Source organism: Brevundimonas sp. KM4 (assembly GCF_000964075.1).
Lineage (GTDB): Bacteria > Pseudomonadota > Alphaproteobacteria > Caulobacterales > Caulobacteraceae > Brevundimonas > Brevundimonas huaxiensis.
The window spans coordinates 55540-110837 of sequence record NZ_JZRG01000022.1 but is presented as its reverse complement, the minus strand read 5'-3'; the positions used below and the strand labels follow the sequence as shown (position 1 = coordinate 110837).

The window sequence follows — 55298 nt, the reverse complement described above, 5'->3', positions numbered from 1 at the left end:
GCGCTGGCGGCGGCGACCCTGGCCTTTTTGACCTACAACTTTCTGTTCCTCCAGCCGCGCTACAGCTTCCTGATCGGTTCGCCGACCGACTTTTTGACGCTGCTCCTGTTCTGGGGCGTAGCTCTGGGCACCGGCGCCCTGGCGGGGCGAGTGCGCGAACAGGCCAGAGCCGCCCAGCGCCGCGCCGCCGCCGTCTCGGCCCTGTTGGCCGCCAGCCAGACCCTGTCGGCCGGCCAGGATCGCGCGACCACGGCCCGCAGCCTGGCCGAACAGGCCTCCGCCGCCGCCGGCGCGGGCGCCGTCGTCCTGCTGCCCGACGGCGAGGACATTGTGCTGACGGCGGCCAGCCCCGAGGGCGTGACCCTGGCCCCCGACGCCATGGCCGCCGCCCGCTGGGCCTGGACCCACGGCGAGGTGACGGGCCACGGCACCGGCACCCTGCCGCAGACCCACTGGCGGTTTCAGCCCTTGCAGGGCGTGTGCGGCCGGGCCGGCGTCGCGGGCATCGACGCCTCGGCCGTGGCGGCGGGCTCGGACGAGGAACGTCTGGCCATGGCGTTGCTGGACTAGGGCGCCGTGGCGCTGGAGCGCGCGGATCTGGCCGGTCAGGCGCTGGAGACCGAGACCCTGCGCCGCGCCGACCGTTTCCGCGCGGCCTTGATGAACTCGGTCAGTCACGACCTGCGCACGCCCCTGTCCACCGTCCTGGGCTCGGCGACGACCCTGATCGACTATGGCGCGACCCTGAAGCCCGAGGTCCGCGATGACCTGTTGCTCAGCATCCGCGAAGAGGCCGAACGCCTGTCGCGCTATGTCGGCGATCTTTTGGATATGACCCGGCTGGAGGGCGGCGGCCTGAACGTACGCACCGACTGGACCGATGTGCGCGATATCCTGAACACCGCCGCCGACCGGGTGTCGCGCCGCCTGGGCCAACGCAAGGTCACGCGCGATTTTTCGGCCCAACTCAGCATCCCGACCGCCGAGTTGGAACGGGTATTCGACAAGTTCCGCCGCATGGAAGAATCCACCGATCGGGCCAAGGGCGCCGGGCTGGGCCTGGCCATCGCCAAGGGCTTCGTCGAGGCCATGCGCGGCCGCATCGCCGCCGCCAGCCCGATCCAGGACGACGCCGACGGCAGACGCGGCACCCGCATCTTGATCAGCCTGCCCAAGTCCATCGCCACCCACCCGGATCTGCTGTGATGTCCGCCGTTCGCCCCCAGGTTCTGGTCATCGACGACGAGCCGCAGATCCACCGCTTCCTCGCGCCCGCTCTGGACGCCGCCGGCTATGAACCCCGCCGCGCCGACGGCGGTCAGGAGGGCCTGCGCGCCATCGCCCTTTGGAGCCCCGACGCCGTGGTTCTGGACCTCGGCCTGCCCGACATGGACGGCAAGGACGTCCTGACGCGGGCGCGCGACTTCTATCAGGGGCCGATCATCGTCCTGTCCGCCCGCGACCGCGAGGCAGAAAAGATCACGGCCCTGGACCTCGGCGCCAACGACTACGTGGAAAAGCCGTTCGGCGTCGGCGAACTGCTGGCCCGCATCCGCGCCGGTCTGCGTCAGGGCGCGCTGACGCCGGTCGCGGGCGGGGTGGTTACGGCCGGCGATGTCGTCATCGACCTGGACCGCCGCATCGTCACCCGCGCCGGCGAGCGGGTGAAGCTGCGCCCCAAGGAATACGACGTCCTGGCCTACCTCGCCCGCAACGCCGGCACGGTCCTGGGCCACGCCGACCTGCTCAAGACCATCTGGGGCGCCGGCCACGCCGACGACGTGCAGTATCTCCGCGTCGTCGTCGGCCAACTCCGGCACAAGCTCGAGGCCGACCCGGCCCAGCCCGTCCTGCTCGTGACCGAACCGGGCGTGGGGTACCGACTGGCGGACTGAGGCCTTCGGCGAGAGGGTTCGACACCTTTCCCAATGCAGCCTCATAAAGGCCGGCGCGTTGTCTGCGGAACGCATGTCTGAATCAGGCCCCCTCCCCCCGATCGTTTACCACCCGGCGTACAACGCCGAACTGCCTTCGGGTCATCGCTTTCCGATGCAGAAGTATGCGCGCCTGGTGGAGGTGCTGAGAGAGGAAGGGCTGATCGGACCGGAGGGGCTATGGGAGCCCGAACCTGCGGATTACTCGCTGCTCGCCGCCGTGCACGATCCCGACTATGTACGCCAGGTGCTGGATGCCTGCGTTCCGCCGAAGGTCGAACGGGTCATCGGCCTGCCCATCACCCAAAGCGTCGTCGAACGGACGCAGGCCGCCGTCGGCGGCACGCTGACCGCAGCCCGTCTCGCCCTTCGCCACGGCCTCGCCTGCAACACGGCCGGCGGCAGCCATCATGCCGGCCCCATGGGCGGCGCCGGCTTCTGCGTCTTCAACGACATCGGCGTCGCCGCGCGCGCCCTGATCGATAATGGCGAAGTCGGACAGGTCCTGGTCGTCGATCTGGACGTCCATCAGGGTGATGGAACCGCCTTCATCTTCGAGCACGAGCCCCGCGTCTTCACCTTTTCCATGCATGGCGAAAAGAACTTTCCGGTGCGCAGGGGGCCCAGTGATCTGGATATCGACCTGCCCGACGGAACCGGCGACGCAGCCTATGTCGCTAGGCTCAAAGCCATTCTGCCCGACCTGCTTCGACGCGTTGCGCCGGATCTCGTCTTCTACATCGCCGGCGTCGATCCGCACGAAAGCGACCGGCTCGGGCGGCTGTCGCTGAGCGACGAGGGATTGGCTGAACGCGATGCCTATGTGCTGGAAACCTGTCTGGCGGTCGCGCCGGTCGTCGGCGTCATCGGCGGTTGATGACCACGATATTGATCGTCTGGCGCGCCGCCATGCGACGCTGCATCGCGCGGCCGCCCAGGCCTGGCGGCGCGGTCTGGGCCGGCGGGAGGCTTGATCGTGGCAGACCCGGCGCCGCTCATCATCACCGCAGCCCTGGACGACGGCGCCTTCGACTGGTTCGACGCCTTGCGCCAGGCGCACTTTCCCCGCCACCGCAACGTCGTCCCGGCCCATCTGACCCTGTTCCACGCGCTCCCCGGGGCGCAGGAGGGCTTTGTATTGGAGACGCTGAAGTCGGCGTGCCGGCGCCAGGCGCCCATCCGCCTCGATGTGCGCGGCCCGTGGTCCCTGGGGCGTGGCGTGGCCTACCGACTGGCGTCCGCCGATCTGGACCGACTACGTAGACAACTCGCGGAGGCCTTTTCGCCCTGGCTGACCCGCCAGGATCAGGCCCCGTTCCGGCCGCACATCACCATCCAGAACAAGGTCGAGCCTGCAGACGCCAAACAGCTGCTTGAGCAGCTTCAGCTGGAGTTCGAGCCGTTCGACATTCTCGCTGAAGGCCTGCTCGTCTGGCGCTACCTGGGCGGCCCGTGGGAGGCGATTGATCGGATTTCTTTCGAGGGCCAGCTGACCCTCGACGATTAGAATGCACCCGACAGTGCAATGGCGACCCCGGCAGGACTCCAACCTGCGACCTCGGCTTTAGGAAAGCCTTGCTCTATGCAGCTGAGCTACGGGGCCACACCCAACGCCGTAGCGGGTCGGGGCGGCGGGGGGAAGTCGGGGCGGCGAAAAAGTCGGGCGGCGGCCGGGCGACCCCGACGTCGGGCGTTTGTGGTTAAGAGGCCTTAACCTACAATATATCGCGGTGAACAAAGGACGAAACGGGCGATGTCAGCGATTCGGTCCTGATTCGTTTCGTCCTTGTTCCGCGAGAACGGAACGGCCGTTAACCGACGGGCGGGACGTGGGCGGTCAGGGCGCGCAGACCCTCCAGAAGGCGGTCGGAATCGGCGCTTGTCTGGCCTTGGGCGGCCAGGGTCAGGCGAAGTGCGCGGACGTGAACCTCGACCGAGGGCCATGACCAGCTGCCGGCGCTCTTCATCCGGTCGGCGATCTCGCACAGGCTGAAGGCGGCCTCGAAAAAGGTCGGGACGTCCATATAGCCGGCCATGTCGACCATGGCGGAGGCGAAGGCATAGATTTGGTCCGGAGCGTCATTCGGGCGGGTCGCGCACAGGGCCTCGATGGCGTCGACATTGGCCGTCAGCAGGGTGAAGACATGGTCGCGCTGTTCATCCAGCGCTTGGTTGGCGCGGGATTCGGCCTCGATGATCAGGCGGCCCCCGGGCCGCGCCATCTGACGCTGGAGCGAGGTGTGGACGCGGCGGACGGTGGAGGGTTTGGGCGCGGCGACAGGCTCGGTCACAGGCTGACCTTCATCGGCTTCATCAGCATGTCGATCTCGTCCTGATCCATGTTTTCCTCGACCGCCTCGCCCAGATCGCCGGTCAGGTCGCTTTCGCGACGACCATCGGTGCCCGGAGGCGGCCCATAGTTGTGCACCCGGCGGTCGGGGCCGATGTAGTGTTCGGACTCCACGAAATCCCGGTCCTCACCGCCCAGCCAGATGATCCGCTTCAGCAGCAGAGACGGCGACAGGGGCTTGGCGACGATGAAGCTGGCGCCGCAGTCGCGGCCCTGGTGGACCTTGGCCTGGGAGGCGTGACCCAGGATCATGATGACGGGCACATAGCGGGTCGGCGTGGGGGCGTCGCGCCGCAACCAGCGCACGAAGTCATAACCGTCCATGTCCGGCATGATGCAGTCGATCAGGATCAGATCGACCGAGCGGCGCGCCAGCAATTCGACGGCGGCCTGGGCCGAGGCGCATTTGATCTGCTCCTTGCAGCCGAAGCCCTGGACGATGGACCCCAGCATATCCAGCGAGGTGGGCTGGTCGTCGATCAGAAGGACCGTCGTGTGCGCCAGATTGACCCGATCGCTCTTGGCCATGGCGTCAGAACAGCATGAGGTCGCCGGCGTCGGCGTTCGATTGCGGGCGATGCTCGCCGGCGGCGGGACGAAGGCGGCCGGCCATGTCGGCCAGCGACAGGCGGCTGACGGCCTCGGACGGGCTGGCGCCGCCGCCCAGCATGCGCAGCACGCCGGACAGAGCCTCGAGACGCTGGGTCAGGGCGTCCAGGGCCTGGGCCTGGGTCAGGGCGTTTGGCCGTTCCTCGGGCGGGGCGCGGCGGACCAGATCGCTGACCAGGGCCTCGATCCCGTCAATGCCTTCGCGCACCAGCATCAGCTCGTCGGCGACGGCGGCCAGCAGATCGGCGTGTTCGGGAGGGGCGCTCATCTTCAGAACAGTTCCAGGGCGCCGGTGTCGACCGGGGCCATGACGGGCACGGGCTTGGGCGCGACGACGTCGGTGACGGCGCGCTGCAGCGCGCGGCCGGTGACGGGCCAGTAGTGCAGTCGCCGTCCGCCATCGCCGCGCAGACTGCCGCCCACGACAGGAATGCCTTCGTCGCGCAGGAATTTCTCGGCGAAGTCGGCGTTGCTGCGCCCGACGTCGCGCAGGCTGTCGAACATGCGGCCGCCGCCGAACAGCTTGGCCTCCAACCGGTCGCGCCGTGCGCCGGCCTTGAGCATGTCGTTGATCAGAAGCTCCATCGCATAGGCGCCGTAGCGACGTCCCGCGTCGGTCCCTGCGCCCGAGCCTTCGGGCAGCAGGAAGTGGTTCATGCCGCCCACGCCCGCCAGCGGATCGCGCACGCACATGGCGACGCAGGACCCCAGTATGGTGCTGAGCACGACATTGGGATCGGACGTGATGAAGTGCTCGCCCTGACCGACGTGAACACGTTTTTCGGCAGTGTCCTTCAGGGCGGCGAAACTCATGTCAGGGGACCGAAGACGGCTTCCAGCTTGCCCTTCAGCTGGGCGACGGTGAAAGGCTTGACCAGATAGTTGTTGACGCCGAACTGCACCGCGCGCTGCACCAGTTCCCGGTCGGCGCGGCCCGTCAGCATGATGAAGGCGGTCTTGGAGGTCGGCGGGTGGGCGCGCACGGCGCGCAGAAGGCCCAGACCGTCCAGGTTCGGCATATTATAGTCGGAGATGATCAGGTGCGCGGGCTTGGACACGATCTCGCGCAAGGCGATTTCGCCGTCGGCGGCCTCGCGGATCTCGCGCACGCCGAGCTGTTGCAGGCTGGTGCGAACCAGCGAGCGCATCGTCATCTGATCATCGACGACCAGGCAGTGAAGTGAGGCGGCGGCGGGCATAGGTTACGCTCCCGATTAGGCGACAGACCGCGCAGCCGGATCGGCGCACAGTTCGAGAATGGCGGTGGACAGGCGGTGCAGCGGCAACTGCCGCTCCACGGCGCCGATTTCATAGGCGGCCTTGGGCATGCCATAGACGACGCAGGTCGCCTCGTCCTGACCCAGGGTGCGGCCGCCGGCCTGGCGCATGGCCAGCAGGCCCTTGGCGCCGTCGCGGCCCATGCCGGTCAGGATGACGCCGGTCATCGGACGCTTCAGCCGGGCGACGGAGTCGAACATCACATCCACCGACGGACGGTGGCCGTTGACGGGATCGCTGGCGACGAGGCGGCAACGGGGCGTCAGGCCGCCCGAGACCTCAAGATGGGTTGCGCCGCCGGGGGCCAGATAGATGTGGCCGGGCTTCAGCGGGGCGCCGTCCACCGCCTCGGTCACGGTCGGGACGCAGACGCGGTCCAGACGGGCGGCGAAGCTGGCGGTGAAGGTCGCCGGCATATGCTGGGTGATGACGGTCGCCGGGCAATCCAGCGGGAAGCCGCTGAGCACGGTCAGCAGGGCCTCGACTCCGCCGGTGGACGAGCCGATGGCGAGGATCTGATTGGGATCGGCGTGATAGGCGCGCGGCGCCTCGGCGGCGGCGGGCGTATCGCCGCGGGCGCGGACGCGCGAACGGGCGGCGGTCTTCACCTTGCCGATCAGGTCGTGGAAGGCGTCGACGCTGGCCACCGCCGGCTTGGCCACCGCATCCACGGCGCCGATCTCCAGCGCGGCCAGGGTGACGTCCGTGCCCGCCGCCGTCAGGGTCGAGACCATGACCACCGGCATCGGCCGCAGGCGCATGATCTTTTCCAGGAACTCCAGCCCGTTCATGTTGGGCATTTCGACGTCGAGCGTAATGACGTCGGGGTTCAGGGCCTTGATCGCGGCGCGGGCCTCGATGGGATCGGCGGCGGTGCCGACGACCTCGATCTCAGGATCCGACTTCAGGGCGGCCGAGATCAGCCCGCGCATGGTCAGGCTGTCATCGACGACGAGGACGCGGACAGGGCTCATGCGCCACCCAGGCGATAGGTGGTCAGGCCGGCGGTCTGAAGCTGGCTGGTCGCCGGGCCGGAGACGCGTTCGGAGTGACCGATGTAGAGGGTCGCGCCGGGGTTCATCAGCGGGGTGAACCGCTTCCACACCCGTTCCTGGGTCGCGTCGTCGAAGTAGATGACGACGTTGCGGCAGAAGATGACGTCGAACTTGCCCTTCATCGGCCAGTCGCCGATCAGGTTCAGCTCCTTGAAGCTGACCAGGCGCTTCAGCTGCGCGCCTGCGACCCACTGGCCGCGATCGGCGCGGTCGAAATATTTGCGCCACAGGGTGACGGGCGCGGGCTCCAGCGCCTCTTCGGAATAGACGCCGTCATGGCCCTGGGCGACCATGTTGGGATCGATGTCGGTGGCCAGGATGCGCACATCCAGCTCGGCCGCCTCGGGCAGGGCCTGCAGCACGGTCAGGGCCATCGAATAGGGCTCCTGCCCGTTCGAACAGGCGGCCGACCACAGGCGGACCCGGCCGCCGGCGCGGGCGCGCGCCGCCAGTTCGGGCATGACCCGGTCGCGCAGGTCGTCGAAATGGTGCGGCTCGCGATAGAAGCGGGTGACGTTGGTGGTCAGGGCCGCGGTCATCTTCTGACGCTCGTCCACGCCGTCCACGCCCTCGACCAGAGCGCAGTAGTCGCGGAAGCTGGTCAGACCCAGGGTGCGCAAGCGCTTGGCCAGGCGCGAATAGACCAGCGCGGCCTTGCCCTCGTTCAGAGCGATGCCCGCATGGGCGTGCAGCATCTGGGCGATGTGGCGGAAATCCTCGGCGGTGAAGACGAACTCGCCCTCGACGATGGATCCCCGGCCGGCGGCGGCGGTCATGCGGCTTCGGCCTCGACTTGCGGCAGGATGTAATCCAGTTCGATCAGGCTGATCATACGGCCGTCGATCGAGAAGATGCCCTTGACGAAGGTCTTCACCTGATCGCTGGCGACGTCGGGCGTCGGCTGGACCGAGGCCTCGCTCATCTGCAGGATGTCGGACACGGCGTCGACCAGCAGGCCCACCATCCGACCGCCGATGTGGGCCACCATGATGACGTGGCGCGCCGTCGGTTCCGAGGTCGTCAGGCCGAAGCGCGCGCCCAGGTCGATGATCGGCAGGACTGTGCCGCGCAGGTTGATGACGCCCTTCATGTATCCCGGCGAACGGGGCAGAGGCGTCGCCGGCGTCCAGCCGCGGATTTCGCGCACCGACATGATGTCGACGCAGAATTCCTGACTGCCGATGCGGAAGGCGATCAGTTCACGCTGGAGATCTTTGGCTTCGGTCATGGTTCAGCTCGCGAGCTTGAAGTCGGGACGGACGGATTTGCGGCGCATGTCGGTGACCAGCACGTCGACATCCAGGATCAGGGCGACGCGCCCGTCGCCCAGGATGGTGGCGGCGGCGACGCCCTCGACCTGCTGGTAGTTGGTTTCCAGGCTCTTGATGACCACCTGGCGCTGGCCCTGGATGGCGTCGAACAGCAGGGCCGCCTGTTGGCCGCCTTCGGTCTCGACGACCACGGCGACGCCTTCGGTCGGGTTCATCGGCTGTTCGCGGAAGCCCATGATCAGGGCCACGTCGATCAGCGGCAGGAAGCGGTCACGGAAGCGGATGACGGGATCCACCCCGCCGACGAAATGCAGGTCGACGGCTTGCGGGGTCAGGCTCTCGACGATGGCCGGCAGCGGCGCGATCAGCGTCTGTTCGGCGGCGGCGACGACCATGCCGTCCAGCACCGCCAACGTCAGCGGCAGGCTGAGGGTGAAGGTCGAGCCCTTGCCGGGCACAGAGCTGATGGAGATGCGGCCGCCCAGCGCCTGGATCGAGCGTTTGACCACGTCCATGCCCACGCCCCGGCCCGAGATGTCGGACACGACGGCGGCGGTGGAGAAGCCCGGCGCAAAGATCAGATTGTCGATCTGCTCGTCGGTCAGGGGCGCGTCGGCGGCGATCAGACCCTTGTCGACGGCGATCTTCTTGACCCGTTCGCGGTTGATGCCGCGGCCGTCGTCGGAGATTTCGATGACGATCCGACCCGAGCGGTGCAGGGCCGCGAGACGCACCGTGCCCTCGGCCGGCTTGCCGGCGGCGACGCGCTCCTCGGGCGTTTCCAGCCCGTGGTCGATGGCGTTGCGCAGCATATGGGTGATGGGCTCGGCCAGGCGTTCGACCACGGTCTTGTCGACCTCGGTGTCCTCGCCGGCCGTGACCAGACGGACCTGTTTGGAGACCATGTCGGCGACTTCGCGGACCAGGCGCGGCATGCGCTGGAACACCGACTTCACCGGCTGGGCGCGGATGGCCATGACGCTGTCCTGGATCTCGCGGGTCAGCAGTTCCAGATCTTCGAGACCGAGCGCGATGCCCGACGAGCGGGCCAGGCCGCTTTCCAGCACACGTTGCGACAGCATCGCCTGCTGGATGACCAGTTCGCCGACGACGTTGATCAGGCGATCAACCCGATCAAGATCGACACGGATCGTCACCGGCGCAGGCGCAACGGGAGCAGAAGCCGGCGCGAGCGTCGCCGCCACGGGTGCGGCGACAGGGGCGGCCACCGGCTCAACAATGGGCGCAGCGGCGATCGGGGCGGGCGCGGGCTCGGGCTCCAGGGGAGCGAAGGGCACGACCTCGGCCGCCGGCTCGGCGGCGGCGCCGGAAGCCTTGGCCAGAAGAGCGGCGATATCCAGGTCGTCGCTGGCGGGCAGGACGGCGGCCGGTTCGTCTTCGAACGCAGCGAGTTCATCACCGCCGGCGCCCAAGGGCGTGATGGTCAGATCGCAGTCGCTTTCGACGAAGTCGAAGACCTCGCGCACGGCCGCCTCATCGACGGCGGCGGCCAGATCGACCGTCCAGGTCAGGCAGCCGTCCTCGATCGACAGCGCGTCCAGCGTCGGCGTCTCGCTGTCGTCCACGACGACCGTGACCGGGCCGAGACGACCCAGCTCGCGCAGCAGCAGGCTGGTCTCGTTGGCGTTCACGTACATCCGGCCCATCGGCTTGAACACGATGCGCCAGCCGACCGACGGCGCGTCGACGCCCAGGTCGACGCCCAGGTCGGCGATGGGCAGGGGCGCGGGATCGTCCAGCGCCATGTCGAAGGCCATGGGGGTAAAGCCGAAGTCGTCTTCGTCTTCCTCGACCTCGACCGGCGCCTCGCCGCCATGGGTCAGGACCTGCATTTCGGCGACCAGGGCGGCGGACCGCGCCTCGTCCACCGGGGGGATCAGCCCTTGGGCGGCCTGGATATGATCGGCCAGCACGTCGGAGGCGCGCAGCAAGGTCTTGATAGTGATCGCATCGCACGGCTTACGGCCCGCGCGCAGTTCGTCCATCAGGGTCTCGAAGACGTGGGCGAACCGGACCAGGGCCTCCAGGCCGAAGGCCCCTGCCCCGCCCTTGACCGAATGGACGGCGCGGAAGACGGCGTTGATCGTCTCCAGGTCGGTCTGACCCTGTTCAAGCAGCATCAGCTTGGCTTCCAGGTCCGCGAGCAGTTCGTCGCACTCCTGGAAGAAGGTGGCTTTGATGGCTTCGAAGGCGTCCATTAGGTCGGGGTCCGGCGGGCTTCAGGCGATCAGGCGGCGACGCGGCGGACGGCGTCCACCAGCTTGGCGGGGTCGAACGGCTTGACGATCCAGCCGGTGGCGCCGGCGGCGCGGGCGCGCGCCTTCTTCTCGACGTCGCTTTCGGTCGTCAGCACCAGCACCGGGGTCGTGCGGTGGTTCGGATCGGCGCGCACGCCCTCGATGACGCCGAAGCCGTCCATGCGCGGCATGTTGATGTCGGTGATGATGACGTCGGCGCCCTTGGACGCCAGGGTCTCCAGACCGTCCACGCCGTCCACCGCCTGGATCACGGTATAGCCCGCGTCTTCCAGCGCCATCAGCAGCATGTCGCGCATGGTGCGTGAATCGTCGATCGTCAGAACGGTCTTGGTCATGCCAACGCCCCCTCGGTGTTGAAGTCCGGCGCGCCATAGGCCGCCCATTGTTCCGTCCAATATTGGGACACAGACCCTAAACTTAGGTTGACGCCGTCGGCCGCCCACGTCTTTCGCGCCGACAGCAGGATCTGCAGGCACAGGCCGCCCAGGCGCTGCACCGCAGAGGCGTCCAGGACCACCGGATGACCGCGCAGGGCCAGCAGTTCGGCCTTCAAGGGCTCGGCCGCATTCAGGTCCAGCACGTCGGACAGGATCAGGGTTTCGGTCATCAGAACTCCTCCCAACCGTCTTCGGCGGCGGCGGCTTGAGGCTTGGGGGCGGCGCCGCCACGGCCGATGGTCTTAAGCGCGGCGACCATGTGGCTGGAGCGGGCAGCGGGCTTGGCGACGGGCGCAGGCGTGCGAACCGGCGCAGGCGCAGCGGCGCGCGGCGACGAGGCGCCGACGCGGAACTGCGCCACCGAGGCTTGCAGGCTCTCGGCTTCCTGGGCCAGCGAATGGCTGGCGGCGGTGGACTGCTCGACCATGGCCGCGTTCTGCTGGGTGACCTGGTCCATCTGGTTCACGGCGGTGTTGACTTGGGCCAGGCCGACGGCCTGTTCCTGGGCCGAGGCCGCGATTTCGGTGACCAGGCTGTCGATCTCGGCGACGCGGTCCACGATCCGTTGCAGGGCCTCGCCGGTCTCGCCGACCAGTTTGACGCCCGAGCCGACCTGACCGGTCGAGGCCGAGATCAGGGTCTTGATCTCCTTGGCGGCCTCGGCCGACCGCTGAGCCAGGGCGCGAACTTCGGAGGCGACCACCGCAAAGCCGCGACCGGCCTCGCCGGCGCGTGCGGCCTCGACGCCCGCGTTCAGGGCCAGCAGATTGGTCTGGAAGGCGATCTCGTCGATCACCCCGATGATCTGATTGATCTGGGTGGACGAGCCTTCGATGGCGGTCATGGCCTGGACAGCGTCGCGGACGATGATGCCGCTCTTTTCGGCGTCACCGCGCGCGGCCTGAACCACGTCGGAGGCTTGGCGGGCGCCCGAGGCGGTCTTGTTCACCGTGGCGGTGATTTCATCCAGGGCCGCAGCCGTTTCCTCCAGCGAGGCGGCCTGCTGTTCGGTGCGGCGCGACAGGTCGTCCGCGGCCTGCGAGATTTCGCCGGCACCCGAGCGGATGCCCGAGACGTTGTTGACCACGACCGAGACGGCCTGCTGCAGCTGGGAGATGGCGGCGTTGAAGTCGGTTTTCAGCTGAGCGGACTTGGCGCTGAATTCGATGTCGATGCGGTGGGTGAGATCGCCGTTCGACATGGCCGAGAGACCTTGGCCCAAGGCTGCGATGGCCCGGGCGTCTTCGGCGGCCTCGCGCGCCTTTTCGGCCTCGCGTTCGGCGCGCTCCTGCTCGGACATCGAGCGCTGCGACAGGGCGTCCTGCTCGACGCGGACCTTTTCGATCGCGGCGTCGCGGAAGGCCACGATGGCCTGACCCATCTTGCCGAACTCATCCTTGCGCTCGGCGCTGGCGACCTTGATGTCGGTGTCGCCGGCCATCAGCCTTTGCATATAGCCGATCATCGTGAAGATCGGGCGCACGATGGAGCGCGTCGCGACGAAACCGGCGATGATGGCGATCACCAAGGCTGCGATCAAACCGACGATCGTGGCGATCAGCGCGGTGCGGCTGGCGGCGGCCTGAGCTTCGGTCGAGGCCTTGCGCGCCACATCGTTGGCCGTCTTGATCTGGTCGATCGTGTCTTCGACCGGCGCGACGTAGTTGTCGGCCGTTCCGTTGCGGCCGACCATCTGAACGGCCTGGGCCGCGCGACCGTCTCGGACCATCGCAGAACCGGCTTCCACGACATTCTTGTACCAGGTCGCATTGCCTTCCACGGCCTTGTCGACCAGGGCGGCGCGGTCGGCGGGCAGTTCGCCGCGCAGCTCGTCCATGGCCGCCAGGAACTTGCCGCGATGCGCATCGACGCGTTCAATGTAGTAGGGATCCTGAGACAGAAGGTAGCCGCGGAAGGCGTTCTCCTGGCGCGCCACGTAGAACTCGGCCGTCGCCGTGGTGCGATTGACCTGGTTTTCCACCGTACGCACTTCGCCGGCCTTCTCCAGCTGGAGCAGGCTGGTGACGACGAGGACGCCCATGACGGCGATCGCCGCCAAAACGAGACCAAAGGCCGCGAACAGCTTGCGGCCGACGGGCATATTTTCAATCAACTTCAACTCAGCATCCCCCGGTGGATCGGTAACTCAGAACGAATAGGTGGCGGCGGCGACGAGACGACCCTCATAGGGTTCGCCTGCGCTGTGGCGGTCGGTGTCGTACCAGCGCAGATCGACGGCCAAGGCGTCGGTCAGCTTCTGTTTGGCGCCGACGTTCCAGGCGTTGTAATCGACACCGCCGTCGGCCATGCGGTTGGCGACTCCGGCCGAAATCTTTGTCTTGGCGGCGACGGCGACCGTGCCTTGCAACTCCAGCCACCAAGCCTCTTTCGTCGCCGCAAAGCCGTCGGGCGAATAGTTGACGCGCAGGCGCGTCGCCACGGGGCCCAGCTTGCGTGAAGCGTCTGCCTGATATTCCCAATAGTTTTTGTCGACGCCGGCGCGCGACCCTGGCAGGTCGCGGTTCATGACCCCCAGATCGAAGGTGAAACCGCCCGCCTTGGGGCGCCAGCCGACCATGCTGACGATTTCCATGTCGTAGCCTTGAGATCCGGCGGCGTCAGAGACGAAGACGCTGGCGTAGCCTTCGCCGAAGCCGGCTTCGGCCTTGGCGAAAGGCGCAACGTCCTGATTGCTCTTGCCCAGCCCTTTGCCGACATATTGGCTGGCGACACCGACATCGAGGCCGAACGATTGGGCCTGGGACGTGATCGGTGTTGCGAGGCCTACTGCCGCGACAACAAAGAAGGCTGACGAACGAAACATGGTGATCCCTGAAGCTTCTGCATTCTGAAGCCCAAGGATGAGGCGATGATTAATATTAAATCTGAACCGGACTGTATGTAGGATTGCGTAACCCGTGAGGAGTGTCGCGCGGCCTCCGGGCTGCGTCATCGGCAGGGGTGCTCGTCACTCCAAACCGATTTTGAGCGAATACGTATGTTCACGTAGTCGAAACGAGCCTATACAAAAGTTGTCAGAAAAGCGGCGACGCCCGTCAGCCCAAGTTTTGGCGAGTTCTCGCATCCCAATTCATACTCCGGTGAAATATATCCAGCGGCCCAGGAACATCACGAAGACATGATCTTCAGGTCCAGGACATGGTGGAGCGGGGTCTTGATCGCGTGCCTGGCTGTCCTTGTGGCGACGCTGGTTCGTAGCGCGCTCGAACCGTTTGGAAACTTCTATTATCTGCCGCTGGTCCCGGCGGTGATTGTTACGGCTCTGCTGGCGCAAAAGGGGGGCGGTCGTGCTGGCGATCCTGTTGGCCATCGGGGCTAATCTGTGGCTGGTGCATCGCGAAAGCGTGCTGGATGCGGCGACCAACGCCGCGCTTTTTGCGGTCATCGCCTGGGTCATCGCAGAGGTCTGTCGTCGGCTAATCGACGCCCTGGAACAGGCCCGCGCCCTGACGCGTGACTTGGCGCTGCGCGAGATGCTGCTCGACACCATTGTGGCCACGACGCCGATCGTGACGCTGGATCGTGAGGGGCGGACGCGCCGCGTGACCCCGGCCGCCGCCGATCTGCTGCGTGTGGATCGAGACGCGGCGATGGCGCAGCCTTTCGGATCGCTACTGCCCGGCTTCGACGATGCGGCCCTGGCGAAGGCTCGCCAAGGGGGCGAGGTTCTGGGCCCGTCCTCCGGACCTTGGACGAGCGGCAGTATAAATACACCCGGGCCGTCGCTGACGCTCCACGCCAATGTCCTGCCTGACGACATCGCTCCCGAACACATCGTGCTGACGCTGGGCGATCAGAGCCAGGCCGAGACGATCCGCAAGGGCGAGCGCGAACTGAACGACAAGCTCAGCAGCGTCTGGCGTCTGAACTCAATGGGGGAAATGGCCGCGACCCTGGCCCACGAACTGAACCAGCCGCTGACCGCCGCCACCGTGTATCTGCATGCCGGCCAGGCCGAACTGACCCGGCTGGGAACGGTCGCGGAAGGGCCGGCCAAGACCATCGACCTGGCCAAGACGCAGTTGCTGCGCGCGGGCGACATCATTCGGCGCATGCGCGAACAGGTCGCGACAGGTTCGCGGTCCTTTACCGAAGAGCGCGCCTCGCTGATCGTCCTCGACCTGGCGCCGGTCTTCGCCCTGACGGGACAGGACACCGACACGACGATCGCTCTGGATGTGGAAGAGGACGACGATCAGGTTCTGGCCGACCGCATCCAGATTCAGCAGGCGCTGGCCAATCTGGTGCGCAACGCCGTGGACGCCGTCATCGGACGCGAGGGCGCACGCGTGACGGTGACCGGCCGGACGCTGGGCGCGGACGGCTATGAGATCGCGGTGTGCGACAATGGCGACGGCATCCCCGAAGACAGAATCGACAGCATCTTTCACCCGATGGCGACGACGAAGGCCGGCGGCATGGGTCTGGGGCTGTCGGTCACGCGTTCAATCGTCGAGAGCCATGGCGCGACCTTGGTCGTCAGCCGGAATTCTCAGGGTGGAGCGACCTTTTCGTTTCGTCTGCCGCGTCCCACGGAGTCCGAAATCTGATGAGCCCGCACTCCGTTTTCATCATCGATGACGACCCCGCCATGCGCGACGCCCTGGTGCTGATGCTGCGCGGGGCTGGGTATCGGGCGCGCAGTTTCGTCAGCGCCGACGACTTCCTGGACAATCTGCCCGAAGACCGCAGCGCCTGCGTCATTACCGATGTGCGGATGCCGGGGCTTCAGGGTTCCGAGCTGGTCGGGCGTCTGAAAAGCCTGCGCGGCGACACCTGGCCGGTGATCGTCATCACGGGTCATGGGGAGGTGACGCTGGCGGTTCAGTTGATGAAGGCGGGCGTCGTAGATTTCGTCGAAAAGCCGTTCGATCCGCAGCGAATGCTGGACGCGGTTTCCAGCTGCCTGGCCTCCTTGACCAGTCTGGAGGCCGAGCGGATCGCGCGCGAGGACGCCAAGGCCCGACTGGACACCCTCACCCCGCGCGAACGGCAGGTCTTCGACGCCCTGATCGACGGCTGTTCCAACAAGGAAATCGCGCAAAGGCTGGAGATCAGCCCGCGCACGGTGGAAATCTTTCGCGCCAAGGTGATGACGAAAATGCAGGCCGCGAACCTGTCCACCCTGGTCCGGATCGGAATGCGCGCCGGCGACGCTTGAGCCGGACGAGATTCGTCGCCACCTTAGTCGCGACATGAGCGACCGGTCCGCAGGCCTCGCCCCGTCCCGCGTGACTGCGGTCCTGGGGCCCACCAACACTGGCAAGACCCATCTGGCGGTCGAGCGGATGCTGGGTCACGCCTCGGGCATGATCGGCCTGCCCCTGCGCCTGCTGGCCCGCGAGATCTATGAGCGGATCGTCAAACAGCGCGGCGCGGCGGCCGTCGCCCTGATCACCGGCGAGGAAAAGATCGTCCCGCCGCGCCCGCACTATTTCGTCTGCACCGTCGAGGCCATGCCGCTGGAGCGGTCGGTCGAGTTTCTGGCCATCGACGAAATCCAGCTGGTCGCCGACCCCGAACGCGGCCACGTCTTCACCCAGCGGCTGCTGCACGCGCGCGGCCGGTTCGAGACGATGTTCCTGGGCGCTGGCGCCATGGAGCCGCTGATCCGCCGCCTGGTGCCGGACGTGGAGATCGTGACGCGCGACCGGCTATCCACCCTGTCCTATGCGGGCTCCAAGAAGCTGACCCGCCTGCCGCGCCGCAGCGCAATCGTCGCCTTCTCGACCGACCGGGTCTACGCCATCGCTGAACTGATCCGGCGTCAGCGCGGCGGGGCGGCCGTGGTGATGGGCAGTCTGTCGCCCCGCACCCGCAACGCCCAGGTGGCGCTGTATCAGTCGGGCGAGGTCGATTTCCTGGTCGCCACCGACGCCATCGGCATGGGGTTGAACATGGATGTAGACCATGTCGCCTTCGCGGGCCTGAGAAAGTTCGACGGGCGGCGCACCCGCTGGCTTTACGCCCATGAGATCGGCCAGATCGCCGGGCGGGCCGGCCGGCATCTGCGCGACGGCACCTTCGGCGTCACGGCCGAGGCCGAGGATCTGGACCCCGACCTGGTCGAACAGGTGGTCGAGCATCGGTTCGATCCGATCGAGGCGGCGGAGTGGCGGAACGCCCGGCTGGATTTCGACACCCTGCCCGATCTGCTGCGCTCGCTGACGGTGACGCCCCAGCGTTCGGGGCTGAGCCTAACGGCGGAGGCGCTGGACGAGACCCTGCTGCGTCGCCTGATCAAGGACGAGGAGGTGGCCCGCATCGGGCGCTCGCGCGGGGCGGTCATGCGTCTGTGGGAGGCGTGCCAGTTGCCCGACTTCCAGAAGACGACGCTGGATGAACACGCCCGGCTGGCCAAGGACGTCTTCCACGCCCTGACCGGCAAGCGCGGCCGGCTGACCGACGACTGGATGGCGCCGCGCTTCGCCTTCGTGGATCGCGACGACGGTCAGATCGACCAGCTGTCGGCGCGGCTGTCGGCAGTGCGCACCCTGTCCTACATCGCCAACCGGCCGGACTGGGTTCACGACGCGCAAGGCTGGCGCGACAAGACCCGCGCGCTCGAGGACCGGCTGTCCGACGTACTACACGAGCGGCTGACCGCCCGGTTCGTGGATCGCCGAACCACCGCCCTGATGCGGGCGCTGAACGTGCGCGAAGACACGTTTGCTGGCGTCGCCGAAGACGGGGAGGTCACCGTCAAGGGTCAGGTCGTCGGCCAGCTGGAGGGCGTGCGGTTCCAGATGGAGAAGGGCTCTTCGGCTCTGGAGGATCGCACCCTGCGCCAGGCCGCCGTGCGTGCGGTGACGCCCGAGATCAATCGACGGCTGGGGCGTCTGGCGGCCGAGACCGACGACGGGTTTTCGGTCACGCCGGACGGGGCGGTGCTGTGGCGCGGCGTGCTGACGGCGCAGATCAATGCGACGCCGCAGGGGGTCGATCCCTTTACGCCCTCCGTGCGCCTGCTCGGCGATCTGGGACCGACGCCCGCCCGCGAGCGCGCCCAGCGCCGGATCGAGGCGTGGCTGGCGGCGGAAGCGGGCCGTGCGTTGCGTGATCTGCGACGGCTGCGTCAGGCGGTCGAGAGTGGCGCGCTCAAGGGCCTTCCGCGCGGCATCGCCTTCCGTCTGATCGAGGCCGGCGGCGTGATCGACCGGCGCGAGGTCGAGCGCGATCTGGCCGCGCTCAGTCAGGTCGAGCGCCGCACGCTGCGCAGTTTCGCCATCCGCATCGGGGGGCATTCGGTTTGGCTGCCTGGCCTTCAGAAGCCGCGCGCCCGCCATTTCGCCCAGGCCTTTGTCGCCGCGCCGCTGATCCCGGCCACGCCCGATCTGATCCCCGCGCCGGTGGAGCCGCCCTCGGCGCGTCTGTTGTCCGCGCATGGATTACGATTGGCGGGACGGTGGCTGGCGCCGGTCGAGACGCTGGAGAAGATGGCCGAGCTGCGGGCCGCCAATCACGGCCGACTGTCCGACGAGGCCCTGACCGATCTGGGCTGGCGCGCCGATCAGGCCAAACAGATCATCGCCGCCTTGAAGATCGAACGCGCCCGCCTGCCCGACAAGCCGGGCGCAGCGCCCAAGATCGTCAAGGACTCGCCCTTCGCCGCCCTCGCCGCCCTGACGGAGGCGCCCCCGGCGCGGCCCAAGCGTCGTCGTCCGCGTCGAAAGGCGAAGGCTTGAACGAGAACGCCTGTCGCATCGACATCTGGCTGTGGCGCGCGCGGTTCGTAAAGACGCGCGGCCTGGCGGCCGGTCTGGTGGAGCGGGGTGCGGTGCGGCTGACGCATCAGGGGCGCGAGACGCGGCTCGACAAGCCCAGCCGGTGCGTTCACGTCGGCGACCTGCTGACCTTCGCCCAGAACGGACGCGTCACCAGCCTGAAGGTCGAGGGGCTGGGCGAAAGGCGCGGACCCGCAGAGGAGGCCCGCGCCCTGTATTCGCTGACGGTCTAAATGGCCTCAAGTCGCGCGCAGCGCGGTAGGCTTAAAAGAGCCGCCTCAAGTCACGCGAAGCGCGGCAGGCCCTACTTCTGAATGACGAACTCGCCTTCAATGTGCAGCTTCACCTCGTCGGAGACGGCCGGCAGGGCGTAGTTGATGCCGAAGTCCGAGCGTTTGATGGTGGCTTCGCCGTCGAAGCCGGCCTTGTAGGCGCCCATGACGGTTCCGGCGCCGTTGAACTCGACCTCGATGGTGACGGGCTTGGTCACGCCCTTCAGGGTCAGATCGCCAACCACGGTCGCCTCGTTGGCGTCATCGGCGTCGACCGTGACCGAGCGCGAGACGAAGGTTGCCGTCGGATATTTAGCGGTGTCGAAGAAGTCGGCGGTCTGAAGGTGGGCCTTCAGACGGTCGTCGTTGGGCGCCACGTCGGTCAGCGGGATCGTCGCGGTCAGCGTCGAGGCCGAGGGGTTGGCCGGGTCCAGCTTCAGCACCGCCTTCACGTTCACGAACTGGCCCGTATAGGTCGAAAGACCGAAGTGATTGACCGACCAGGTGATCTTGCCGTGGCCGGAATCCAGATCGTAGGTCCCGGAGGTGACCTCGGCGGGGTTCTTGGTCAGAGCGGCCTGAGCCACGACCGCGCCGCCTGCGACCAGGCTGAGGGCGGCCGCGCCGGCGACGGCGTATTTCATGAAGGAGGTGCGCATAGGGATTTCCTGTCGATGGGGCGGATATGCAATCAATACAGTTGCGATTAGGCGCCGTTCTGTCAAGGCGCTGCGAATGGCTCTCGCCTTAAGCCGCGCTGTTGACAGTTGGTTGCGTGGCCGCCATGTCGCAGGCCTCCCGCCCACAGACCGACACCCGTTTTTCGCCCAATGACCTACATCGTCACCGACGCCTGCGTGAAATGTAAGTTCATGGACTGCGTCGAGGTGTGTCCTGTGGACTGTTTCTACGAAGGCGAGAACTTTCTGGTGATCGCACCCGACGAATGCATCGACTGCGGCGTGTGCGAACCGGAATGCCCGGTCGACGCCATCGTGCCGGACACCGAGGACGAGCCCGACGGCAAATGGCTTCAGGTCAACGCGGAATACGCCAAGGTCTGGCCCAACATCACCGTCAAGGGCACGCCCCCCGCCGATCGCGAGCAGTACGAGCGCGAAACGGGCAAATACGAGAAATACTTCAGCCCCAAGCCGGGCAAGGGTTCCTGATTTCAGGACTGGCGGCGCTCAAGCCTTGCCGCATTTGCACGTCCGCCCTGTGGACGTTTTGAAATTCCGCAGATTTGTGATAGGTTCTGTTTCATTGGATCGGGCGGTCCGCGAAATCTTCGCGCCGCCCGTGTTTGCGACAGAATCCCGCCCTAGACGGGATCGGCCAGAGGTTTGGTGATCCGTTTCCGCTTTTGACGCCTGACATCATCTCCTCCGACGGAGCGATCCGGCGGATGAGATCCTGTTTGCGTTTCCTGCGCCTTCGTTTCGCCCGGCCCTGACCGGGAAAGGACGATTATGACGAGCAAGACTGGTCTGGAGTTCAAGGTTGGCGACGCGGTCGTCTATCCGGCGCACGGCGTCGGCAAGGTGGCGGCGATCGAGACCCAAGAAGTCGCGGGCATGTCGCTGGAGGTCTATGTCGTGACCTTCGACCACGAAAAGATGACCCTGCGCGTCCCGACCAAGAAGGCCGTGACGGCCGGTCTGCGTTCGTTGGCCGCCGACGACGTCGTGACCAAGGCCCTGACCACACTGAAGGGCCGCGCGCGCATCAAGCGCACCATGTGGTCGCGTCGCGCCCAGGAATACGAAGCCAAGATCAACTCCGGCGACCTGATCTCCATCGCCGAAGTGGTCCGCGACCTGCACCGCGCCGACACCCAGCCGGAACAGTCCTATTCGGAGCGCCAGCTCTATGAATCGGCCCTGGACCGCATGGCGCGCGAAGTCGCGGCCGCCAACAAGATCGACAAGGACGCCGCCGTCGAGCTGCTTGCCAAGTCGCTCAGCGCCAAGAAGCCGGTCCCGACCGCCGAAGCCGCCTAAGCTTCAGTTTCGGACTAAAGAAGAGGCCCCGGAGCGATCCGGGGCCTTTTTTGATGCGTCGCAGAGCCGCTGTCAGAAGTATTCGGCGTTGGCCGGGCACTGGGCGCTGATGCGGCGCGCCGTGATGCTGGCGGGGATATAGGGCGTGCCGCGCACGATCTGGGCGCCGCCGCGGAAGCTGAAGCTGGTTTCCGTGTAGGTCCCATTCAGGCGAACGGCGATGCGACGGCCCTTGCGATCCTGGCAGGTTCCCTCGAAGCGGGCGTTGCCGTTGCCGACCGCGCGGGTCGGATAGGTGCAGCGCCACTTGTTGGTCGACAGGCCGCCGAAGAAGCGGTTGATCTCGCTGGGCCGCACGCACTTCTGCTCGGTGTCGCGCTGGCCCACCGCGCTGGTGGTGTATTCCCAATAGCCGGGCAGGACTTCGGACTGGGCGGCGGTCTGGGCCGGGGCGATGGCGGGCGAGGCCAGCATGAAGCCGCCGGCCATCACCGGGGCCACGACGGCGAGCGCACGCTTGGGCAGGCGATCGATCAAGGACGGACGGGACATGGAAGCCTTCTGTTCTGCTTGGGTCTCTTTTGGGGTCGTCATCATATGGGCCATACAGGGCGGCATTTGAATGACGGCTGAACGAGGCGTGGGGACGATGGGCCCAGACTCGGCTTGACGCCGAACCGCCTCTTCCCTTATACGGCCCCCTCTCGCGCGGGCTGGTTCCCGCGCGCAACTGTTTCATGCGTCCTCTCCCACGCTCGGGCCGGACGCCGCACCTTAAGGATCTGACGATGTCGCGTCGTTGCGAACTCACCGGTATCGGCCCCATGGTCGGCCACAACGTGAGCCACTCGAACATCAAGACCAAGCGCCGCTTCCTGCCGTCGCTGAAGACGGTCAAGGTCACGTCGGAAGCCCTGGGCCAGACGTTCAGCCTGCGCATCTCGAACGCCGCGCTGCGCACCCTGGACTACAAGGGCGGCCTGGACGTCTTCATCGTCAAGGCTCGCGACGAGCAGCTGTCGATCGCCGCTCAGCGCATCAAGCGCCAGATTCGCGCCAAGCTGGCCGAACAAGCCGCCGCCTGATCGGCGACCGCGACATAGAGTTCTGGAAGAGGCCGGTGGAAACACCGGCCTTTTTCTTTGCGCCATTGCCCGCTCGCGCTAGCCTGCAGCCTCAGACGGGGGACGGCTTCATGCGCATCAAGATTTTGCTTTTGGCCGCGACCAGCGCCCTGACTTTGTCGGCCTGCGCCACCGTGGCCCAGCCGGCGCCGACGCCGTGCGAATCGACCGCCTTCACCCTGGCCACCGATCAGCCGCTGACGCCCGAACAGCAGGCGATGCAGTTCGACAAGGCCGATTTGTCGATCAAGGTCCTGCCTGACGACAAGGCCATCGACGCGGTCGCCGTGCTGGACTTCACCGCCAAGGCGCCCCTGACCGCTCTGGTCGTCGAACTGGACACTCTGCTGACCATTTCCTCGGTCCAGATCGACGGGGTCGAGGTCGCTGTCGATCGCTGGTCCAACCCCGAAGGCCGGCTGACGGTGCTGCTGCCCGAGACCCTGGCCACGGGCCGGTCGGTCTCCCTGCGCGTCGCCTATGCCGGCCAGCCGCGCGTGGCGCCCCGGGCGCCGTGGGACGGCGGCTTCGTCTGGTCCACCGCGCCGTCGGGCGAGCCGTGGATCGCCACGGCGGTTCAGGGCGAGGGCTGCGACATCTTCTGGCCATGCATCGACAGCCCGCACGGCGAACCGGGCCGGGTCGACCTGCACATCACCGTCCCATCCGCCCTGTCGGCCCCGTCCAACGGCCGCTTCCTGGGCAAGGTCGATCACGGCGACGGCTGGACCACCTGGAACTGGTCGGCGAAATCGCCCAACACCTATGCCATCGCGCTGAACGTCGGGCCCTATGAAGAGGTGTCGGGCGATTACGCCAGCCGGTTCGGCAACACGATCCCGATGCGCTACTGGCATCTGAAATCGGACACCCCCGAACAAGTCCAGGGCCTGTTCGCCCAGTTCCCGAAGATGCTGGACTTCTTCGAAGCCACCGTCGGACCTTATCCCTTCGGCGATGAGAAGATGGGGGTGGTCGAGACCCCGCACCTGGGCATGGAGCACCAGACGATCAACGCCTACGGCAACGGCTACAAGATCGACGGTCGCGGCTATGACTGGCTGTTGCAGCACGAGTTCGCCCACGAATGGTTCGGCAACCAGCTGACCAACCAGAACGCCGACGACATGTGGCTGCACGAAGGATTGGGCAGCTATATGCAGCCGCTCTATGCGCGATGGTTGCTGGGCGACCGCTACATGCACCGCGAACTGGCCAATCAGCGCGAGGGTCTGATCAACACATATCCCGTCGTCTCAGGCACGCCCAAGACGGAAGACGAGGTCTACAAGGGCGATGCCGGGCCGGGTCTCGACATCTACAACAAGGGCTCGTTGATCAGCCATTCGCTGCGGATGCTGATCGGCGACGCCGCCTTCCATCAGGCGGTCACCCGCCTGGTCTATGGCCGACCCGATCCCCGGCCGGGCAATTTCGCGCCGTTGTACCGATCCACCGGCGACTTCGTCGCGATCATCAATGACATCACGGGCCAGGACTATGGCTGGTTTTTCCGCGGCTATCTCTACAACGCCGCCCTGCCGGTGCTGAGCCAGACCCGCGACGGCGATGTGCTGAAGCTAGAATGGGCGACGGGCGACGGCGGCGTCTTCCCTATGCCGCTGGAGGTCGAGATCGACGGGCGCGTTCAGACCGTGGCCATGACGGGCGGGCGCGGCCAGATCGCGGTTCCGGCCGGCGCCCATGTCCTGATCGATCCGCAGAACAAGGTGCTGCGCCAGATGGACGTGATCGACGCGCTTCAGGCCTACAAGGCGACGCAGAAGGCGAAGTAGCGGCCGGTCAGGCCTCGGCCACCGTCACCGACTGGCGCACCATCTGACAGCGCTCCTGGGTCGTCAGGAAGGCGATGTCCGCCGCATCGCGCCCGCAGGCGATCCGCACCAGACCCTCGACCGGCGCCAGGCCCGTCGGATCGACCAGCCACCAGCCGTTGTCCAGCCAGACCTCGAAGATAGCGTGGAAGTCGGGCGGGCTGAGTTGGTGAGCGAAGGCGCTGACCGCGCGCGCAGGAATGCCCGAAGCCCGGCATAGCGTCATGCCCAAATGAGTGAAGTCGCGGCACACGCCGGCCCGGTCGATGAAGGTGCGCGCCGCCGTGGTTTCGGTGTCCGACACGCCGTGCTCGTAATCGACGTTCTCGGTGATCCAGTTCAGGATCGCCAGCACGCGCGCGCCGCCCGCCGTGTCGCCGAACTCGCGCGTCACGAAGCGGCCGAACTGGTCCGACGGACAATAGCGGCTGGGCTGCAGATAGGGCAGGACCTCGGCGGGCAACTCGCCCCAGTCATGCTGGGATACGCTGGGCGGCAGGCCCTTCAACACGCCGTTCTCGACCACCGCCTCATAGGTCAGCTTGACCTCGCCCTCGACGTGGCAGCGCAGTGTGCGGGCGCCGAAATCGATGTCCTCGTCCTCGTGAAAATCAACCGGCGGGTCGAAGGTCAGGGTCTCTTCCAGGATGTCCTGGCCCGGCCAATGCGCGACCTGGATCTTGTAGATGGCGTCCGTCGGCGGATCGAAACGATAGACGAGTTCGGCGCGGACGCGCAGTTTCATGAAAATCCGCCGATCAAAGGGAGATGAGAAGGTCGCTGGTGAACGCCACGCGGTCTGGGCCGTTCCGTGGTGGTCCGCGCCTTCTGGCCTGTGCAAATCGACAAGACAAGACAGTGTGTTAATCTGAGCCCCATGATCGCTTCCCCTGCCCTTCTCGCTCTTCGGGAAGCCACCGCCTCAGCCCACGAAACCCTGGAAGTCCAGGCCGGGATCGAGCCGCGTCTGTCGGACCCCGCCACGCGGGCGGCGACCGTGGCGGCGTTTCACCGCTTCCATGCCGGACTGGAGCCGCTCAGCCATCCGCTGGTGGCGGCGTTGAACGCTGAACTGGACGCCGATTTCGAACCGCGATCACGCGCGCATGGGATCGCCCAGGACCTGACCATACTGGGCCAGCGCATTCCCTCGCCCGCGCGTCCGGCTGCGCCCGCCTCGGCCGGCGAAGCCCTGGGATGGGTCTATGTGGCTGAAGGATCGATGCTGGGCGGTCGGATCATACGACGGCGGCTGGCCGCCGAGGGTCGCGATCTGGAGGGCCTCGGCTTTCTGGATCCCTATGGCGAAGAGACCGGCGCACGCTGGCGCGCCTTCATGGATTTGCTGGACCGGGCCTGCGCTAGCGGCCTTGTCACGATCGATCAGGTGGTGAAGGGCGGCATCGACGGTTTCGCCTTCGCCCACCGCACCTTGCACCCCCAGCCGCAGGAGGTCGCGGCATGACCGAGACGCTCGACCTGGCCGACACCGCGCTGAACGAGTGTGATCGCGAGCCGATCCATATTCCTCAATCGATCCAGCCGCACGGCTTCATGCTGGTGCTGGATCTGCAATCCCTGACCATCCGGCAGGGGGCGGGCGCGATCGAGGAACTGACCGGCCCCAAGGTCTGGATCGACCGCACCGTCGCCGACGTGCTCGGCGATGTCGCCGACCGGGCCGTGCGCGCCATGGCCGCGCATCAGGAGGCCGGCTTCGCCTGTCGCTGGCGCGCGACCAATCGTCTGGAATACGACGTCGTGGTGCACCGCGCGCCCGGCACGACCGCCGGCGCGATCAACGATCTGATGATCATCGAGGTCGAGCAGAGCTCGCAGCAGGCTCGGCTCGGCGTCGATCTGATCGCCAGTCTGGACGCCGCCGGCGCCGCGCTGGAACGGGCGGTGACGATCCAGACGGTGTGCGAGCGGGCGGCGGACGCCTTCCGTCGCCTGACCGGTTTCGACCGGGTGATGATCTATCGCTTCCAAGACGACGAGGCGGGTCAGGTCGTCGCCGAAAGCCGCGCCGATGGCTCCGGCTCCTTCCTAAATCACCATTTCCCCGCCACCGATATCCCCCAGCAGGCGCGCGCCCTTTATCTGCGCAACCCGGTGCGGGTCATTCCCGATAGCCGTTACACGCCCCAGCCCCTGCGCCCCATTGCGCCCGGCGAGGCGCCGCTGGACATGAGTGACAGCGGCCTGCGCTCGGTGTCGCCGATCCATCTGCAATATCTGCGCAATATGGACGTTCGGGCCTCGGCGTCCGTGTCGATCATCGTCGATGACGCCCTGTGGGGGCTGGTGGCCTGCCACAACGCCTCGCCCAAACTGCTGCCCTATGAGTTGCGCGTGGGCTGCACGGCTCTGGCCCGCAATCTGGCGCGACAGCTGAAATCCAGGAGCGACGCCGATCTCTATCGCGAGCGTACGCGCCTGCGTCGGATGGAGGACGAACTGCTGTCGCGGCTGTCGCCGGACCGGCCGATGCGAGAGGCGCTGGGCGAAAAAGCCGACGCCCTGATGCAGCTGACCAGCGCGGACGGTCTGGCCATCGTCAGCGAGGGCGACATCCAGACCTTCGGCTATACGCCGCCCGAAGATGGCGTACGCGCCATCGCCGCCTGGGTCGCGGGACGGCCGGGCCTGCGCCCCGTCTCGTCGCATCACCTGTCCTCGATCCTGCCGGCCGCCGAGGCGTGGAAAACGCACGCCAGCGGGCTGCTGGCCGTCACCCTACCTCTCGATCAGCCGGTGTCGCTGCTGTGGTTCCGCTCGGAGGTGCTGGAGACGGTGCGCTGGGCCGGCAATCCCGCGACGGCGGAGAAGACGGGCCCCAACGCCATTCTGACGCCGCGCGCCTCGTTCGAAAGCTGGTCGGACACAGTCTCGGGCCGCGCGCACCGCTGGGGTCCGGCCGCCGTCGAGTCCGCCGCGCGGCTGAGGGACGCCCTGGCCGACTATGCCGCCGTCCATCAGATCCGCCGGCTGAACCGATCCCTGCAGGACCGCCTGTCCGAGCGCGATCTGCGGCTGGAGCAGCAGCAATATCTGATCCGCGAGGTAAACCACCGGGTTCAGAACAGCCTGACGCTGGTGTCCAGCTTCCTGGGCCTTCAGGCGCGAGAACAGGCGGGCGGATCGGCCGCGATGGCGCTGAACGAGGCGCGCCGTCGCGTGCGCGCCGTGTCCGCCGTCCACAGTCGGCTCTATCTGAGCGACCAGGTCACGACCATCGACATGAGCCGCTATATCGGCGAGTTGATCGGCGATCTGGGCTCCAGCATGGGGCCCGACTGGGTTGCGGCCCTGGAGACGGACCTGGATCCCGTCTGCATCGAGCCGGGCCGCGCCATCACCATCGGCCTGATCCTGACCGAACTGATCATCAACGCCCAGAAATACGCCTATGGCGGCAAGCCCGGCCCGCTCTGCATTCGGTTCGAAGAAGACGGCGCCTTCTTCCGCATGACGGTGGAGGACGAGGGCGCTGGCGGGCATCTGGCCGGCAAGGGGTTCGGCTCGATGATGATCAAGAGCCTGGTCGGTCAGTTGGACGGGACGATCGACTATCGCGATCGCGCGCCGGGCCTCAGCGTCGTGCTGCGGGCGCGCATCGACCCGCTCGTTTGAGGTCAGAGCCAACGGCGCCTGTGGCGTCAGGTCGCAGGGCGTCGTAAGAGCCGGGCCATGTCCGCCCTGGCCTTTCGCCCCTCCTCGCGCGCCTTCGCGCTGATCGTTCTGCTGATCGCCGCCAGCGTGCTGGGCCTGGCGCCCATTCTGGTGCGGTTGACCGAGACGGGGCCGGCGGCGGCGGGGTTCTGGCGGTTCCTGTTCGCCTTACCCCTGCTGACGATCCTGGCGGCGCGCGAGCCGGGCGGCGTTGGCGCGCCGTCAAAATGGGCGCTGCTGGCGGGCCTATTCTTCGCCCTGGACCTCAGCTTCTGGCACTACGGCATCGTCATGACTTCGGTCGCAAACGCGACGGTGCTGTGCAACCTGACGCCGGTTGTCGTGACCCTGTTCGGCTGGTTCGTCCTGAAGGAGCGGCCGCACCGGCTGTTCATCCTGGCCCTGGCCTTGGCCATGGGCGGCGCCTTCGCCATGGCGGCGGGCGCGGACGGCGGACAGGGGACCAATCCGATGCTGGGCGACGTGTTCTCCCTGTCGGTGGCGGTCTGGTACTCGGGCTATTTCCTGGCGGTTCAGGCGGCGCGACGCACGGCCGGCGCGATGCGGGTGACCTTCTGGGCGACGCTGCTGGGCGCGCCCCTGCTGCTGATTGTCGCCCTGGCGCTGGGCGAGGCTGTCATACCCGCCGGACCGGCCGGCTGGGCCGCCTGCGTGGCCATGGGCGTGATGCACGTCTTCGGACAAGGCGGCGTGGCCTGGGCGCTGGGCAAGCTTCCGGCCTCGGTCACGGCCGTGACCATCCTGATCCAGCCGGTCGTCGCGGGCCTGCTGGGCTGGTGGATCTTCGGCGAGACCCTGACGCCGATCCAGGCCCTGGGCGGCGCCCTGGTGCTGGGCGCCATCGTCCTGGCGCAGCGGTCACAGAGGGCGAAGCCCGACGGGCTCAAGCAGCGCGAAGCGCGGTAGCCCAAAAAACAAAACGGGCGCGGGAGAAACTCCCGCGCCCGCCTCTAAGCCTTGAAGGCTGGATCGACTTAAAGAACCTTGAGGTCGATCGCCGAAGTCTTGCCGCGCTGGTTTTCCAGCTCGTATTCGACCTTGGCGTTCTCATCGAGGCCCTGAAGTCCGGCCTTCTGAACGGCGGTGACGTGAACGAACACGTCGGAGCCGCCGCTATCGGGCTGGATGAAGCCGTAGCCCTTGGTGGGGTTGAACCACTTGACCGTGCCGGTCGCCATGTCTGCGTCTCCGTAAACGCGCTTTTCCAGGCGGATCCCTCACGAGGTGACCCGACAATCCATCTGGACAGCTCGTTCAGGCGAAGGAGCGAAACGCGGGTTTGGACCCCACGCGAAATCCGGACTGCAGCGATGTTGTCACCCGGCTTTTCCAGACGGTCAACAGCAAAGCGAGTCGCACCAGACGCATTCAGGCTTAACGACACAGGCCCCGCGCGGCCCCGTCGATGTGCAGATGGTTGGCGTGGGCGGCGTTGTAATCGGGCGTCAGGACCGTTGAAAACAGCTGGCAGGCCCCGTCGCGCAGGGCGTGCAGGAAGCGGCCGCCCGACTCGCCCGCCGGCCCGTCGCCGCGCCAGTCGTTCAGCACGCTGACGGTCCGGCCGTCCTTCAAGGTCACCGCTGCGACATCCAGCGCATTGGCCTTGGCGTGTTCGCTGGGCCGCTCCGCCTCGTCCTGTGAGCCGTAGATGCGGCGGCACGAATAGGTCCCGTAGTTGTCGACCCGCGCGGGCGCCGAGCCCAGAATGTCGCGCGAGGCCGGGCGCAGCACCTGTCGATCCCAGATGACATAGCGGACCGCTAGCGGGCACTGCATGACGACATCGGCCGGCGCCAGAGGCGTCACCTCGCCGCCCGTGATCCGCACCGCCCCGCGCACCACGCAGAAGCCGCCGTCGTCGCGGTCGGGCGCGCGTTCGACCCGAACCCCCGCATTGCGCAGCGCCTGCATACAGGCCTCGGTCGCGCCCTCGACTGCTTCGGGCGTGGCGGCGGTCGGCACGTCGAAGGCGGCGACCTTTGCGGTGGTCGCGCGGCCCAGTGGGCGATCCAGATCCAGCGGCTTCCACGGCAGGTCCTGGGGCGGCGCAAAGGCGTTCAGCAAGGCGAAGCCGGCGCAGACCAGCAGCGCCAGTTCCCACACCAGATTCCACATGTCCGCCACATCGCGCTTCATTCGGCCCCTCGCAGGCCGGACGGGCCCGGCGCCTTAACGCCCAGCTTCGCAGTCGGCTCCCTCGCCCTTGCTCTCTGCCGGCCCTCGGCCCACTCTCTTTCCATGGGAAAGAAATCCGACACCTATGACGCCGAGCTGGAGCAGATCCAGCTGGCCATCGTCCAGACCCAGGCCTGGAGCATCGAGCATGGCTCGCGCGTGGTCATCGTGCTGGAGGGGCGCGACACCGCCGGCAAGGACGGCGCGATCAAGCGCCTGACCGAACATATGTCGCCGCGCCAGACCCGCGTCATCGCCCTGCCCAAGCCCAGCGACCGCGAAACCAGCCAGTGGTATTTCCAGCGCTATGTCCCGCACCTGCCGGCGGCGGGCGAGACGGTGATCTTCAACCGGTCCTGGTACAACCGCGCCGGGGTCGAGCCGGTCATGGGCTATTGCACGCCCGAACAGTACGCCCAGTTCATGACCGACGCCCCGCGCTTCGAGCGGATGCTGACCGACGACGGGATCATCCTGATCAAGATCTGGCTGGACATCTCGCGCAAGGAGCAGGCCAAGCGGCTGAAGGAACGTCGCGAGGATCCGTTGAAGAAGTTCAAGCTGTCGTCGCTGGACGCCGAGGCCGAGGCGCGGTTCGACGCCTATTCCGACGCCCGCGACCGGATGCTGGACGAGACCGACCGCGACTATGCGCCCTGGACCGTCGTCGCCACTGACGACAAGAAGACGGCGCGGCTGAACATCGGCCGCTACATCCTGTCGGTGCTGAGCCACACCAGCATCGACATCAAGAAACCGGATCCCGACGTCGTGTTCAGCGCCGAAAAGGCCAAAGGCAGACTGGCGCGCTGAAGCGCCTCAGGCCGTTCTGACGATCCCGCCAGAGGCCGTCACCGGCCAGGGCGTCAGCCGCCCGCCCGCGCAGGGGCCGCCCTTGCATTCGCCGGTCAGCGGTTCGAACACCGCCCCATGCCAGCCGCACAGGATCAGCGCGCCGTCCGGCGTCAGATACCGGTCGATCTCCATCGCGATCGGAAAGCCCGCATGCGGGCAGCGATCGACCCAACCCGCGACCTGACCGTCCTTCCTGACCACGAAGCCGTGGAAGAAGGCCTCGCCGATCTGCAGCACGAAGCCGCGCGAGCCCGGATCGGCGATGTCGCCCTCGGCGCACAGGGCCACGCCCGGCGGCGTCTTCCAGACCCGTTTGCGCTCACCTGGCGCTTCGGCGGCTTCAGACACGTTCGGCCTTCAGCGGGCGCGACAGCAGGCCGTCGATCAGACCATCGACACCGATCTCGCCGGCAAGGAGAGCGGCGACGCCTTCGGAGATCGGGATTTCCACGCCCAGACGCGCGGCCAGTTCGCGAACCGCCGGCGCGCTCTCATAGCCTTCCGCCACCGATCGTTTGCCGGCCAGAGCCTGTTCGACCGTCTGTCCCTGCCCCAGGGCCAGACCCAGGCTCATGTTGCGCGACTGGGGGCTGGAGCAGGTCAGGACGAGGTCGCCCAGGCCGCACAGGCCCGCCACCGTCTCCGCCTGCCCGCCCATGGCGACGGCGAGGCGAGTCATTTCCGCAAAGCCGCGCGTGATCAGAGCGGCATGGGCGCTGCGGCCCAACTGACGCCCCTCGGAGATGCCGCAGGCGATGGCCAGCACGTTCTTCAGCGCGCCGCCCGCCTCGGCCCCCACCAGATCGGTCGCCAGATAGGGCCGGAAGCTCGGCGCCGACAGGGTGTTCAGCAAGGCCTCGCCCAGCGTCTGATCGGCACAGGCCAGGGTCACGGCGGTCGGCAGGCCGCGCGACACCTCGCCCGCGAAACTGGGGCCGGAGAGGACTGCGGCGGGAGCGTCCGGCAGGGTCTCGGCCAGCACCTCGGTCATCAGCTTCATCGTGCCGCGCTCGACCCCCTTGGAGCAAAGCACCACCGGCACGCCGGCGCGATAGTGGGGCGCAAACGCCGTCAGCGTCGCGCGCATGTGCTGGGCCGGCGGCACGGCCAGGATCACGTCGCAGTCGCCCAGATCGGCCAGATCGGCGGTGAATTTCAGTTCGTCGGCCAGCGGCACGCCGGGCAGATACAGGTCGTTGGCCCGCGTCGCCCGCATTGTCTTGACCAACTGCTGCTCGCGCGCCTGCAAGGTCGTGTCCAGGCCAGCCCGAACGCACACCTGCGCCAGAGCCGTGCCCCAGGCGCCCGCGCCGATGACCCCTGCCGTGCGGAATTCCATACGCCCTCCCGAGGCTTGTTTACCGTTCACGCCTTGGCGCCTTTACGGCCCGGCTTGTGCGAAGGATCGGACAGGGCGCGCGCTTCGTCCAGCGGCCATCGCGGCCGGGCGACGACGTCAATGTCGCTGGTCAGGCCCAACGCCAGCCGTTCCGCCCCGGCCAGGGCGATCATCGCCGCATTGTCGGTGCAATAGGCCATCGGCGGCGCCAGGAAGTCGAAGCCGTGTTTCGCCGCCGTCGCCTGCAAGGTCGCGCGGATGGTCTTGTTGGCCGCAACCCCGCCAGCCACCACGAACAGACGGTGGTCATGCGTCTCCGCATAGGCCGCCAGCGCCCGTTCCGACCGATCCGACAGTTGGCGCGCGATAGCGTTTTGCACCGCATCGGCCAGGTCCGCCTTGTCCTGTTCGGTCTCGCAGGTCTGGGCGATGCGGAAGGCCGCCGTCTTCAGCCCCGAGAACGAGAAGTCGCAATCCTTGCGGCCCAGAAGGGCGCGCGGCAGATCGATCCTGGACCCGTCGCCCTGCATGGCCAGCCGCTCCAGCGCCGGGCCGCCCGGATAACCCAGGCCCAAGGCCTTGGCGATCTTGTCGAAGGCCTCGCCGGCCGCGTCGTCGATGGTGGCCCCGATCCGGCTCATGTCGCCGACGCCGCGCACCTCCAGAAGCTGGCAATGGCCGCCGGACACCAGCAGCAGCAGGAAAGGATAGGCCACCTCCGCACCCAGCCGGGCCGACACCGCGTGGCCTTCAAGATGGTTGACCGCCACTAGCGGGAGGCCGCGCGCCAGCGCCGCCGCCTTGCCGAAGCTGAGCCCCACCATAACCCCGCCGACCAGACCCGGCCCGGCCGTCGCCGCAATCCCGTCCAGCCCGTCATAGCCCAGATCGGCCTCGGCCATCGCGCGGCGGGTGACCTCGGCGATCATCTCGACGTGGCTGCGCGCCGCGATTTCGGGCACCACGCCGCCATAGGCCGCATGATCGTCGATCTGGCTGTGAACGACCGAGGACAGCACCTCCGCCCGACCACCCGTCAGGCGCACGACCGAGGCGGCGGTCTCGTCGCAACTGGTCTCCAGGCCCAGCACCGTCAGCGGCCGGACATCCCGTCCAGTTGCTGACTTGGCGCCGCTGCTATAGTCGGCGGACATTTCCATCGGGTCGAGGTAGCGACCCGGCGACCGGTGCGCAACGCTCATGACCTTTCCTCTCCGCATCGGCACCCGACGCTCCAAGCTGGCGCTCGCCCAATCCGGCATGATGCAGCGCGCCATCGGCCGCGCCCTGAACGTGCCCGAGGCCGAGATCGAGACCGCCGTTCCTTTGGTCGAGATCGTCACCACCGGCGACCGCATCCAGGATCGCCGCCTGCTGGAGGTCGGCGGCAAGGCGCTGTTCACCAAGGAGATCGAGGAGGCCCTGCTGGCCGGCCGGATCGACATCGCCATCCATTCGATGAAGGACGTCCCCGCCGAACAGCCCGACGGACTGTGCATCGCCGCCATTCCCGAACGCGAGGACGCCCGCGACGCCTTCATCAGCCGCGATTTCGACAGTTTCGACGCCCTGCCCTTCGGCGCGCGCCTTGGCACCGCCAGCCTGCGTCGCCAGGCCCAGGCGCTGGCCCTGCGGCCCGACCTGAAGGTCGAAATGCTGCGCGGAAACATCGACACCCGGCTACGTCGCGCGGCCGATGGCGATTTCGACGCCATCCTTCTGGCCGTCTCGGGCATGACGCGCCTGGGCGTCACCGCCCATATCCGCGAGAAGCTGTCGCTGGACAGCTTCCTGCCCGCGCCGGGCCAGGGCGCCCTGGCGATCCAAACGCGCGCCGCCGACATCGACGCGCCCCTGAGCACCCAATGGGTCGCCGCCCTGAATCACCCCGAGACTGCCTTGTGCATCGCCGCCGAGCGCGGGGCCATGACGGCGCTGGAAGGATCGTGCCGCACTGCCGTCGGCGCCTACGCCCGCATCGAACACGACACCCTGCATCTGACCACCGAAATGCTCAGCCCGGACGGCTCCGCCCGCTGGCGCCGCGTCGGCGACCTTTTCCAACCGACCGAAGCCGACGCGCGCGCACTGGGCCAACGCATGGGCGGAGAGGTCCACGCCTCGGCCGGCGATCAGGAAGTCGATCCCGCGACCGTGGACGGATGAGCCTCACGTCACCCCGCGTCTGGATCACCCGCGCCCAACCGGGCGCCGCACGCACCGCCGCCCGCCTGCGCGACATGGGGTTCGAGCCGATCGTCGCGCCCCTGCTGGCGATCGAACACCTGACCCCGCCGGTTCCCGATCTGGCGCCGTTCGCCGCCCTGGCCTTCACCAGCATCAACGGCGTCGTCGCCTTCGCCGCCCTCACGCCCCGCCGCGACCTGCAGGTCCTCGCCGTAGGCGATGCGACCGCCCAGGCCGCCCACGATGCGGGCTTCGCCGATGTTCGCTCCGCTTCCGGCGACCTGCACGCCCTCGCCCGTCTGATCGCCGGCGCCATCGCCGACGCCGCCGTCCTGGTCCCCCAAGCCGAAACCCCCGCCGGCGATTTCACCGCCGCCCTCGCCGCCGCCGGCGCCCGCAACGTGTCGATCCAGTCGCTGACGGTGTATCGCGCCATCGAAACGTCAGCCGAAGCGCCCGCGCCGCTCGACGCCGTTCTGATCCACTCCCCCCGCGCCGGGCACGCCCTCGCCAAACGTAGTCACGACGTCCTGGTGCACGCGGTCCTCGCCTGCATCTCTCCCGCCGCCGCAGCCCCGTTCGTCACGCACGGCCTGACGCCCGTTGTGGCAAAATCGCCCGACGAGACCGCATTGCTCACGATCTTGAACGCGGCGCTTGGCAAGCGCGATCCGGCCGTATAAAGAGCCCGTCTCGCGCGGACAGCTTCGTCCGTCGCAACCGGGCCGCTTTAGCTCAGCCGGTAGAGCACATCATTCGTAATGATGGGGTCAGGTGTTCGAGTCACCTAAGCGGCACCACTTCTCCGAGCGCGATTCGCGCGGGAGGCGGCGCATGAAGCGCCGAAATATATCCTCAAGGTTGAATCGTCAGCTATAGCGCACGTAGCAATCCCTAGCTGAGCAGCTTTGGCTTGACGGGATCGGTGTTTTGGGGCCATGGCGCCGCATTATCTATGCCCGCAGGCCGACATGAACGACGCAGTTGATCCCGTAGACATCGCCATCGGCGGACGCATCCGCACCCGTCGTGAGGAACTGCGTATCACCCAGGCGCAACTGGCCGCCGGCGCAGGCGTGACCTTCCAGCAGATCCAGAAGTACGAGCGGGGCGTGAACCGCGTCTCGGCCGCCCGTCTGCTGCAGATCGCCTCAGTGCTGAAATCGACCGGCGCAGCCCTGTTGGGCGAACTTGAAACGGCCGAGGGCGACGAGCTGGCCCTGGCCGCACCCGGCGTCGCCGAACTGCTGGCGGCCTTCCGCGGCATCAAGGACGCCGCTCAACGCGACGCCCTTCTGACCGTGGCCAAGGGCCTGCGCGGCTGATCAGGCCCGGTTGCTGGCGCTTTTCAGCAACTGCTCAACCTCGTCGCGATGGTCGGCTCCGTCGAGAGCCGCGCCTGCCAACCATGACTGGATGGCGTCCAGTGCGCGCGCATCGCGTCCGTCCGAACGGCCGGCGTCGGACAGGCTCTGGCGGATGATCTCGATCATGCAGACCGCCTCGACGGCCGAGGTCGGGGCGTGATCGAGAAGCGTGGTTTCCGCCGCTTCCATCGGCGTCAGATCCAGTTCGACAAGAAGGTTCTCGCCGCTGGCGGACAGCGATGACGATCCGACCTGTTTCGCCAGATTGGCCGTTTCCAGCCACGAGCGGAAAAGCGGCATGAAGGCGGGGGCGGTTTGGATATTCATGACATTCAGACTTTCTGTAGCGCCCGGATCGATGCGGGCGCTGATTTGGGACGGGCGTAGGGGGCGCATTGGGCCTCCCAGACGCCCAAGAGGGCGAGGAGAAGGAGCTCGAACCAGACGACCATTCGGGTCGATACGATCGACCACAGCAGGGCGTCGGAACCGGCGATGCCGGCCAGATGGGTCGAAACCGCGATGAGCTGGGCGCCGGCGGCGAGAAGCAGCCACCATCGGTCGTAACGGAGCGCCAGACCGACCAGCAGACAGAACATGGACACCGACAGGATCGCCACCCCCCACCGGAAATGCCCGATGAACAGGTGATCGACCAATGGCGTGCCCCAGTTGAGGACGACCAGTGCGACCAGGGCGATCCGCTCCGGCATACGACCCTTCCAAAGCAGAAGGGCCATGACGCCGTAGGTCAGGCACATCAGAAACAAGGACAGCGGCGACCCCATTCCGACGGCCGCGATCAAGCGGCGACGGCGAGAACCGGGGCGAACCCAGTGGGTTTGACTGTCTTGTCTTCGTGCGCGCCGTCCATATGCCAGCCGACCTGATGGTCGTCGGCGACCTGGGCCAGTTCGGAGTGACTGGCGATGACGGCGCCACGAACCTCGGCCAGTTGGCTTAGGCCGCGCACCATATTGGCCAGCGCCTTCTGTCCGACTTCCGCCGCCAGGCGCGCCTCGACCCGACCTTCCAACGCGGTCTGAACCAAGCGGCTGACCTCGATCATCGCCTGATCGACGACGTGTTCGGCGGTTCTGACCTGCCGCGCCACGCGGACGCCGACGTGCATGTTCTTCATTGGCCCATCTCCCGTTAAGCCGTTTGGTCAGCGCATTTCAGCGGGAGCAAGCCGGTCGAAAAGGGATGGAACCACCATGCCCGCCGTCACGATCCCGATGGCGAACAGAAGGGCGATGGCGGCCCCGGCGACGATGATCCCCACCCTCGCCAGAGCCCCACGAGGAGGCGCAGGCAGAAGCCAGGATGTCGTTGGGTCGGAAACCGCATCGCCCGACTGTTCGGCCGACGTGGGATCATTGAGCGGAGGTGAGCGGTCGCTGGGAATGAGTATCGACGCCTCTGAGTAGCCAATACTCAGTCGCCGGGCCGCCAGTTTGCGGTCCGAAACGCCCAGTTTGGCGTAGGCGCGGTGCAGATGATTGCCGACCGTGCGCGGCGAGATGCGCAGGCGCGCAGCGATTTCCTTGTCCTCCAGACCTTGGCCGGCCAGGCGGACGCATTCGCTCTCTCTCGTCGTCAGGCCGTCTGGCATGGGGACCCCCTTGGGCCTGTTTACCCTAAAATGAGGGGGAGTCAGCCGATATGCTTACGCCGCGAAGCAGTTTCTGCAGGCTGCGCGCCGCGTCAGATCACTTGAACATATAAGCATATCTTTATATGCCTGTCGGTCTGACACTGACAGGAGCCTCTCTTGGCCGCTCGTTCTTCCTTCCTCTTCACCTCGGAAAGCGTTTCCGAAGGCCACCCCGACAAGGTCGCGGACCGCATCTCGGACACCGTCGTGGACGCCTTCCTGGCCAAGGATCCCGAGGCGCGCGTGGCGTGCGAGACCCTGGTGACGACCCAGCGCATCGTGCTGGCCGGCGAGGTCCGCGCCACCCAGCCGGGCAACACCAAAGAACAGAACGAAGCCTTCACCCAGAGCATCATCGACAGCCTGGAGCCGCTGGTCCGCGCTGCGGTCAAGGACATCGGCTATGAACAGGACGGCTTCCATTGGGAGACGGCGGACTACTCCTGCTTCCTGCACGCCCAGTCAGCCGACATCGCCGTCGGCGTCGACTCGACCAATGAGAAGGACGAGGGCGCGGGCGATCAGGGCATCATGTTCGGCTATGCGTCGAACGAGACGCCCGAGCTGATGCCGGCGACCCTGCAGTACAGCCACAACATCCTGAAGCGCCTGGCCGAGGTTCGTCACGCCGGCGGCTCGCAGCTTGAGCCCGACGCCAAGAGCCAGGTCACGATCGAATACGAGGACGGCAAGCCGGTCCGCGCCACCTCGATCGTCCTGTCGACCCAGCACGCCAAGGGGCTGAGCTCCGAACAGGTCGCCGAGATCGTCAAACCCTATATCCTCGAAGTGCTGCCGGAAGGCTTCACCGACGAGAACACCGTCTGGCACATCAACCCGACCGGCATCTTCGAGATCGGCGGACCGGACGGCGACGCCGGCCTGACCGGCCGCAAGATCATCGTCGACACCTACGGCGGCGCGGCGCCCCACGGCGGCGGCGCCTTCTCGGGCAAGGATCCGACCAAGGTGGACCGTTCAGCCGCCTACGCCTGCCGCTATCTGGCCAAGAACGTGGTCGCCGCCGGCCTGGCCGACCGCTGCACCATTCAGATCTCCTACGCCATCGGCGTGGCCAAGCCCCAGTCGATCCACGTCGATCTGCACGGCACCGGCAAAATCTCCGAAGCGGTGTTGGAAGACAAGATTCTGGACCTGATCGGCGGCGCCACGCCGCGTGCGATCCGCCAGCATCTGGGCCTGAACAAGCCGATCTACGCGCGCACGACCGCCTATGGCCACTTCGGCCGCGAGCCGGACGCAGACGGCGGTTTCAGCTGGGAAAGGACCGATCTGGTCGATCAGCTCAAGGCGTTGGCCTAAGGCTTCAAGCGGCCTGATCGACGGTCAGGCCGCGCACGCCCGCCAGATTGGCGTCGGTCAGGTCGGCCTGACGGGTCTGGGCGCCGTGCAGCGTCGCCCGGCCCAGATCGGCGCCGGCCAGGACGGCGCGCTTCAGGTCGGCGCCCGACAGGTCAGCGCCGCGGAGCACGGCGCCCGTCAGATCGGCGGGCATCAGCCGGTCGGCGGCGATCAGAAGCGGCCCCAGTTGCGCCTCGCGCATGTCCGCTCCGTTCAGTCGCGCGCCTCGCAGGCGCGCCCCGCGCAGGTCGGCGCGCCGCAGCTTGGCGGAGCGCAGGTCGGCGTTGTCGAGCTGGGCGCCCTGCAACTGCACCCCTTCCATATCCAGGCCATAAAAGACCGCGCCCTTGGCCGACAGGGCGGTCAGGTTCAGGCCCGTGATCGATTTCAGCGGACGCAGGTCGACGCCGTTGAAGACCGACGGCTGTCCTTCCGCGCCGCCGGTCTCGCACCAGCGCGCATGTTCGCGCAGCATCTCGGCGGCGGGCATTTTTTCCACGGACTCGCAGGACGACCTGTTGTCGGTTAGGGCACCCTGCATGTCGGCGCCGTCGGCGCGCCACATGGTTGTCTTGCAGCCCACAAGGATGGCGTCGCGCAAATCGGCGCCCGACAGGTCCGCCCCTGACAGATCGGCGCCGGCCAGGTCGGCCCCGCGGAAATCCGCCTGCTTCAGATTGGCCCGCACCAGTTTGCAGTCCTTCATCACCGCGCCGGAGAAGTCGGCCTTCACAGCGATGACGCCGGCCATCTTGGAGCGTTGAAGATTGGCGCCGGCCAGGCAGGCGCCGCTGGCCTCGGTCTCGTCGCGGTGGCGCGGTTCGATGACCTTGAAGCCCAGTCTGGCGTCGGCGGCCGCGATGGTGCCCTCACGCAGGTCGGCCTCGAACAGATCGGCGCCCGACAGGTCCGCTCCGCGCAGACAGGCGCCGCGCAGATCAGAGCGGCGCAGGCTGGCCTCAGCCAGGATCGCATCCTGCATGTCCGCGCCGAAGAAGTTGGCGTTGTCCAGCTTGGCCCCGGTCAGGTCGCAGCCTTCCAGACAGGCGGCGGCGAAATCGGCATCGGCCAGATTGCGGCCCTTCAGGCTGAGGCCCGACAGGTCCATCCAGGCGAAGACGGCGCGGGCGCCGCCGGGTCGGGCCTGGAACAGCCGGTCGTGCCGGGCGCAGATGACGTCCAGCTCCGCCTGCGTCAGGCGCTTTCTCACGAGGGGTTCAGCGGCGAGGGCCATCAGGACACATTACGCGCCCTGACTTAAGAAACCTTTGAACGGCGAAGCCGCCTCAGACGGTCAGCAGCCCCTGGGCCTGAAGGGCCTCGGCCAACTCGCCCGGCCCGGTCCACAGCCGCGTGTAACCGGCTTCGCCCAGCCGCTTCAGCTCGGTGACCAGATCGGCCTTGGGCGAGGCGACGAACCGGCCGTCGAAGCCCGAGCCATCCTCGCTGATGCGCACCATCGGGCGGCCGGTTTCCAGCCGGTGCAGGAAGCCTTCGCACAGGGCCGCGCCCTCTTCGCACATCAGGCCGGTCTCGACCGTCAGCCCTTGCGCGCGCAGGCGCTCGGTGCCGCACCCGGCCGCAAACGGCGACGGGTCCATACAGGCGATCACGACCCGCGCCACGCCCGCCTCGGTCAGGAAGTGGGCGCAGGACTTGCGGCCCGACGACCGCGCGCCGCAGGGTTCCAGCGTGACATAGACGGTCGAGCCGACGACATCCGCGCCGGCGGCGGGCACGGCCTGCTCCTCGGCATGGGGACGACCGCCCGGCGCGGTGGCGGCCTGGGCGATGACCCGGCCGTCCTTGACGATGACGCAACCGACCGCCGGATTAGGCCAGGTCTCGCCCATCCGGCCGGTCGCCAGGGCGATCGCCTGGGCCATGAAGGCCTGGTCGGCTTCGCTCCAGCTCATGATGCGGTCGGCAATGTCTCGGCGCGAGCGGCGTCGAGGTAGCGGGCGGCGGTGGGCTTCAGATCCGCGTCCAGATCGATCTCCAGCGGATTGCCCGTGGGGATTTCGACGCCGACGATCTGATCGTCCGGCACGCCGAACAGCAGTTTGACGATGGCGCGCAGGGAGTTGCCGTGGGCGGCGATCAACACATCCTCGCCCGCCTTCAGGCGCGGCGCGATCTCGGCGTCCCAATAGGGCTTCACCCGGTCCAGCGTGGTCTTCAGGCTTTCGGTGTCGGGAATGGCCTTGCCGGCGTAGCGGGGGTCGGCATTGAAATCGAACTCGCCGCCGGGCGCCAGCGGGGGCGGCGGCACATCATAGCTGCGGCGCCAGATCTTGACCTGGTCTTCGCCGTGTTTCTGGGCCGTCTCGGCCTTGTTCAGGCCCGTCAGACCGCCGTAGTGGCGCTCGTTCAGCCGCCAGTCCTCGATCACCGGCACATCGGTCAGGCCCGCCGACTGCAACGCCAGGGCGCCCGTGCGCTGGGCGCGCGTCAGGACCGAGGTGAACATCACCGCCGGCTTGAACCCGGCCTCGGCGATCAGTTCGCCGCCGCGACGCGCCTGGACCTCGCCTTCCGCCGTCAGATCGACGTCGACCCAGCCGGTGAAGCGGTTCTCGAGGTTCCACTGGCTCTGGCCGTGGCGGAGCAGGATCAGGCGCGGCATTCGGTCGGTCCTTCGAAATAGGGCCTCTCGGGGTAGGACGCCCTCCGAAGTCGGTCAAGGCTCGCGAGCCGCGCCATCGCTTGTCGCGCCGCGCAGGTCGGGGTAACGGTCGGATCGATGTCCGACCGTCTTTTCTTTCCACTGGCGCTCGCCGCCGCCGTCGTGATGATCGCCCTGGCGACCGTCTGGCCCTGAGCCTCTAGAAGAGGATCTTGCGCAGGTTGATGCGGAAGACGCGCCCCTGCGGGTCCAGATAGTCGCGCTGATAGTTGACCGGCGTCTGACCGTCGCTGCTGGTCACCGAGACGCGGTCGTCAAAGATGTTCTGAACGCCGAAGCCGATCCGCGTGCCCTTCAGGAACGGGAAGCGCTCGACCCATGAGGTGCGTTGGGTCAGGTCGGCGAAGGCGAACAGATTGACGGTTGTCCGGCCCGAGAAGTCCAGATCGGGCGACCCCAGCGCGTCGCCATTGACCGTCGTGCCCGAGCGCCAGTTGGCGTTGACGAAGGCGCCCACGCCGTTTCTGGATAGGCCGGTCTGAAGCTGGACCTCATGGCGCGACTGACCGCCCGAGCCGGAGATGGAATCGCCGTCCAGCAGATCCAGCGACGCCAGACCGTCGCGAATGGTGACCTCGTCCTGGACGCGCCAGGTGTGGGTCAGCGACAGGTTGAAGATGCCTTGGCCGGGCTGCATTCCGGATCCCCGTCCGCCGCGCATCCGTCCGCCGCCGGGGCCGCCCGGTCCGCCCGGTCCGCCCATCATCATCATTCCGCCGCCGCCCGGGCCGCCGCCAGGACCGCCGCGTCCGCCCGGACCACGACCGCCCGCCGCCGCCGGGTTCGGCTTGCCGAACGGGCGCGAGAAGTTGAAGCCCCACTGTACGTCCTGCTGCTCGCGCTTGAAGAAGTTCAGCGGACGGGCATCGATGGACACCAGATTGCCGTCCGCATCGCGAACGAACCGATCCGGCAGGGCTGCCTCAAGGTCGGGCGTGATGGCCGGGAAGCTGGAGATTTCATTGTCCGCCTCGGTGCGAGTGTAGGCCAGGTTCAGGCGGAAATCCTTGTCCGACACCGGCTGCCAGTTCATGCCCAGCTTCAGGATGCGCCGATCCTCGGCCTGCAGATTGGGATCGCCGCCGGTGATCCGGTTGATCTCGACGGTCTGGCCGGTGCGGAAGTCGAAGACCGGCGTATTCGGCGTCGATACCGTCGGGTCGTTCAACTGCTGGACCGTTGGAGCCTTGCCCTCGTCGGAATAGTTGGCCGAGAAGGACAGCCGCTCGACCGGCGACCAGTTCAGCCCGGCCCCGACCGAGGACACGCCGCCGAAGTCGGACAGCTCCTGATAGGCCAAGTTCAGATTGGCCGACAGATCGCCGATCTTGGGCAGGACGCCGCGCTCGACGTTGGAGATCGGCAGATCGAAGTTGGCCTGGACGCTGCCCGAGTTGCGCGACTGCGACCGATCCACGGCGACACTTGAACCCAGGCTCTCGGAGAACCGCAGGCTCTCGGAATCCAGCGACTGATAACCGGCCCCGACCTTGAAGGTCGAGGTGATGTCGCCGGCCGGCAGTTCATAGGGACGCCCGTTCAACACCAGTTCCGCCGTCGCCGTCTGGGCCACAGAGTTGGCGGTGTCGCGCGGATTGACGATGGCCCGGTCGGTCAGGTCGCCGAAAGGATTGACCGTCAGATCGCCTGCGATCAAAGCCCGCAACGCCGTCGCGTTCACGCCTCGCCCCGTCGTGGTGTCGGTCTCGACGCGGCTGTATTCCCCCGTCGCCGTCCAGCGCCAGTCACCGACATAGCCGTCGAACACCGTGCCCAGTTCGGCGGTGCGCGTATCGGTCTTGCGCGTCAGGGCGCCGGGCAGGTCCAGATAGCTGAACAGGGTCGCGTCCTGGCCGGTCGGCGAGAACGGATTGGTCCCCGGCACGGTCAGCTGAACATTGGGCAGGCCCTGATAGCTGAAGCTGTTGGAGTCCTCCACGCTGCCGCTCAGCGTCATGCCGACCTTGTCGTTCAGGTCGTGCTTGTAGGTGCCCGACACCGACAGTTCGTCCGTCTTGGGCAGCAGGGTGCGATAGGCGTTGGCCAGTTCGCTGTCGCCGCCGGCTGTCGTGCTGCGGTCGATGTCGCGCTCGGTCTCGAACAGGGTGTTGGAGGTCGTGCCGTTGATATCGACCGACCAGCGGTCCGAGCCGGCGATGCGCAGGATATTGTTCTCGCTGGCGGTGGTCGTGCGACCACCCTGCTCAGGTCGGCTGACGTTGACCGAGGCGGTCAGGGACTTGAAGTCCGCCTTCAGCACGATGTTCACCACCCGCTGATTGGCGCTGTAGCCATAGGACAACGCGGTCTCTTCAGGCAGAACGTCGAACCGTTCGATGGCCTCGGGCGGAATGCCGCGGATTTCGCGGAAGCCCGAGATGCGGCGTCCATTGACCAGGAAGACCGGAGACCCGCCGCGCGCGCTGCGGGTTTGGGCCTCCAGCAGGGTGATCAGTTCGCCGATGTTGGTCGCGCCGAACGCCTGGATCTGGGCGGTGTCGTAAGAGACGATCGGTTCCTGCCCGCCCAGGGCCACCCCGCGCCGCGCCGCCGTCACCTCTACGTCCGGCAGAACGACCGTCGGCTCCTCCTGCTGGACCTGCGCCTGGGCTTCTAGCGGCTGGGCCGCATTGGTTTGGGCCTGAACAGGCTGGACGACACCGGCGGCGGGGGCCAGCGCAAGCAGGAGAAGCGCGGTCTGGGTCATGGAACGACGATCCGGGAGATGATTTCAGCCCTTGTCAGGACGGGACAAACATGGCCGTAAAACGACACAATTCATGAACAAAGTGAAAGCGTTGCACTCTTTCGACACAACGCAAAAACCTGCGACGGAAAGTCCGCTAAAGCGCGTTAAAGCCTGTTGGGTTGCGTTTGGATGATAGCGCGCAAGGCGCGCTCAAACCGGCGTCCTGGCCCAACCTTGGAGTCCAGCGATGAAGACTCCGCGTTGACCGCCTCCGGGCTTTCGGCTATAGGCCCGCCCTCTTGAGATTTCCGCGCCGTGGACGTGTGCTCCGCGGCGTTTTCCGTTCGAAGGTTTGACATGGCCAACAACCCCGGCGCCCGCAAGGCGATCCGCAAGATCGAAGCGCGTACCGAAGTGAACAAGGCGCGCCGCTCGCGCGTCCGCACCTATCTGCGCAAGTTCCAGGAAGCTCTGGCCGGCGGCGACGCCGCCGTCGCCAAGACCGCCTTCATCGAGGCCCAGTCCGAGCTGATGCGCGCCGTCTCCAAGGGCGTCGTTCACAAGAACACCGGCTCGCGCAAGGTTTCGCGCCTGGCCGCCCAGCTGAAGAAGCTGTCGGCCGCCTGAGCCAAAATTAATCCAACAGCGGACGGAGCAGCTGTCGCTGTTTCGTTGTGGGATTATAAAGCAATATCAACGGCGAAGGCGCGCAAGCTCCTTCGCCGTTTTGCGTTGTGTCGCTAACTGTCAAATCTGAAAACACCGATCGTCGAGCCATGATCCGGCCGAAATTCCAAGCGGTGTCAGGGTTTCACGGAGTCAAACAATTTAACTGCGAATCGACCAACGAATCAGCGTTGACCCACCCGGCTCGCGGCGTAAGTTTTGACCTCTAACGCACTTCCATCCCAGCACGGATGAAGACGGCGCGAGGCCTATGTTTCGCGTCGGCGGGAGATGTCTGTTCAGAGGTTAGACCCCGTCCGAAAAGCACTGCTTTTCGGCGCAGGAGAAGTCGTCCCTGAACCATCGCCCTGAAGCGCGGAAGGTCGGAATGGTTCTTCTCAAGGTGGGCGGGCAAAGATGGTTGGGGGCGCAGCGGCGATGGCAGGCGGAACGAAGACGTCGGGACTGACGGATCCGGACCGCATCTGGAGCGAGGCGTCCGTGCGCCTGCGCGCTGAAATCGGCGATGGTCCCTTCTCGTCCTATATCGCCCCGTCGGCGGTCCGCCTGGACAACGCCGGCCATCTGATCCTGGTCACCCCGACCGCCTATGCTCGCGACTGGGTGCGCAAGAACGCCCTGCGTCGCATGAACGAGCTGTGGCTGGGCCTGGACGGCCTGTCGCGCCGCCTTGAGGTGCGCTGCCGCGCCGAAGTGGGTTCGGCCCCGCCGGCCTCGGCCGTGATGCCAGGCAATGTGGTGGACGCCGCCCCGCGTCTGGCCGCCTTCGCCGCCACGCCGCAGATGGCGTCCGCCGCCCCAATCAGCGCCGACGGCGCCCGCGCCGTTCGCGCCGCCGGTCTGCAGGATCGCCTGACGTTCGACAGCTTCGTCGAGGGTCAGGGCAACGCCTTCGCCCTGGCCATCGCCAAACAGGTCGCCAGCTGGGCCGACGGTCACTTCAATCCCGTCTTCTTCTGCGGCCCCTACGGTTACGGCAAGACCCACCTGCTGAACGCGATCGCCTGGGAGGCTCAGCGTCTGCGGCCAGAGGCCAAGGTCGTCTATCTGACCGCCGAACGTTTCCTGTCGACCTTCGTCAAGGCGATGCAGGACCGCTCGACCGCCGCCTTCAAGGAAAGCCTGCGCTCGGCCGACATGCTGCTGCTGGACGACGTCCAGTTCGTGGGCGGCAAGACCTCGACCCAGGAAGAGCTGCTCTCGACCCTGACCGCCCTGATCGAGGACGGCAAACGCATCGTCTTCTCGGCCGACCGTGCGCCCATGGCCCTGACCGAGGTCGAGCCGCGCCTGCGCAGCCACCTTGCCGCCGGTTTGACCTGCCCGGTCGAGGCGGGCGACCGCGAGCTGAAGATCGCCGTGGCCCAGAACCGTCTGAAGGCCCTGTCAGCCCTGGGCGTCGTCCAGGGCGAAGCCAACCCGGAGGTCCTGGCCCAGCTGGTGGACCGCACCCCCGGCTCGATGCGAGAGCTCGAGGGCGCCGTGAACACCCTGGCCGCCGCCGCGGGCGCGCGCCTGTCGTCGGTGTCGGTGGACGAAGCCTCGACCCTGCTGGGCATGGCCATGCGCGGCGGCCCCGAGCGTCGCATCACCGTGGACGAGATTCAGAAGACGGTCGCCGACCACTTCAACATGAAACAGGCCGACCTGCTCAGCGAGCGCCGCACCCGTTCGGTCGCCCGCCCGCGCCAGATCGCCATGTATCTGTGCAAGCAGCACACGACCCGCTCCTACCCCGACATCGGCCGTCGTTTCGGCGGGCGCGATCACACCACGGTCCTGCACGGCGTGCGCAAGATCGAGGAGCTGATGCCGCAGGACGATCAGATCGCCCGCGATGTCGAGGCCCTGACGCGCAAGCTGCGGGGCTGATTTCGAGCGGCGAGTGACGCGTGGCGAGTGACAAGCGAGGAGAAACTGTCTCCTCCTACCGAGTTGCCCCCAATATCCACTCGCCACTCGCCACTAACCACTCGCCACTTCCTTGCAGCACGCGCCCAATCCGCTAGTGTCCCAGGTCACTTAACCGCAGCCGCCTTGCGAGTCGGCCGCGCCGGGCGAGACGACATGCAGCTGACCATCGAACGATCCGCGCTCCTGAAGGCCCTGGGCCACGTGCAGAGCGTCGTCGAACGTCGAAACACCATTCCGATCCTGTCCAACGTCCTGCTGAGCGCGGGCCGCGACCGGCTGGCCTTCGCCGCCACCGATCTGGACATGGAGATGGTCGACGAGGCCGAGGCCCAGGTTCAGGTCGAGGGTCAGATCACGGCTCCCGCCCACACCCTGTACGAAATCGTGCGCAAGCTGCCGGAAGGCGCCGAGGTTTCGCTGCTCTACTCCGGCGACGATCCTCGCCTCGTCGTCTCGGCCGGCCGGTCGCGCTTCAACCTGCCGGTCCTGCCGGCGGGCGACTTCCCCGTCATGTCCACCGACAGCGCCGGCGCCTCCTATGTCCTGCCCAAGGAGGATCTGGCCCGCCTGATCGACAAGACCCGGTTCGCGGTCTCGACCGAGGAAACCCGCTACTATCTGAACGGCCTCTATCTTCACACGGTCGCCGAACAGGGCATTCCCCTGTTGCGCGCCGTCGCGACCGACGGCCACCGCCTGGCCCTGGCCGAGACCCCCGCGCCCGAGGGTGCGGCCGGCGGCCCTGGCGTCATCGTGCCGCGCAAGACGGTGGACCAGGTCCGTCGCCTGCTGGACGACGCCGGCGCACCCGTAGAGGTCACCGTCTCGGCCCAGAAAATCCGCTTCCAGATGGGCGAGGCGTCCCTGACGTCCAAGGTCATCGACGGCGCCTTCCCCGACTATCTGCGCGTCATCCCGCGCGGCAACGACAAACAGGCCGACATCGACAACGCCCTGTTCGCCAAGGCCGTCGACCGCGTCGCCACCATCTCGGCCGAGAAGAGCCGTTCGGTGAAACTGGCGTTCGACAACGACCGCGTGAAGCTGACCGTGCGCAACATGGAAGCCGGCCAGGCCGAGGAAGAGGTCGAGATCGGCTATTCCGACGAACCGTTCGAGATCGGCTTCAACGCCCGCTACCTGCTGGACGTCGCCGGCCAGATCACCGGCGAAAACGCCGCCTTCCGCTTCGCCGACCCGGCCTCCCCCACCCTGGTGCTCGATCCGGGCGATCCGGGCGTTCAGTATGTGCTGATGCCGCTGCGGGTCTAGTCAGTAGCGAGTGATTAGTGACGAGTGGCGAGCAAGATTGGGTTCGCATTGACTCGCCACGCGCCACTCGCCACTCGCCACTTGTGATCACCTCCCTCACCCTCACCGACTTCCGATCCTATGCAGGGGCGCGGCTGGAGATGACCTCCGGGCCTGTGGTGTTGCACGGGCCGAACGGGGCGGGAAAGACCAATCTGCTGGAGGCGATCAGCCTGTTGACCCCGGGCAAGGGGCTGCGGGGCGCCACCGCCGCCGAGATGGGCCGGCGCGAGCCGGGCGAGGCGACCGGGCGCGCCTGGGCCGTCATGGTCGAACTGGACGACGAGACGCGGCTGGGCACCGGGGTCCAGGCGGCGGGCGCCGCGCGGCGCATCGTGCGGATCGACGGCGAGACGGCCCAGCCGGGGCGATTGCTCGACTACCTGCGTCCCGTCTGGGCCACGCCGGAACAGGACCGTCTGTTTTCGGACGCGCGCGCCGAGCGGCTGAAGTTCTTCGACCGGCTGGTCTTCGCCGCCGACCCCGATCACGCCGCCAGCGTCTCCGCCTATGAAAAGGCGCTGCGAGAGCGGCTGCGCCTATTGAACGACGCCCAGGACGGGCGTGAGGCCGACCCCGTCTGGCTGGACGCCCTGGAGGTTCGGTTGGGCGAGGCCGGCGCCCGCGCCGCCCTCGCCCGCGTCGCCGCCCTGCACGCGCTTCAGGCCGCCATCGACGCCCGCAGCGATCGTCCCTTCCCCCAGGCCGACCTGGGTCTGGACGGCGCCGCCGAACAGATGGCCGAAGCGGGCGCCGAGGAAGACGAGATCGCCGCCGCCATCCGCGACGGCCTGGCCAAGGCGCGCGCCCGAGACGGCGCCGCCGGCCGCTCCCTGTTCGGGCCGCACCGCACCGATCTGACCGCGCTTCACCGCGAGAAACAGCGCCCTGCGGCCGAGGGCTCTTCGGGCGAGCAGAAAGCCCTGGTCCTGAACCTGATCTTGGCCCAGATCGCGCGGCTTTCCGATCATGCTGCGCGCCCGATCCTGCTGCTGGACGAAGCCCCCGCCCACCTCGACGAGGCGCGCCGCACCGCCCTGTTCGACGAGATCACGGCGCTGGATCTTCAGGCCTTCATGACCGGCACCGAACGCGACCTGTTCGCCGGTCTGGAAGGCCGCGCCCAGTTCGTCCGCGTGGCCGGCGGCGCGCTGGAAACCGACTAGGCTCCAATCGCGGAATTCCTCGCTTTTTCGCCGGAATTTCCTATATGTTGCGGGCTTCGGCGCGGTGCGATCCCGCCGTCGATTCGAGCGCCGGGTCCGGCGTTCCATCCCCGTCCCGGTCGGGACTTCAGAGCCAATGACTTCATGACCGATCCGATTGCCGACCTGCCCGAATACGGCGCCGATTCCATCAAGGTTCTCAAAGGCCTGGACGCCGTGCGCAAGCGCCCCGGCATGTATATCGGCGACACCGACGACGGCTCGGGCCTGCACCACATGGTCTATGAGGTGGTCGACAACGCCATCGACGAGGCCCTGGCCGGCCACGCCGACCTGGTCCAGGTCATCCTGAACAGCGACGGCTCGGTCACCGTGACCGACAACGGGCGCGGCATTCCCACCGATATTCACGCCGAGGAAGGCGTATCCGCCGCCGAGGTCATCATGACCCAGCTGCACGCGGGCGGTAAGTTCGACCAGAACTCCTACAAGGTGTCCGGCGGTCTGCACGGCGTGGGCGTGTCGGTGGTCAACGCCCTGTCCGACTGGCTGCAGCTCAAGATCTATCGCGACGGCAAGCAGCACGAGATGCGCTTCGAGCGCGGCGACACGGTCAAGTCGCTGGAAGTCACGGGCGTCGCGCCGATCCGTGAGGACACCGGCAAGCCGCTGAGCGGCACCGAGGTCACCTTCTTCCCGTCCGCCACGACCTTCAGCCACATCGACTTCGATCTGAAGACGCTGGAACACCGTCTACGCGAACTGGCCTTCCTGAACTCGGGCGTGGTCATCAAGCTGGCCGACCAGCGCCACGCCGAGCCGATCGAGATGATCCTGCACTACGAGGGCGGGGTCGAGGCCTTCGTGCGCCACCTCGACAAGTCCAAGACGCCGATCCTGAAGGACGTCATCGTCATTCGCGGCAAGAAGGAAGGGATCGAACTCGATCTCGCCCTGTGGTGGAACGACAGCTACCACGAGACCATGCTGTGCTTCACCAACAACATCCCTCAGCGGGATGGAGGCACCCACCTGTCGGCCTTCCGCGCCAGCCTGACCCGCGTCATGGGCGGCTATATCGAGAGCTCGGGCGCCGGCAAGAAGGAGAAGGTCTCCGTCACCGGCGAGGACGCGCGCGAGGGCCTGACCTGCGTCCTGTCGGTCAAGGTGCCGGATCCCAAGTTCAGCTCCCAGACCAAGGACAAGCTGGTCTCTTCCGAAGTGCGTCCGGCCGTCGAAAGCCTGTGCTCGGAAGGCCTGTCGACCTGGTTCGAGGAACATCCGGTCGAGGCCAAGCAGATCGTGGCCAAGATCATCGAGGCCGCCTCGGCGCGTGAGGCCGCCCGCAAGGCCCGCGACCTGACGCGGCGCAAGTCGGCGCTGGAAATCTCGAGCCTGCCGGGCAAGCTGGCCGACTGCCAGGAGCGCGACCCCGCCAAGTCCGAACTGTTCATCGTCGAGGGCGATTCCGCCGGCGGCTCGGCCAAACAGGCGCGCAACCGCGAAAACCAGGCCGTCCTGCCCCTGCGCGGCAAGATTTTGAACGTCGAGCGCGCGCGCTTTGACCGGATGCTGTCGTCGGATCTGATCGGCACGCTGATCCTGGCGCTCGGCACCGGCATCGGCCGCGACGACTTCAACGCCGACAAGCTGCGCTATCACAAGATCATTCTGATGGCGGACGCCGACGTCGACGGCGCCCACATCCGCACCCTGCTGCTGACCTTCTTCTATCGTCAGATGCCCGAGCTGATCACGCGCGGCCACGTCTATATCGCTCAGCCGCCCCTCTATAAGGTCTCCAAGGGCAAGCAGTCGCGCTACCTGAAGGATCAGGCCGAGATGGACGCCTATCTGATCGAGGAAGGCGCGTCAGAGGCGGAGCTGGACCTGTCCACGGGCGAGCGTCGCCTGGGGCTGGACCTGCAATCGCTGGTGCGCGAGGCCAAGGCCTTCAGCGCTGGCGTCGATCGCCTCAGCCAACGCGCGCCTGCCTTCGCCATCGAACAGGCGGCGCTCGCGGGCCTATTCGCCGACAACGCCGACATGGCGGCCGCCTCGTCCGCCGCCGCCGTGCGCCTGAACCTCTATGCCGAAGAGGGCGATGGGGAGTGGGCGGGCGCGCCGGGCGAACAGGGCGCCGTGGTCTTCAGCCGCACCCGTCGCGCGGTGCAGGAAACGATCGTGCTGGAGGAGACCCTGATCCGTTCGCTGGACGCCCGTCGCCTGGCCGAACGCGCCAGCGCCTTCGACGGCGTCTTCAGCGCCCCGGCCACCTACCGCCGCAAGGACAAGTCCACGACCATTCGCGGGCCGCTCGACCTGCTGACGGCCGTACTGGACGCCGGCAAGAAGGGTCTGTCGATCCAGCGCTACAAGGGCCTGGGCGAGATGAACCCCGAGCAGCTGTGGGAGACGACGCTGGACGTCAACGCCCGCACCCTGCTGCAGGTCTCGGTCGAGCACGAGGAAGACGCCAACGATCTGTTCGCCAAGCTGATGGGCGACGTGGTCGAACCGCGCCGCGAGTTCATCCAGGACAACGCCCTGGACGCCGCCGTCGACGTCTGACGGCGAAAGGGGCGCGGCCTACTGGCCGCGTCCGCCCGCGATGAAGGCCTGGATGGTCGGGAAGGCCGCCGTCTGGGGACGCATGTCCTCGCAGGCGAAGGATTTGATTGCGCCATAGATGCCGCCGGCCGGCGTCGCTCCCCACGGCGTGTCCTCGGAATAGCGATCGCTTTCCGCGCCATCCGCGCCATAGGTCACCGTCGCGCCCGAGCGCGACTGCCCATCCGAACACCGCACCATGACCTCTTCGGTCTCATGGCTGAGATTGGTCGCCTCGCCGCGCGCAGGCACCCGCGCCATCCGCGTCGTCGCCACGCCGTCCACCGGCGTCAGCGCATCGATATCCACCAGATAGACGGTGGCGTCGCTGCGTGAAAACGCAGCCCAGCTTTCGGCCGCCGATGGCGATGCGATCGCCGCCGTCGCCAGGATCGTCGCCACGCCGATTGTTCTGATCATCCTCTTCCCTCCCCAGGCAAGACGATCATTTCATACCCGCGCGCGCGAGAATTCAATCTCTCCCGAAGGCTCCGAACGCGTTTTCGATCAGGGCCGATCGCGAGACGGCAGGGCCTCGATCTCTGCGGTCGTCAGCTTCCTGGCGATGCGCACGCGGCAGGGTTGAGGCCCCGTCGCCGGGCTGAGCAGTGAGGCCTGATCGCCGGGACACAGGCGGCTGGATCCGGCGACAGGTTCCAGCGCGATCGACAGGGCGCGGGTCATGTCGCGACAGAAGGGAGTTTCGATCTGGAACACCCCGGCGTCAGCTGTTCGGACATAGAGGGTCTGGTCGTTCGGGGCGGTGAAGTTGCGCACCAGATTGGGCCGGAAACACTGGCCGGCGTCGGCGCGGCTGGCCGTCGCAACGCCCGGCGAGGGCGCACAGGCCGACACGGCGAGGAGAGCCGCCGAAGACAGAATGAGACGATGCATAGTCAACTCCTGAACAGGCCCCCGCTTCATCCTGCGCGCGTGGGTGAGGACGATGCAAGAGCGTCCGCCAGCACCGAAGACCGACGGGGTGACACGCGCGCCGCCAGATCGCGCGGCAGCGGCGAGGGCTGACCCAGGATCAGGGCGGCGATATGTTCGCCCAGCAGGGGCGCGACGCAAAACCCGCGCGACCCCAGACCGCCGAGCATATAGAGGCCGTCATCGAGAGGGCCTGCCAAGGGGAGACGATCCGGCGTCGTGGCGCGGACTGCCGCCCTATGCTGCACAGCCCCCGCCGCTGCGATGCGCTTGGCCAACGCCGGCAGGCGCGCTTCCAGGGTCGCCAGATTTCGCGCGCTGTCGTCCTGGCGCGGCGCCGTGTCGGTGTCGCCCCGATCATGGGTCGCGCCGAACAGTACGCCTTGGCCCGTCGGGACCGCATAGCCGCCCCAGGCCATGGGGTGGACGGTCACGTCCCCGTCGATCCAGTTCGCCTGCCCCCGAACGGGCGACAGGCGCGGCGTCTGGTCGAACTCGTCCAGCAGGGCGGACGATCCCCAGCCGGCGGCGAGAACCACCGCATCGACCTCGCGTAGCACCACGTCGTCTTCGCCAATCAGCCGCCAACAGCCGTCGGCGCGCTCCAGCCTTTTCACGCGCTCAGCACGCATCTCAGTGTCCGAAAGCCAGGTCGAAAGCACTGCCGCAGGGCGCAGCGCGAACGCCCCCTTCATCAGCAGACCGCCCTGCTCCGTCGCTTCGCCGGCGACGGCTGAGGCCGCCTCTTCGTCCAGCACCGCCATGTCACCGTCATTCCAGATCGGCTGACGGGCGATCTTTTCGAACCGGGCGGCATCGCGCGGCGCTTGGGGCAGTTGCAGCACGCCGTGGCCCGTTAAGGCGCCCTGGATCGCAGAATAAAGATCGCCCGCCCGCTCCAGCGCCTGGGCGTGCAAGGCGGCGATGCCGAGGTCGCCGGCGTCCAGCCGCGGCGTCACCAGGGCCGCCGGAAATCCAGAGCCGCCCGCGCCCGGGCGCTCGTCCTCGAACACCATCGCCCGGACGCCCTGCACCTTCAGAGCCCGCACCACCGATGCGCCGGCGACCCCCGCGCCAATCACGGCGACGCGGGGCGGCGGCGACGGCTCGAACGCCGAGGGCAGATGGGCCTCAAGCCGCTCGCGCTTGCGGCCGTGACCGGGGCGCTTCTCGACGACGAAACCTTGCTCGGCCAGGCCCCGCCGCACGGCTCCGGCGACGGTGAAGGTGGCCAGGCGCGCGCCCGGCGCCGAGCGTTTGGCGATCAAGGCCATTACTTCGGGCGACCACATGCCCGGGTTCAGCGCCGGCGAGAAACCGTCCAGGAACCAGGCGTCCGCCGATCCCGACCACTGCTCCAGGGCCCAGGCCGCATCGCCTAGGCCCACGTCCAGCACGGCGTCGAAGCCCGGCAGATCGACCCGGTGGAAGCCCGGCGTCGCGGACGGCCAGTTTGCGATCGAGGCCTCTGTCGCCTCCGCCAGTTCAGGCCAAGCGCCCAGCGCCCGCGCCGCCTCCGCCGCCGTCAGCGGAAACCCCTCGACAGAGAAGATGTGCAGCCGCCCGCCCTCGGGCCGGGTCCGTCGCCACAGATCCAGCAGGGCGGCGATGTTCAACCCCGTGCCGAACCCCAGCTCGGCCACCGTGAAACGATCCCGCCCCCTCCAGGCGTCCGGCAGGCCGCACCCTTCCAGAAACACCGCTCGCGTCTCGGCCAGGCCGTCGTCTCGCGAGAAATAGACGTCGCCGAACCGGCCGGAGCGGGGCTCGCCCTCTTCGGTCCAGGTCAGCAGGGGCGAGGCGTCGTCGTCAGGCGTCATCGCGCGGCTCTAGCACCTTCGTCGCCGACATGAAAAAGGCCGCTCCGGTCGGAGCGGCCTCTTCGGGCTTTGGTGTCGACCCGGCCTAGTGGGCGGCCGCCGGACCGTGCGCAGGCTCGGCCGGCGCGACAGGCGCGGGCGCTGCGGCGGAGGCGTCGGCGCCCTGCATCGTCGTGGCGGCCTGGGCGGCGGTGTCTTCCTGAATGGCCTGATTGGCCGCCGCTTCGGCGTCCTTCGCAGCCTGATCCACCGTCAGGGCGGCTTCTTCGGCGCTGCCGGCGGCCTCGACCGCATCGGTGGCCGGCGCTTCGGCCTTTTCTTCCGGGGCCTTGCTGCAGGCGGCCAGGACCAGGAGCGCAGCGGATGCGGCGACGAGGGCTTTGATACGCATGAAGATGTCTCCGAAGCTTGCGAGACCGGAACGTCTCTTGGCGCGAACGATAGGGCCGCCGCGCGCGGCAGGGCAAGTTAAGATCAGGAAAGCCGGGATCAGTCGGCGGTGATGCTGTTCAACGCCTCTTCCATCTCGCTGAACGACGGCTGCGAGGAAGAGGGAATGTCGCCACGGCCGATCTCGACCGAGATCTGGGCGGCGTTGCCGTGCAGGTGGGCGACCAGCACCGACTGGATGATCTTATAGTAGGCGGCTTCC

At 67.3% G+C, this 55298-nt stretch carries 58 protein-coding genes, 2 tRNA genes and 1 pseudogene (2 of these 61 only partly in view); 26 read left to right on the top strand and 35 right to left on the bottom strand.

Annotated elements, in window-relative coordinates; translation table 11 throughout:
- The 4 genes and pseudogenes from VH88_RS12690 to VH88_RS12675 all read left to right on the top strand — a co-directional run.
- Positions 1-1206, top strand: a pseudogene (locus tag VH88_RS12690) (DUF4118 domain-containing protein); it begins 1326 nt to the left of the window's first position.
- Positions 1206-1895, top strand: coding sequence for a response regulator (locus VH88_RS12685; RefSeq protein ID WP_045811569.1), 690 nt, complete (start codon positions 1206-1208; stop codon positions 1893-1895). Before VH88_RS12690 ends, VH88_RS12685 begins: the two are co-directional and overlap by 1 nt.
- A 73-nt stretch (positions 1896-1968) precedes the next feature.
- Positions 1969-2811, top strand: coding sequence for a histone deacetylase (locus tag VH88_RS12680; RefSeq protein WP_369796288.1), 843 nt, complete (start codon positions 1969-1971; stop codon positions 2809-2811).
- A 99-nt stretch (positions 2812-2910) separates the two neighbouring features.
- Entirely contained in the window at positions 2911-3441 is a 531-nt protein-coding gene (locus tag VH88_RS12675; protein ID WP_045811568.1) for a 2'-5' RNA ligase family protein, read from the top strand.
- A gap of 19 nt (positions 3442-3460) precedes the next feature.
- Here the strand turns inward: VH88_RS12675 and VH88_RS12670 are convergent.
- The 14 genes from VH88_RS12670 to VH88_RS12605 form a co-directional block, all read right to left on the bottom strand.
- Positions 3461-3537: transfer RNA gene (locus VH88_RS12670), tRNA-Arg, on the bottom strand.
- Positions 3538-3745: 208 nt separating this feature from the next.
- The gene (locus VH88_RS12665) at positions 3746-4225 is read right to left on the bottom strand and encodes a hypothetical protein (RefSeq protein WP_045811567.1); all 480 of its coding nucleotides are present in this window, start codon (positions 4223-4225) and stop codon (positions 3746-3748) included.
- Positions 4222-4812 carry a response regulator gene (locus VH88_RS12660; RefSeq protein WP_045811566.1) on the bottom strand — a complete coding sequence of 197 codons (591 nt, stop codon included), beginning with the start codon at positions 4810-4812 and terminating at the stop codon, positions 4222-4224. The genes VH88_RS12665 and VH88_RS12660 overlap by 4 nt, the downstream gene beginning before the upstream one ends.
- A gap of 4 nt (positions 4813-4816) precedes the next feature.
- Positions 4817-5161, bottom strand: coding sequence for a hypothetical protein (locus tag VH88_RS12655; protein WP_045811565.1), 345 nt, complete (start codon positions 5159-5161; stop codon positions 4817-4819).
- A gap of 2 nt (positions 5162-5163) precedes the next feature.
- Positions 5164-5706 carry a chemotaxis protein CheD gene (locus VH88_RS12650; protein WP_045811564.1) on the bottom strand — a complete coding sequence of 181 codons (543 nt, stop codon included), beginning with the start codon at positions 5704-5706 and terminating at the stop codon, positions 5164-5166.
- The gene (locus VH88_RS12645; RefSeq protein WP_039246211.1) at positions 5703-6092 is read right to left on the bottom strand and encodes a response regulator; all 390 of its coding nucleotides are present in this window, start codon (positions 6090-6092) and stop codon (positions 5703-5705) included. The genes VH88_RS12650 and VH88_RS12645 overlap by 4 nt, the downstream gene beginning before the upstream one ends.
- A 15-nt stretch (positions 6093-6107) precedes the next feature.
- Entirely contained in the window at positions 6108-7145 is a 1038-nt protein-coding gene (locus VH88_RS12640; RefSeq protein WP_045811563.1) for a chemotaxis response regulator protein-glutamate methylesterase, read from the bottom strand.
- A complete protein-coding gene (locus VH88_RS12635; protein WP_045811562.1) occupies positions 7142-8002 on the bottom strand; it encodes a protein-glutamate O-methyltransferase CheR in 861 nt (286 codons plus the stop codon). Before VH88_RS12635 ends, VH88_RS12640 begins: the two co-directional genes overlap by 4 nt.
- The gene (locus tag VH88_RS12630; protein WP_039246217.1) at positions 7999-8454 is read right to left on the bottom strand and encodes a chemotaxis protein CheW; all 456 of its coding nucleotides are present in this window, start codon (positions 8452-8454) and stop codon (positions 7999-8001) included. Before VH88_RS12630 ends, VH88_RS12635 begins: the two co-directional genes overlap by 4 nt.
- A 3-nt stretch (positions 8455-8457) precedes the next feature.
- Positions 8458-10716 carry a chemotaxis protein CheA gene (locus tag VH88_RS12625; RefSeq protein WP_045811561.1) on the bottom strand — a complete coding sequence of 753 codons (2259 nt, stop codon included), beginning with the start codon at positions 10714-10716 and terminating at the stop codon, positions 8458-8460.
- Between the two features lie 29 nt (positions 10717-10745).
- Positions 10746-11111 carry a response regulator gene (locus VH88_RS12620; RefSeq protein WP_039246220.1) on the bottom strand — a complete coding sequence of 122 codons (366 nt, stop codon included), beginning with the start codon at positions 11109-11111 and terminating at the stop codon, positions 10746-10748.
- Entirely contained in the window at positions 11108-11383 is a 276-nt protein-coding gene (locus VH88_RS12615) for an STAS domain-containing protein (RefSeq protein ID WP_039246221.1), read from the bottom strand. The genes VH88_RS12620 and VH88_RS12615 overlap by 4 nt, the downstream gene beginning before the upstream one ends.
- Positions 11383-13314: a methyl-accepting chemotaxis protein gene (locus tag VH88_RS12610; RefSeq protein WP_045811560.1), complete on the bottom strand. Its 1932-nt coding sequence runs from the start codon at positions 13312-13314 to the stop codon at positions 11383-11385. The genes VH88_RS12615 and VH88_RS12610 overlap by 1 nt, the downstream gene beginning before the upstream one ends.
- Before the next feature lie 45 nt (positions 13315-13359).
- On the bottom strand, positions 13360-14037 hold the full coding sequence (locus tag VH88_RS12605; RefSeq protein ID WP_045811559.1) for a TorF family putative porin: 678 nt from the start codon (positions 14035-14037) through the stop codon (positions 13360-13362).
- 484 nt (positions 14038-14521) lie between these two features.
- Here VH88_RS12605 and VH88_RS12600 point away from each other — a divergent pair, with 484 nt between their 5' ends.
- From VH88_RS12600 to VH88_RS12585, 4 genes are read left to right on the top strand one after another with little or no spacing between them, the layout of a single operon-like run.
- Positions 14522-15784, top strand: coding sequence for a sensor histidine kinase (locus tag VH88_RS12600; protein WP_197071079.1), 1263 nt, complete (start codon positions 14522-14524; stop codon positions 15782-15784).
- Positions 15784-16395, top strand: a complete 612-nt coding sequence (gene fixJ / locus VH88_RS12595; protein WP_039246224.1) for a response regulator FixJ — start codon at positions 15784-15786, stop codon at positions 16393-16395. Before VH88_RS12600 ends, fixJ begins: the two co-directional genes overlap by 1 nt.
- A 34-nt stretch (positions 16396-16429) precedes the next feature.
- On the top strand, positions 16430-18919 hold the full coding sequence (locus tag VH88_RS12590) for a helicase-related protein (protein WP_045811558.1): 2490 nt from the start codon (positions 16430-16432) through the stop codon (positions 18917-18919).
- The gene (locus VH88_RS12585) at positions 18916-19191 is read left to right on the top strand and encodes an RNA-binding S4 domain-containing protein (protein ID WP_039246231.1); all 276 of its coding nucleotides are present in this window, start codon (positions 18916-18918) and stop codon (positions 19189-19191) included. The genes VH88_RS12590 and VH88_RS12585 overlap by 4 nt, the downstream gene beginning before the upstream one ends.
- Positions 19192-19262: 71 nt before the next feature.
- Here the strand turns inward: VH88_RS12585 and VH88_RS12580 are convergent, their stop codons facing one another.
- Positions 19263-19889: a YceI family protein gene (locus VH88_RS12580; protein WP_052689600.1), complete on the bottom strand. Its 627-nt coding sequence runs from the start codon at positions 19887-19889 to the stop codon at positions 19263-19265.
- Between the two features lie 171 nt (positions 19890-20060).
- On the opposite strand from VH88_RS12580, the gene fdxA reads away from it, so the two are divergent.
- Together fdxA and VH88_RS12570 are read left to right on the top strand one after the other, a co-directional pair.
- Entirely contained in the window at positions 20061-20402 is a 342-nt protein-coding gene (gene fdxA, locus VH88_RS12575; RefSeq protein ID WP_017505910.1) for a ferredoxin FdxA, read from the top strand.
- Positions 20403-20702: 300 nt separating this feature from the next.
- A complete protein-coding gene (locus VH88_RS12570) occupies positions 20703-21233 on the top strand; it encodes a CarD family transcriptional regulator (RefSeq protein ID WP_017505911.1) in 531 nt (176 codons plus the stop codon).
- 72 nt (positions 21234-21305) lie between these two features.
- Here the strand turns inward: VH88_RS12570 and VH88_RS12565 are convergent, their stop codons facing one another.
- The gene (locus VH88_RS12565) at positions 21306-21785 is read right to left on the bottom strand and encodes a DUF3617 family protein (protein ID WP_156146824.1); all 480 of its coding nucleotides are present in this window, start codon (positions 21783-21785) and stop codon (positions 21306-21308) included.
- Between the two features lie 236 nt (positions 21786-22021).
- Between VH88_RS12565 and rpmB the strand changes: the two genes are divergently transcribed.
- Together rpmB and VH88_RS12555 are read left to right on the top strand one after the other, a co-directional pair.
- Positions 22022-22318 (top strand): 50S ribosomal protein L28, encoded by a 297-nt coding sequence (gene rpmB, locus VH88_RS12560; protein ID WP_026108540.1) that lies wholly within the window; start codon positions 22022-22024, stop codon positions 22316-22318.
- A gap of 110 nt (positions 22319-22428) precedes the next feature.
- On the top strand, positions 22429-24153 hold the full coding sequence (locus VH88_RS12555; protein ID WP_045811556.1) for a M1 family metallopeptidase: 1725 nt from the start codon (positions 22429-22431) through the stop codon (positions 24151-24153).
- 7 nt (positions 24154-24160) lie between these two features.
- Here VH88_RS12555 and VH88_RS12550 read toward each other — a convergent pair whose 3' ends face one another.
- A complete protein-coding gene (locus tag VH88_RS12550; RefSeq protein WP_039246235.1) occupies positions 24161-24937 on the bottom strand; it encodes a transglutaminase family protein in 777 nt (258 codons plus the stop codon).
- A 132-nt stretch (positions 24938-25069) separates the two neighbouring features.
- On the opposite strand from VH88_RS12550, the gene VH88_RS15420 reads away from it, so the two are divergent.
- Genes VH88_RS15420 through VH88_RS12535 form a run of 3 tightly spaced genes read left to right on the top strand, consistent with a single transcriptional unit; the run spans position 25070 to position 28794 of the window.
- Positions 25070-25657 (top strand): biliverdin-producing heme oxygenase, encoded by a 588-nt coding sequence (locus tag VH88_RS15420; RefSeq protein WP_052689599.1) that lies wholly within the window; start codon positions 25070-25072, stop codon positions 25655-25657.
- Positions 25654-27828: a histidine kinase dimerization/phosphoacceptor domain -containing protein gene (locus VH88_RS12540; RefSeq protein ID WP_045811555.1), complete on the top strand. Its 2175-nt coding sequence runs from the start codon at positions 25654-25656 to the stop codon at positions 27826-27828. The genes VH88_RS15420 and VH88_RS12540 overlap by 4 nt, the downstream gene beginning before the upstream one ends.
- 57 nt (positions 27829-27885) lie before the next feature.
- A complete protein-coding gene (locus tag VH88_RS12535) occupies positions 27886-28794 on the top strand; it encodes a DMT family transporter (RefSeq protein WP_045811554.1) in 909 nt (302 codons plus the stop codon).
- Between the two features lie 68 nt (positions 28795-28862).
- Here the strand turns inward: VH88_RS12535 and VH88_RS12530 are convergent, their stop codons facing one another.
- Together VH88_RS12530 and VH88_RS12525 are read right to left on the bottom strand one after the other, a co-directional pair.
- Complete coding sequence (locus tag VH88_RS12530) at positions 28863-29066, bottom strand: cold-shock protein (protein WP_017505920.1); 204 nt, start codon at positions 29064-29066, stop codon at positions 28863-28865.
- 196 nt (positions 29067-29262) lie between these two features.
- Positions 29263-30024, bottom strand: coding sequence for an extensin family protein (locus tag VH88_RS12525; RefSeq protein ID WP_045811553.1), 762 nt, complete (start codon positions 30022-30024; stop codon positions 29263-29265).
- A 102-nt stretch (positions 30025-30126) separates the two neighbouring features.
- On the opposite strand from VH88_RS12525, the gene ppk2 reads away from it, so the two are divergent.
- The gene (gene ppk2, locus VH88_RS12520) at positions 30127-30876 is read left to right on the top strand and encodes a polyphosphate kinase 2 (protein WP_045811552.1); all 750 of its coding nucleotides are present in this window, start codon (positions 30127-30129) and stop codon (positions 30874-30876) included.
- 6 nt (positions 30877-30882) lie between these two features.
- Here the strand turns inward: ppk2 and VH88_RS12515 are convergent, their stop codons facing one another.
- From VH88_RS12515 to tsaD, 3 genes are read right to left on the bottom strand one after another with little or no spacing between them, the layout of a single operon-like run.
- Entirely contained in the window at positions 30883-31266 is a 384-nt protein-coding gene (locus VH88_RS12515) for a Rieske (2Fe-2S) protein (protein WP_045811551.1), read from the bottom strand.
- Positions 31259-32257 carry an NAD(P)H-dependent glycerol-3-phosphate dehydrogenase gene (locus tag VH88_RS12510; protein WP_045811550.1) on the bottom strand — a complete coding sequence of 333 codons (999 nt, stop codon included), beginning with the start codon at positions 32255-32257 and terminating at the stop codon, positions 31259-31261. Before VH88_RS12510 ends, VH88_RS12515 begins: the two co-directional genes overlap by 8 nt.
- 26 nt (positions 32258-32283) lie before the next feature.
- Positions 32284-33411, bottom strand: a complete 1128-nt coding sequence (gene tsaD, locus VH88_RS12505; protein ID WP_045811595.1) for a tRNA (adenosine(37)-N6)-threonylcarbamoyltransferase complex transferase subunit TsaD — start codon at positions 33409-33411, stop codon at positions 32284-32286.
- Positions 33412-33457: 46 nt separating this feature from the next.
- On the opposite strand from tsaD, the gene hemC reads away from it, so the two are divergent.
- From hemC to VH88_RS12485, 4 genes are all read left to right on the top strand, one after another.
- Positions 33458-34423, top strand: a complete 966-nt coding sequence (hemC, locus tag VH88_RS12500; RefSeq protein WP_045811549.1) for a hydroxymethylbilane synthase — start codon at positions 33458-33460, stop codon at positions 34421-34423.
- Entirely contained in the window at positions 34420-35127 is a 708-nt protein-coding gene (locus tag VH88_RS12495) for a uroporphyrinogen-III synthase (protein WP_045811548.1), read from the top strand. The genes hemC and VH88_RS12495 overlap by 4 nt, the downstream gene beginning before the upstream one ends.
- Positions 35128-35168: 41 nt before the next feature.
- Positions 35169-35244 (top strand) — tRNA-Thr (locus VH88_RS12490).
- Positions 35245-35415: 171 nt separating this feature from the next.
- Positions 35416-35769 carry a helix-turn-helix domain-containing protein gene (locus tag VH88_RS12485; RefSeq protein WP_039246365.1) on the top strand — a complete coding sequence of 118 codons (354 nt, stop codon included), beginning with the start codon at positions 35416-35418 and terminating at the stop codon, positions 35767-35769.
- Here VH88_RS12485 and VH88_RS12480 read toward each other — a convergent pair whose 3' ends face one another.
- The 4 genes from VH88_RS12480 to VH88_RS12465 are packed head-to-tail and all read right to left on the bottom strand — an operon-like array spanning position 35770 to position 37426.
- Positions 35770-36138 carry a hypothetical protein gene (locus VH88_RS12480; protein WP_045811546.1) on the bottom strand — a complete coding sequence of 123 codons (369 nt, stop codon included), beginning with the start codon at positions 36136-36138 and terminating at the stop codon, positions 35770-35772.
- 5 nt (positions 36139-36143) lie between these two features.
- Positions 36144-36599: a hypothetical protein gene (locus VH88_RS12475; RefSeq protein WP_045811545.1), complete on the bottom strand. Its 456-nt coding sequence runs from the start codon at positions 36597-36599 to the stop codon at positions 36144-36146.
- Between the two features lie 14 nt (positions 36600-36613).
- A complete protein-coding gene (locus tag VH88_RS12470) occupies positions 36614-36952 on the bottom strand; it encodes a hypothetical protein (RefSeq protein WP_185224444.1) in 339 nt (112 codons plus the stop codon).
- A 27-nt stretch (positions 36953-36979) separates the two neighbouring features.
- Positions 36980-37426 carry a helix-turn-helix transcriptional regulator gene (locus tag VH88_RS12465; protein ID WP_045811544.1) on the bottom strand — a complete coding sequence of 149 codons (447 nt, stop codon included), beginning with the start codon at positions 37424-37426 and terminating at the stop codon, positions 36980-36982.
- 159 nt (positions 37427-37585) lie between these two features.
- Between VH88_RS12465 and metK the strand changes: the two genes are divergently transcribed.
- Complete coding sequence (gene metK, locus VH88_RS12460; protein WP_045811543.1) at positions 37586-38791, top strand: methionine adenosyltransferase; 1206 nt, start codon at positions 37586-37588, stop codon at positions 38789-38791.
- Between the two features lie 4 nt (positions 38792-38795).
- Here the strand turns inward: metK and VH88_RS12455 are convergent, their stop codons facing one another.
- From VH88_RS12455 to VH88_RS12440, 4 genes are all read right to left on the bottom strand, one after another.
- A complete protein-coding gene (locus VH88_RS12455) occupies positions 38796-40064 on the bottom strand; it encodes a pentapeptide repeat-containing protein (RefSeq protein WP_156146823.1) in 1269 nt (422 codons plus the stop codon).
- Between the two features lie 52 nt (positions 40065-40116).
- Entirely contained in the window at positions 40117-40746 is a 630-nt protein-coding gene (locus tag VH88_RS12450; RefSeq protein ID WP_045811541.1) for a bifunctional diaminohydroxyphosphoribosylaminopyrimidine deaminase/5-amino-6-(5-phosphoribosylamino)uracil reductase RibD, read from the bottom strand.
- Positions 40743-41456, bottom strand: coding sequence for a 2,3-diphosphoglycerate-dependent phosphoglycerate mutase (gene gpmA, locus VH88_RS12445; protein ID WP_045811540.1), 714 nt, complete (start codon positions 41454-41456; stop codon positions 40743-40745). Before gpmA ends, VH88_RS12450 begins: the two co-directional genes overlap by 4 nt.
- A 199-nt stretch (positions 41457-41655) precedes the next feature.
- Positions 41656-44223, bottom strand: a complete 2568-nt coding sequence (locus VH88_RS12440; protein WP_045811539.1) for a TonB-dependent siderophore receptor — start codon at positions 44221-44223, stop codon at positions 41656-41658.
- Positions 44224-44562: 339 nt separating this feature from the next.
- Here VH88_RS12440 and rpsT point away from each other — a divergent pair, with 339 nt between their 5' ends.
- The 5 genes from rpsT (at position 44563) to gyrB (ending at position 51854) form a co-directional block, all read left to right on the top strand.
- Positions 44563-44832 (top strand): 30S ribosomal protein S20, encoded by a 270-nt coding sequence (rpsT, locus tag VH88_RS12435; protein WP_017505938.1) that lies wholly within the window; start codon positions 44563-44565, stop codon positions 44830-44832.
- Between the two features lie 456 nt (positions 44833-45288).
- Complete coding sequence (dnaA, locus tag VH88_RS12430; RefSeq protein ID WP_369796287.1) at positions 45289-46764, top strand: chromosomal replication initiator protein DnaA; 1476 nt, start codon at positions 45289-45291, stop codon at positions 46762-46764.
- Positions 46765-46959: 195 nt separating this feature from the next.
- Positions 46960-48078, top strand: a complete 1119-nt coding sequence (dnaN, locus tag VH88_RS12425; RefSeq protein ID WP_045811537.1) for a DNA polymerase III subunit beta — start codon at positions 46960-46962, stop codon at positions 48076-48078.
- Between the two features lie 83 nt (positions 48079-48161).
- Positions 48162-49283, top strand: coding sequence for a DNA replication/repair protein RecF (gene recF, locus VH88_RS12420; RefSeq protein ID WP_045811536.1), 1122 nt, complete (start codon positions 48162-48164; stop codon positions 49281-49283).
- A gap of 144 nt (positions 49284-49427) precedes the next feature.
- Entirely contained in the window at positions 49428-51854 is a 2427-nt protein-coding gene (gyrB, locus tag VH88_RS12415; protein ID WP_045811535.1) for a DNA topoisomerase (ATP-hydrolyzing) subunit B, read from the top strand.
- Positions 51855-51872: 18 nt separating this feature from the next.
- On the opposite strand, the gene VH88_RS12410 is transcribed toward gyrB, so the two are convergent.
- The 5 genes from VH88_RS12410 to motA all read right to left on the bottom strand — a co-directional run.
- A complete protein-coding gene (locus VH88_RS12410; protein ID WP_045811534.1) occupies positions 51873-52313 on the bottom strand; it encodes a hypothetical protein in 441 nt (146 codons plus the stop codon).
- 87 nt (positions 52314-52400) lie between these two features.
- Positions 52401-52787 carry a DUF6491 family protein gene (locus VH88_RS12405; protein WP_045811533.1) on the bottom strand — a complete coding sequence of 129 codons (387 nt, stop codon included), beginning with the start codon at positions 52785-52787 and terminating at the stop codon, positions 52401-52403.
- A 26-nt stretch (positions 52788-52813) separates the two neighbouring features.
- Positions 52814-54646 carry an FAD-dependent 5-carboxymethylaminomethyl-2-thiouridine(34) oxidoreductase MnmC gene (gene mnmC, locus VH88_RS12400; RefSeq protein ID WP_045811532.1) on the bottom strand — a complete coding sequence of 611 codons (1833 nt, stop codon included), beginning with the start codon at positions 54644-54646 and terminating at the stop codon, positions 52814-52816.
- An 85-nt stretch (positions 54647-54731) separates the two neighbouring features.
- On the bottom strand, positions 54732-55037 hold the full coding sequence (locus VH88_RS12395; protein WP_045811531.1) for a hypothetical protein: 306 nt from the start codon (positions 55035-55037) through the stop codon (positions 54732-54734).
- A 98-nt stretch (positions 55038-55135) separates the two neighbouring features.
- Positions 55136-55298 carry the end of a flagellar motor stator protein MotA gene (motA, locus tag VH88_RS12390; RefSeq protein WP_039246359.1) on the bottom strand. The gene runs 704 nt beyond the window's last position, so 163 of the gene's 867 nt are visible here — the last part of the coding sequence; its start codon lies off the right edge, out of view — the gene reads right to left on this strand; its stop codon occupies positions 55136-55138.

Coding starts and splice junctions, on each gene's coding strand:
- fdxA (WP_017505910.1), top strand. CDS start 20,061: ATGACCTACATCGTCACCGACGCCTGCGTGAAATGTAAGTTCATGGAC.
- hemC (WP_045811549.1), top strand. CDS start 33,458: ATGACCTTTCCTCTCCGCATCGGCACCCGACGCTCCAAGCTGGCGCTC.
- VH88_RS12535 (WP_045811554.1), top strand. CDS start 27,886: ATGTCCGCCCTGGCCTTTCGCCCCTCCTCGCGCGCCTTCGCGCTGATC.
- VH88_RS12465 (WP_045811544.1), bottom strand. CDS start 37,426: ATGCCAGACGGCCTGACGACGAGAGAGAGCGAATGCGTCCGCCTGGCC.
- VH88_RS12550 (WP_039246235.1), bottom strand. CDS start 24,937: ATGAAACTGCGCGTCCGCGCCGAACTCGTCTATCGTTTCGATCCGCCG.
- VH88_RS12680 (WP_369796288.1), top strand. CDS start 1,969: ATGTCTGAATCAGGCCCCCTCCCCCCGATCGTTTACCACCCGGCGTAC.
- dnaA (WP_369796287.1), top strand. CDS start 45,289: ATGGTTGGGGGCGCAGCGGCGATGGCAGGCGGAACGAAGACGTCGGGA.
- VH88_RS12480 (WP_045811546.1), bottom strand. CDS start 36,138: ATGAATATCCAAACCGCCCCCGCCTTCATGCCGCTTTTCCGCTCGTGG.
- VH88_RS12615 (WP_039246221.1), bottom strand. CDS start 11,383: ATGACCGAAACCCTGATCCTGTCCGACGTGCTGGACCTGAATGCGGCC.
- VH88_RS12530 (WP_017505920.1), bottom strand. CDS start 29,066: ATGGCGACCGGCACGGTCAAGTGGTTCAACCCCACCAAGGGCTACGGC.
- VH88_RS12470 (WP_185224444.1), bottom strand. CDS start 36,952: ATGAAGAACATGCACGTCGGCGTCCGCGTGGCGCGGCAGGTCAGAACC.
- VH88_RS12475 (WP_045811545.1), bottom strand. CDS start 36,599: ATGGGGTCGCCGCTGTCCTTGTTTCTGATGTGCCTGACCTACGGCGTC.
- VH88_RS12660 (WP_045811566.1), bottom strand. CDS start 4,812: ATGGCCAAGAGCGATCGGGTCAATCTGGCGCACACGACGGTCCTTCTG.
- VH88_RS12540 (WP_045811555.1), top strand. CDS start 25,654: ATGACCGAGACGCTCGACCTGGCCGACACCGCGCTGAACGAGTGTGAT.
- VH88_RS15420 (WP_052689599.1), top strand. CDS start 25,070: ATGATCGCTTCCCCTGCCCTTCTCGCTCTTCGGGAAGCCACCGCCTCA.
- VH88_RS12685 (WP_045811569.1), top strand. CDS start 1,206: ATGTCCGCCGTTCGCCCCCAGGTTCTGGTCATCGACGACGAGCCGCAG.
- VH88_RS12395 (WP_045811531.1), bottom strand. CDS start 55,037: ATGCGTATCAAAGCCCTCGTCGCCGCATCCGCTGCGCTCCTGGTCCTG.
- VH88_RS12590 (WP_045811558.1), top strand. CDS start 16,430: ATGAGCGACCGGTCCGCAGGCCTCGCCCCGTCCCGCGTGACTGCGGTC.
- VH88_RS12625 (WP_045811561.1), bottom strand. CDS start 10,716: ATGGACGCCTTCGAAGCCATCAAAGCCACCTTCTTCCAGGAGTGCGAC.
- VH88_RS12565 (WP_156146824.1), bottom strand. CDS start 21,785: ATGTCCCGTCCGTCCTTGATCGATCGCCTGCCCAAGCGTGCGCTCGCC.
- VH88_RS12405 (WP_045811533.1), bottom strand. CDS start 52,787: ATGCATCGTCTCATTCTGTCTTCGGCGGCTCTCCTCGCCGTGTCGGCC.
- gyrB (WP_045811535.1), top strand. CDS start 49,428: ATGACCGATCCGATTGCCGACCTGCCCGAATACGGCGCCGATTCCATC.
- dnaN (WP_045811537.1), top strand. CDS start 46,960: ATGCAGCTGACCATCGAACGATCCGCGCTCCTGAAGGCCCTGGGCCAC.
- VH88_RS12645 (WP_039246211.1), bottom strand. CDS start 6,092: ATGCCCGCCGCCGCCTCACTTCACTGCCTGGTCGTCGATGATCAGATG.
- rpmB (WP_026108540.1), top strand. CDS start 22,022: ATGTCGCGTCGTTGCGAACTCACCGGTATCGGCCCCATGGTCGGCCAC.
- VH88_RS12510 (WP_045811550.1), bottom strand. CDS start 32,257: ATGGAATTCCGCACGGCAGGGGTCATCGGCGCGGGCGCCTGGGGCACG.
- VH88_RS12605 (WP_045811559.1), bottom strand. CDS start 14,037: ATGTTTCGTTCGTCAGCCTTCTTTGTTGTCGCGGCAGTAGGCCTCGCA.
- VH88_RS12455 (WP_156146823.1), bottom strand. CDS start 40,064: ATGGCCCTCGCCGCTGAACCCCTCGTGAGAAAGCGCCTGACGCAGGCG.
- VH88_RS12610 (WP_045811560.1), bottom strand. CDS start 13,314: ATGCCCGTCGGCCGCAAGCTGTTCGCGGCCTTTGGTCTCGTTTTGGCG.
- gpmA (WP_045811540.1), bottom strand. CDS start 41,456: ATGCCGCGCCTGATCCTGCTCCGCCACGGCCAGAGCCAGTGGAACCTC.
- VH88_RS12570 (WP_017505911.1), top strand. CDS start 20,703: ATGACGAGCAAGACTGGTCTGGAGTTCAAGGTTGGCGACGCGGTCGTC.
- tsaD (WP_045811595.1), bottom strand. CDS start 33,411: ATGTCCGCCGACTATAGCAGCGGCGCCAAGTCAGCAACTGGACGGGAT.
- VH88_RS12635 (WP_045811562.1), bottom strand. CDS start 8,002: ATGACCGCCGCCGCCGGCCGGGGATCCATCGTCGAGGGCGAGTTCGTC.
- VH88_RS12440 (WP_045811539.1), bottom strand. CDS start 44,223: ATGACCCAGACCGCGCTTCTCCTGCTTGCGCTGGCCCCCGCCGCCGGT.
- VH88_RS12620 (WP_039246220.1), bottom strand. CDS start 11,111: ATGACCAAGACCGTTCTGACGATCGACGATTCACGCACCATGCGCGAC.
- VH88_RS12655 (WP_045811565.1), bottom strand. CDS start 5,161: ATGAGCGCCCCTCCCGAACACGCCGATCTGCTGGCCGCCGTCGCCGAC.
- VH88_RS12650 (WP_045811564.1), bottom strand. CDS start 5,706: ATGAGTTTCGCCGCCCTGAAGGACACTGCCGAAAAACGTGTTCACGTC.
- rpsT (WP_017505938.1), top strand. CDS start 44,563: ATGGCCAACAACCCCGGCGCCCGCAAGGCGATCCGCAAGATCGAAGCG.
- VH88_RS12495 (WP_045811548.1), top strand. CDS start 34,420: ATGAGCCTCACGTCACCCCGCGTCTGGATCACCCGCGCCCAACCGGGC.
- ppk2 (WP_045811552.1), top strand. CDS start 30,127: ATGGGAAAGAAATCCGACACCTATGACGCCGAGCTGGAGCAGATCCAG.
- mnmC (WP_045811532.1), bottom strand. CDS start 54,646: ATGACGCCTGACGACGACGCCTCGCCCCTGCTGACCTGGACCGAAGAG.
- VH88_RS12555 (WP_045811556.1), top strand. CDS start 22,429: ATGCGCATCAAGATTTTGCTTTTGGCCGCGACCAGCGCCCTGACTTTG.
- VH88_RS12630 (WP_039246217.1), bottom strand. CDS start 8,454: ATGACCGAAGCCAAAGATCTCCAGCGTGAACTGATCGCCTTCCGCATC.
- VH88_RS12640 (WP_045811563.1), bottom strand. CDS start 7,145: ATGAGCCCTGTCCGCGTCCTCGTCGTCGATGACAGCCTGACCATGCGC.
- VH88_RS12410 (WP_045811534.1), bottom strand. CDS start 52,313: ATGATCAGAACAATCGGCGTGGCGACGATCCTGGCGACGGCGGCGATC.
- VH88_RS12485 (WP_039246365.1), top strand. CDS start 35,416: ATGAACGACGCAGTTGATCCCGTAGACATCGCCATCGGCGGACGCATC.
- VH88_RS12580 (WP_052689600.1), bottom strand. CDS start 19,889: ATGCGCACCTCCTTCATGAAATACGCCGTCGCCGGCGCGGCCGCCCTC.
- fixJ (WP_039246224.1), top strand. CDS start 15,784: ATGAGCCCGCACTCCGTTTTCATCATCGATGACGACCCCGCCATGCGC.
- VH88_RS12525 (WP_045811553.1), bottom strand. CDS start 30,024: ATGAAGCGCGATGTGGCGGACATGTGGAATCTGGTGTGGGAACTGGCG.
- VH88_RS12450 (WP_045811541.1), bottom strand. CDS start 40,746: ATGAGCTGGAGCGAAGCCGACCAGGCCTTCATGGCCCAGGCGATCGCC.